The sequence below is a fragment of the Sphingomonas sp. BAUL-RG-20F-R05-02 genome, from assembly GCF_022662305.1.
Lineage (GTDB): Bacteria > Pseudomonadota > Alphaproteobacteria > Sphingomonadales > Sphingomonadaceae > Sphingomonas.
Window position 1 is genome coordinate 56,069 of record NZ_JAKNQH010000009.1, and the last position, 57,671, is coordinate 113,739.

Sequence of the window (57,671 nt, forward strand, 5' to 3'; positions counted from 1 at the left end):
AGAAGAGTGGAAAGTCCATGATGCTTTGCTCGCCACGGACTTTGCCGTGCAGCGGGCTGTCGAGATAGTCGAACAGCTTGCCCTGGGTGAGAGCGACTTCTCGCGAATCCATCGTCGGGGCTCCCACCAGCTTCACTTAGCAAAGCCGCTTATAGCCGATCGGCCGCAAACCTGCAGTCGGATAAGCGACCGCGTTATCGATAGCACGAGGATTTGGAGCGATTTAGCCGGTAAATCGGGGTGTGTTTCACATTTCGGTAGGTGCGAGCCACCGCAAACTCGGTCGGGACTCGTGCTATCGGTAACGCCGTGAAAGCCGTTCAAAGACCAGGTGTGCAGTACGAGGTCCAGGCCTTTGAAAAGATGACGAGATCCCGTCATCGTAGTCCGGCTCCCCGGGAAACCAGCCGCGACATCAGGCTCCCGATCGGCGTCGCATCGGTCCCATCGGACATCCCCCGCATGGCGACCGCGCGGCTCGTGTCCTTGAGGCCGTGGAGCGTCCGCCCAAGGTTCAATTCGCCCTTGTCAGCTTTGCTGCTCATTCCGCGAAGATACGCGCCGGGCCGCTGAACCTCGCCGCGCCGGTATTTCTGGATGGTGGCGATGACGGAGGCAGCAGCACCTCGCTGGCCCATGATGCGACAGGCTTCCTTGAACGCGTGATTGCTGATCCCCGACTGGCCCGCAAGCCGCTCCGCGGTGGCGACCACCTCGCCCCACGATCCATCGCGGTAGGGCAGACCGGAACAGAGCTCCGGCGCGATCGACATCATGAATTCCGGGTCGACACCGTGTTTCTCCAGATCGTCGTCGACTGCAGTTTGAGGTTGAGAGGGGAGCGCGTCCCCATTCTCACTACTTCTATTCGCCAAGCCACTACGGGTATCTGCTTTAGCAGATTGGAGTTGATTTGTAGTTGTAGAGTGGATGTCCTCAGGTCCATCCCAGCATGAACAATCATCCTGATCGCTAACCATATTGGGGACGGCAATCTTGGCCGAAACAGCCTCGGCAAGACGACGCGCACGCTCTTCGATCTGCTCCACACAGGCCGTCAGAAGGCCGGCATCGCGGACGCAGCGCATCTGGTCGGTGGCCATCAACGCCAACGCGAGATCGTCACCCGCATTCAAATCGTAAAGGTCGGCGTCGAATGCCGTTTGGGCCAGAGCCCTGATATTCCTGCGGGCAGCGGCAAGGCGCTTGCGGAGCACTGTCAGTGCCGCGTCCTCTGCGGCTCCCTTGGCCGCGCGGGCAGCAAATTCTTGAAGCCTGGTCCCGATCGGAGCGAGCACGATGCCGTAGCCCCACGTGATGAAGCCGTCGGCCCCGCGGCGTCCACCACGATGACCGTTCGGACTATCCCGAAAGCTGATCAGACCGAAGGCCTGTGCCTGATTCAAGAGCTTTTGAACCTGTCGGACGGTTACGCCCAGCTTTTGCGCGAGCAGGTCGTTCGACGGCCAAACGACGGGGATTTGTCCACCCTGCCAGTCCTGCGGCTTCGTCCAGGCAAACAGGAGATCGATGACGGAGACCACGCGCAGGGGGACGCCCATATAAGGAGCCGCCCTTTTGAGCGCGGCAAGCGCGTTGGAAGGTGCCATTCCGGTCTCGAGCCCGCAAAACTCATCGACAAGCTTCGTCGCCTTGGCGGCATGCTCGTCAAACCGGCGTAGTCCCCGACCGGGGCTTTGGGCAGCAGCCATTGTTCGTTCTCCCTGGGAGGGGAGCCCGTGCAGACACAGCGACACCGTGGCGCCACGGTCGACGCTTTGGGGTAGCAATATGAAAGGGAGCCAGCTAAGTGAGGGTTCTCACATCCGCCCTAGCAGGCGTCCCGAAAAGCCCGGCCTCGTGCCGGGTTTTTCATGTCCGAACAGCGTCCCCCTTGATCGTTGTGGCGCCCGCCCGGGTGGACGGCGGCGGTCAGCGTCGAGCCGATCCACAACGTTGATTGTTAAGCATCGCTGGCGGGTCGGTCGTGCGCGATGAATCGTGCTATCGGTAACGGAACGGGCAATAATCACGTGCTATCGGTAACGAAGCGTCGATCTTCGCTCGTGCTATCGATAACGCCGTGCCGCTGAGACACGTGCTATCGGTAACGCCGTCGCGTTCTCGCTCGTGCTTTCGGTAACGGCGTGAGAATCGTGCGATTCGGCTGTCTTACGTGACATGTAGCGCAGAAGGAGAGCATCCTCCTCTGCGCCGCGCCGGATAGGCGTGGCGAGGCAATGGCAGTTAAGTTAGCGAGGCATTGCAGGTTCGGGCTCGAAATTGGCTGACGCCGTCTGTCCAAGCGGTAGATCGAACGAGACCTTTTCAGTCGTTCGATATGTCACTGATGACCAAAAGAACGGAGTCTAGTGTGAGCCGTAGAAAATCGTCAGCCCGATCTCCGATCCTGTATTCGGGACTCCGCGATTTGAAGATCGAGCCACTGCTCCGAAGCAGCAAGAAGGGGAGCGAGCGTGCCGACAATCAGGCGGCGTCCGTCCTCGGGATCCGTTTGTCTGACTATGTATCCAAGCGCCTCGAGATGCTCGATGTGGCGCAAAGCGGTGGTCGTCGAGCCTCCGCTAAGCTTACAAAGCTGGGACACAGCGATGCGGCGCCGCTCGCACGTGGCCACGTAAAGCTCCAGGATCATGTCCCAGCTCGGATCATAGAAGCGGACCCCGTTGAAGTGGGTCGCCCGCCGACGCCGGCCGACCAACACCGCCCTAGCCTCGGCAAGCCTGCGCTCGGACAGGTCTCTCGCGTCTGGCGGCATAGACAGCAAAGTGTCCTCGATCGCCTTGCGCGGCAGCCGCACGACGACGTCGATCAGGTCGTCTCCCTCAGATACTGCACCCATAATCGTCTTGATCCGTTTCGGATGTGGGGCTCGGCGTTCGTCGGCAAGCGGAAGGTGCCGAGTGCAAGCGCGCCGAGCGCGAGGTAGGCGTAGATCCCAAGCCCGGTATGGTAGGCAAAGAGCGGCACGCGTGGCAGCAGGGCGCCGAAGATGCTCATGAAGAGATCGGCTACCGCAAAGCCTGCCGCCCAGATCGGCCAGAAGCGGATGGTCGATATGCCCAGCCAGAAGAAGCTTCCCGCGACGACTACATCGATTGATAAGATCGCTACATCAGCGGGAGCGAGATGGGCGGGATCGAAGGTGCGAAAGGCCCATGTCGCTCCGACAGCCAGCAGATTGATAGCTGCCCCCGCGCGCTCGGGCATTCCACCCCGAGCTATCGCGTAGGTACACACGATTGCGCAGGCTCCGTTGAATAACAGTGCGAGGGCTAGTCCAACGGCCATTTTTCCTCCGGCTGCGGGGCTCAAGGATCGACGAGTGCATCTTCCCCTAGGGTTCCCATAGCCGGCTTTGGCGTCGGCTCCCCCCAACTGGTTTCAGTCAGACCAAGCTGGCGGCCAACTTTCTCGGCAGCCAAGTGGGCCCGCATAGCCATATGGTCTTGGCCCTCGACCAGCGAAGCGAGCGCTGCGACAACTGCCTTGACCGTACGCTGTGTCATTGCAGGGGAAAGTCGGTGAACTTCAGTCGCATCCAGCGTCGTGAGAAGAAACTGCGCAGTGTCGCGCGTGGCAAGGTTGATCGATCGCTCCGCTTTGCGCAACTCATCGGCGATGATCCGGCTCGTGTTCGAAAGTGCTTGCATTACGCCTCCTTGGACGTCGGGCGCCCATTACTGTGTTTTTAGCCCGAGCAGGAGAAGCAGCGTTACGATCGCCATGCCTGCCGCAGTCAGGCCCAAGGGGGTCACGATCGAGATGATCGCAGTCCAGAAGGCAACCTGCTTCCAGGTGAGCATATTCGCTGCCGCCCCAGCGGTCGGCAACGGGAGGGGAAGCGGGAAAGTTGATGGCGCGGAAGGTAGGTCGTTTGCAGGGGGTAAAGGCTCTACCCCTCCGTCGTACTCCGCCAGGAGCCGCGCGGCATCGAAACGGGTCGGCACACCGAGGATATTATTGGCCTTTAACAGCTGCTTATCGACCGCCCGGTGGCTGCTACCCGTGGCCGCCGCGATCTCCTTCGAGTTGCGGTTCTGAAGCACAAGACGGAGATAAGACCGTTGCCGATCGGTCAGGCGGGCAATGCGATCAGGTGCGCTTACACCGGGCGTCGAGGTTGGGGGCGTCTGTTCGGCAGGACGTCTATCCGGTTCGTTGGTCAGCATGCTCTCGAAAATACTCACGATGCGGAATGATTCGGCTCCAGATCAGCGATAACTCCTGACGGGCTCTGTCGATCAAATTGACATCGCGAATGGGTTCAGTCGGCGCGCGAACGCGGCGAACGGCTCCTGTTCGAGCGCCCACGACGCCTCGCCGAGTTCTCACTTTAAAGCAGGCCGAACCCATGCGCCCCTTGGCGATCAGCAGCGGCCGCCAGTCAGCATGATTGATAGCCCTAGTGAACGGACGGAAAATTGCCGAGAGTTGCGGCTGTGTCGTTCAAGCGTGAGGCCCAGAAGGAAAGGATCTGTCCCTCGGCAGGGCGATCTTCGGCTGTATGCGCGGCAAATTCGGACAGGGTGCGGGCGAGTTCGGCGCCTGTAATCACGCGTTCGCGTTCCAGTATCGTGGCAAGAAGTGCCAGCCAGTCACCATGTGCCTGCACCAGCGCTTCGACCTGAAGCATTCCCGAACCATTTCCGGAGAAACCCTTTGAAGGGCTTTGACGCCGGCGGAACCTCATAAGCAAACTTTTGATCAAGGACATGGCGCGCGTTCCATCAACCGCCCGTAGCCGGGACGGTTGAACACGCGGGAACACTGGTAACCACGCCCCACGTATTCCCCGCACCGACAAGCGGTAGCAAGGTCTTGTATTTCGCGGGCCGCCCGACGGAAATCGGGGACCCAGCATTCGACCGCACATGCGGGCCAAGGATGGTGTTCAAGCCATGCCCAAGCCCGACCGCTATGGCACAAGGCTCAGGCGAAAACACGCTGTCATTGCAAATCCAAGCAGACCCCAGCATCCTGGAAGTAGGCGTCGCGCTCGTTGCCGGATCGATCTGCCGCATGGCGGGCGGCGCGGGAGCTCGCCCGGACGATCGTCGTGTCGATCGCCTCCGTGGGGGAGGTCATCAACAACGATCGGCATTGCTAGCGCGCTGCGCGTCCACAGGTGTGCCACGTGGCACACCTCAAGCGAGGATCCTCACCCGCGAGGGCAGAGACGCTGGCACGGTGGCTTGGTCGGCGCATATGCGCCGATGGAGCCGTGCCCGGTAGGGTCGCGCCCGATCATCGGCAAAAGAGTATGTATCTCACAAGCCGGCAGCGGCGACGGCTACCGCGAAGATCCGGATACTTGGGGGGATCGGCTGAGTTCGGGAAGGTGCGATGGTCGCCGCGTACCGATGAAAACGATCGCACCGCCCAGGATCAACGCGCGCGGATCGCTGTAACCTCCGCCACGGAACCGCGCATCCTCATGGCAAAGTCGACCCGCTGTCCGACTTTCACGGTCTTTAGCATTGCCGGTGGGATTGCCGTGAACGCCATCGTCATCGCAGGCCAGCCCAACGCCGCGATCGGTCCATGCTGGATCGTGACCTTGGCGGCTTTGGGATCGATCGCGGTCACTACGCCACTGCCGCGACCGACCTTGACAGCCCCCTTCATCGGCATGCCGTGCATGGAAGCACTCGACTGGGCCGATGCCGTAGTCGTCGTCAGGCCCGCAAGGATGGCGAGTGCCAACAGGGTGTTCTTCATAGCGTATTCCTTTGCAGCGGTGGGACTGGGGTCGAAGGGTGAGGGGAACGCCGGGAGCGCCGCAGCAGCAGGAACGCTGCCGGCAGTACCAGCATCGAGAGCAACGGTGCGGTGAGCATGCCTCCGATCATAGGAGCCGCGATCCGGCTCATCACTTCGGAGCCGGTGCCTGTACCGATCAGGATCGGAAACAGGCCAGCCAGGATCACCGCGACCGTCATAGCCTTGGGCCGGACACGAAGGAGGGCGCCTTCGCGCACGGCAGCCTCGACCTCGGCATCGTCCGGCACCGGGCCTCGGGCATCCAGCGCATGCTTGAGGTAGATCAGCATCACCACGCCGAACTCCGCTGAGACACCGGCGAGCGCAATGAACCCGACACCGGTCGCGACCGATTGGTTGTAACCGAGCAGATAGAGCAGCCATAGACCGCCGGTGAGCGCGAACGGAAGCGTGCCCATCACCAGTGCGGCTTCATCGAGCCGGCGAAAGGTCGCGTAGAGCAGCAGGAAGATGATGACCAAGGTCGCCGGAACGACGATCTTCAATCGCTCGACCGCGCGCTGTAGATACTCGAACTGGCCGGTATAGGTGACACTGACGCCGGGCGGCAGTTTCACCTTGGCGGCGATCGCGTTCTGCAGATCACGAACGATGGTGGTGAGCGGCGCGCCGCGCCCGTCGATGTAGATCCACGTCACCGGTCGGCCGTTCTCGCTGCGTAGCATCGGCGGGCCGTCGGTGATGCGAACGGCGGCGACGGTGCCGAGCGTGATCTGCTGCCGTGCCGGCGTCAGCACGGCTAAGTTTCTCAAGCCATCGATGCTGTCGCGCAACTCACGCGGGTAGCGCACACTGATTGGATAACGCGCGAGTCCCTCGACGGTCTGGCCGATCGTCTCTCCGCCGATCGCGCTCGACACGATCGACTGCGCATCGGCGACGTTGAGACCATAGCGTGCCGCAGCGGCCCGGTTGATATCGACATCGATATACCGCCCGCCGGTGAGCCGTTCGGCCAGCGCAGACCCCACCCCGGGCACGGTCTTCGCGACCTGTTCGATCTCGCGCGCCGCCGCGTCGATCTCGGCGAGGTTCGCCCCTGCCACCTTGATCCCGATCGGGCTCTTGATGCCGGTCGACAGCATCTCGATCCGATTGCGGATCGGCGGAATCCAGAAATTGGCGAGGCCCGGCACCTTCACCGCCTTGTCGAGCTGATCGATCAATTTGTCCTGCGTCATGCCCGCGCGCCACTGATCCTTGGGCTTGAAGCGGATCGTGGTCTCGAACATTTCGAGCGGGGCAGGGTCGGTCGCGGTATCGGCGCGACCGGCCTTGCCGAACACGCTTGCCACTTCGGGTACGGTCTTGATGAGCCGGTCGGTGAGCTGGAGAAGCTGGCCGGCCTTGGCGGTCGAGATCCCGGGCAGCGCGGACGGCATGTAGAGCAGGTCGCCCTCGTTCATCTGCGGGATGAACTCGCCGCCAAGCTGACTGATCGGCCAGAGGCTGGTCGCAAACACGAGGCCGGCAATGACCAGCGCCTGCTTCGGCCGCGCCAATACCCAATCGAGCGCGGGACGATAGATGCGGGTGAGGACGCGATTGATCGGGTTGGCATTCTCGGATGGGATGCGACCGCGGATCAGCAACCCCATCAGCACCGGGATCAGCGTGATCGACAGGATCGCCGCACCTGCCATCGCATAGGTCTTGGTGAAGGCGAGGGGCGCGAACAGCCGCCCCTCCTGACCCTGAAGCGAGAAGATCGGCACGAACGAGAAAGTGATAATGAGAAGGCTGAGGAACAGCGCCGGGCCGACCTCGACCGCTGCCGCGGTGATCACGCGCCAGCGCTCGGCACCCGCCAATGTCTCATCGGGATGATCGTGCGCCCAATGCTCGAGATGTTTGTGCGCGTTTTCGATCATGACGACGGCCGCATCGACCATCGCACCGATGGCGATGGCAATGCCGCCCAGCGAGAGGATATTGGCGTTCAGTCCCTGCACGCGCATCGCGATAAAGGCGATGAGGATACCGAGCGGCAGAGTGAGAATGGCGACCAGCGCCGATCGAACGTGCCAGAGGAACAGCGCGCAGACGAGCGCAACGACGATGAACTCCTCGATCAGCTTGGCGGTCAGATTATCGACCGCGCGATCGATCAGGCCCGAGCGGTCATAGGTGGTGACGACCTCCACGCCGGGCGGCAGGCTCTTCTTCAATTCCTCGAGCCGGGTGCGTACCCCGTCGATCACCTCGCGCGCGTTCTTGCCCTGGCGCATCACGATGACACCGCCTGCAACCTCGCCCTCGCCGTTGAGCTCGGCCAACCCGCGACGCATCTCGGGACCGATCTGAATTGTGGCGACGTCGCCGAGTGTCACGGGCACGCCGCCAACCGTCTTGAGCGGCACGCTGCGGAAATCGTCGAGCGTCTTCAGATAGCCGGTCGCACGGACGATATATTCCGCCTCGGCCATCTCGAGGACCGATCCGCCGCTCTCCTGGTTGCCGCGCTTCAGCGCCTCGGTCACCGCCTCGTGAGTGATGCCGTAAGCGGCCAGCTTCTGCGGATCGAGGACGACCTGATACTGCTTCACCATGCCGCCGATGCTCGCGACCTCGGCGACCCCCGGCACGGTCTTCAATTCGTAGCGCAGGAACCAGTCCTGGATGCTGCGGAGTTGCGCGAGGTCGTGACGCCCGGTCCGGTCAACCAGCGCATATTCATAGACCCAGCCCACCCCGGTAGCATCCGGGCCGAGCGATGCCTTTGCGCCCTCGGGCAGGCGGCTTTGCACCTGGCTCAGATATTCGAGTACCCGGCTGCGCGCCCAATAGAGATCGGTCGCATCGTCGAACAGCACATAGACGAAGCTGTCGCCGACGAACGAATAGCCGCGCACCACGCGCGCGCCCGGCACGGACAGCATCGTCGTCGCGAGCGGATACGTGACCTGGTTCTCGACGATCTGCGGGGCCTGGCCCGGATAGGTGGTGCGGATGATGACCTGGACGTCGGACAGGTCGGGCAGCGCATCGACTGCTGTCGAGCGCAGAGCGCCCACTCCGACGACGATCAGCGCGAGGGCTGCGAGCAGGACGAGGACACGCGCCTTGACGGACGCCTCGATGATCCGCGCGATCACTTCGTGTCGCCCGTGATTCGCCGCGCGGCGATGCCGGTCAGACTCGCCTCGCTGTCGAGCAGGAACTGGCCCGACGCGACGACCTTCTCGCCTGGTGCCAGTCCGGCGAGGATTTCGGTCCTGCCACCTGCCTCACGGCCCGTCTTGACCTCTGCTGGCCGATAGCGGCCCTTATCCTCGGCGAGCATGACCAGCGTCCGCATGCCGGTGCGGATCACGGCTTCGCTCGGCACAAGCAGCGCGGTGTCGGACGTGCCGCCCAGATGGACGGTCGCGAACATGCCGGGGCGAAGACGACCGCCTGGGTTGCGCAGCTCGATCCGTACCGTGAGCGTGCGGCTGTCGGCCTGCGTCGTCGGCAAGATGGCGATGATCCGCCCGGTAAAATGCTCGGCAGGGAAGGCCGCCAATTCGGCAGTCGCGGTCTGTCCCACCTTGACCGCATTGGCCCGTACCTCGGGTACTGCGGCATTAAGCCAGACCGTGGAGAGCCCGTTGACCTGTGCCAGCGCCTGCCCGACGGCGAGCGTTACACCTTGCCGCGCGTCAAGCGTCTGGATGACGCCGGCGATCGGACTGCGCACGGTGGTCATGCCGCGCCCGCGCGGCGTGCCACCCGGAATACCGAGAAGGCGCAGGCGCTGGGCCGCGGCCGCGGTGAGCGCCCTGTCGCCGGTCCGCCGCACGGCCTCATACTCCGCCTGTGCACCGCCCCATTCGGGCACCAAGATGTCGGCGATCGGCGCACCGCGCGCGATCACGTCGCCCGGCGCCCGATTATATACCCGCTGGACGAACCCGGCTGCGCGCGACTGGATGATCGCCACGTCGCGCTGGTTGAAGTCGATCGTGCCGGTCGCATCCAGTGCGCCGGCCAGCATCCCGGTAGTCGCCGTGGCGATACGGATGCCGAGACTTTGCATTGCGGACGGATCAATCGAGATGCCGGGCTTGGAAGTCGTTCCCGTGGCACTCGCATCCGGATATTTGGGGATCGTCTTCATCCCCATCGACGAGAGCGAGTCCGGATTGTCGTAATGCTCCTGCGGCACCATCGGGTCGTAATAATAGAGTGGCTTGGGTTTAGCCGAGGAGGCCGGATCGGCGGTCGCCGATGTCACCGGAGCTGTCGTAGCCGGGCTGGTCAGCCGCGCCGCCACGAACCCGATCCCGCCGCTGGCCAGGATCGCGAGAACAACGGCGCGTGACGCGGGCGTGCGGGGGACGAGATTGCGCGGGCTCATCGTGGATCGCTCCGATAGGTGAGAGTGAGACGTGCGCCATCGATCGCGACCAATGCCTCGCGGTCGAGCGTTTCGAGGGCCGCATTGGCAAGCGCACTATGTGCGTCGACGACATCGAGCAGTCCGGCACGTCCGCCAGCATAGCTCGCGGTCTCGAGATCGACGCGCTCGCGCGCTAGCGGCTCGAGCGTCTCCTTCGATCGCATCCACTGCGCATGGTGCATCACATGATCGGCAAGGCCCGCATCGAGACCTGCCGCGAGTTGGCGGGCGGTATCTTCCTGTTCGGCGCGCCGTTTCGCCGCGTCCGCGGCGCGTGCGGCGATCAACGGGTCCTGTCGGTGCGATTTGAACAGCGGCAAGCCGATGGTGACGCCCGCCGAGACATAATCGCCAAAGCGCGGGTCGCGGCGCTGGTAGCTGACGTCGACCCCGAAATCGGGGCGGCGATCGGCCTGCGCCAACCGGACGTCGGCATCGGCCTGCCCGACACGGGCGGCAATCGCTGCCAGCATGGGGTTGCGGTCAAGCGCACTGCGCAATTGCGCGGGGTTCACCATGAAGTCTGGCACCGGGCCGGCGACCGCCGGGGTCGGATCTCCGGTCCAGCGGATCAGATCTGAGCGCGCGCGCGCGACCGCGGACACCAGCTCGTCGCGGCGATCATCGAGGGCTGCGAGACCCTGGCGTCCCGCAAGCGTCTGCGCCGGGCGAGCGTTACCGACCGATACCGCACTGGGGGATGTCCGTACCAGACGCTCCAGCCTACCGCGCACGGCGTCGAGTGCTACGAGACGGCGCTCGGCATAAGCCAGTGTGATCCAAGCGATTGCAGTTTCGACCTCAACGGTGCGGGCTTCAGCTACCGCCTCTGCATCGGCAGTCGCGATATCAGTATCGGCGCGCGCCTGTTGCGCGTGCCGCTTGGCCGCGTTCGGAATGTCCTGTGACAGTCCGACCCGCGCCCACGTGAAATTGTCGCGATTGGGCTCGAACGCGAGCGGCCCCGAGACCGGGAAGCTGTCGACCCCGAGCGCGAGCTTCGGATCGGGGAGGGCGCCTGCAGCCCCACGTGAAGCACGCGCGCTATCAGCACCGAGGGTACGAGCGCGTAGTGACGGCGCATGGCCCTTCGCTGCGGCGAGCGCCGCATCGAAGGTGAGCGGTCCAGCCGTCGCTGTGGTGGTGGTAAGCGCAGCGATCAGCGCAGCGCTCAGTATCGTGTATCTGGACATGGTTTCCCCGCTGGCAGACGAGAGTGTAGAACCGACCGGCAGGGCTTCGACCTGCCGGTCGGTTCCTCATCGCTTGCTCAAGAGCTATGTGAGACGCAGCAAGCCATGTTGCCGGACTTGGCCGCCATCAGTGGGCGGCCGGTGTCAGCAGCGGTCATCTCCACCGCCGCTGGAACCCAGACGCGATGCGACACGGCAAGCGGCGCGCGAGGGCCAGGAGCCTGGACACTAGGCCGCCATTCGTAATGACCATCGTCGGCGCGCGGAGACGCGGATGCGGAAGTGGCCGCAAGCGTGGCAAGAATACCGACGAGAGCGCCGGAAAATCCGATTTTCATGATGTTCGATCCTTGATCTGAGCAGTGGCCGCCAGCACGCAATCGCCTCGAAAGGGGCCTGCGGCAGACGGAATCCGGGTGTCAGATCAGGAAGCTGGGTGGATCGGGCTCGGGACCGTAGGTGCGGCCTTCAAGGCGCGCGGTCAGCGTCCACGCTGGTGTAAGAAGGTCAAGCTGCCGCGCTGAAAGCGTGATGCCGACAGGTTGAAGAATGGGCGCAATCGCGCATCCCATCACAGCAATGCACTGAAGGGTCATCTTCTTGCACGGCATAGAGCCGTGCATCTGCCCGGACATCATGCTGTTGCCGCAATCCATCGTCGCCATAGCCGTCATCGGCATGGTGACGCCCTGGGCGGGGCTCATAGCCATCGCCGTCGATTGCCCAAATAGACCGAGAACGGCCATGAACAGCAGGAAAGGGCGCAGAAGGCGTGTCACGTCATGGAAGACTTAGGGCAAAGGGTTTCCGAGTCAATTAAACGTACTTCGGTGACTAATCACCGACGGGTTACACCGTCGCGCCACGGTCGCTGCGAGGATCGCAGCGTAATGCGCAAGGCCGCAGCACGACCGCGGATCGCATCCATCGTCCGTCCCATCTCGCGGGCGATCTGCGCGATGGTCTGCTTGGCCGTCACACGCCGGCGTAGCTCGGCGTCGGCCTCGTCCGTCCAGCGTGCGCCATGCTGATCAGTCAGCCCAAAATCTCCTCGATCAGGAGCAACCCCAGAAAGCCGATGAAGAACATGGCGCTGATGAGCGGGGTGTCGGGCTTCTCATGCGCTTCGACCAACAGCTCCTCGGTCACGAGGTAGAGCAAAGCCATCAGCCCGAAACTGAGAAATCCGGCGATGACGACGGGCGGAAGGAGCGCCACGGGCGTCGCCAGCGTCGCGCCGATCGGGAGCAGCAGGGCGATCCCCACCGTGGTCGCCACGATGCGGGCCTTCGATCGGATCGTCTCGCCAAGCTCGGTCGTCACGGTTAACCCGAGGAACAGCACCTCGAGGGTCAAAGCAATGGTGAGCAATATGCCCGCCTTGCCACCAGCGACGAACGCCAGTCCCAGCACCAGCCCGTCGATCAGGATGTCGACACCGACCGCGCCGAGCATCGCGATAGGCCCCTTGGCCCGACCCTCGATGGCTTTCAGCGAAAGCATGACGATGATGCCGATCGCCCCCCCGATGAAGGTCGCGATGGGCGAGCCTTCGTGCATCACCTGCGGAAGGATCTCGACTGCGGCTGCGGCGAACACCACACCTGCTGCCAGATGTTGCATCGCGCTTACGACGGCTTCGCTCGGTCGTCGGGTGACGGCGACTAGCGAACCGAGCAGCACGGCCGTGACCGGAATCAGGGTGAAGAGTAGTGCCTGCATGTCGCGAGCCTCAAACGGTCTTGTCGGATTCGAGCGCGCATGGCGTTCCAGGGTCGGTCTCGATCTGGATCGTCGCGTGGTCGATCCCGAATTTCTCCTTCAGGGCTGCCGCGACGCCGGCCGTGTAGGCGTCGCCGGGGTAGCCGCCCGGGACGAGCAGATGCACGGTCAGTGCCGTCTCGGTCGTGCTCATCGGCCAGACGTGGAGGTCGTGGATCTCCTGCACGCCCTGGCGTCCGCGCAGGAACGTGCCGATTTCCTCCGGGTCGAGGCCGGGGGGTGCGGCCTGAAGGCTCATGTTCACGGAATCGCGGAGCAGCCCCCACGTCCCGATCGCGATTACCGCAACGATGACGAGGCTCGTCACCGGGTCGATCCAGGTGAGCCCGGTCTTTACGATGATGAAGCCTGCCACCACGACGCCGGCCGACACTGCGGCGTCGGCCGCCATGTGGAGGAACGCGCCCTTAATATTGAGGTCGCCCTTGCGGCCGGACATGAACAGCAGCGCGGTCGCCGTGTTGACGACGATACCGATCGCCGCGACGATCATCACCGTGCCGCCCGCAACCGGAGCCGGCTCGGAAAAGCGACGGATCGCCTCCACCGCGATCACGACGATCGCGACGAGCAGCAGCAGTGCATTCAGGAATGCGGCCAGAATCGACGAGCTGCGGAAGCCATAGGTGTATTTGCCGCTCGGGCGGCGCTTGCCCAGCGTCGCTGCCCCCCAAGCGATGAGCAGGCCCAGCACGTCGCTCAGATTATGGCCGGCATCGGCCAGCAGCGCCATCGATCCCGAAGCGATGCCGTAACCGGCCTCGATGATGACGAAGCCGAGATTGAGAGCGGTGCCGATCGCGAACGCCTTGCCGAAACTCTTGGGAGCGTGGCTGTGCCCATGCCCCCCGTGACCGTGATCGTGACCACCCGGTTCGCTATGGTCATGGGCGTCTCCGCCCGCTGCATGATCGTGCATGATCTGTCTTTCAGTGTGCCGCAGCGGGCAGGGGAGGGAGTTCGAGATGGCCGTCCGACGACGCAGGCAGCGTGCGCGCGCCGAAGCGGGCGTAGAGCGTCGGCAGCACGAACAGCGTCAGCAGCGTGGCGGAGATCAGCCCGCCGATGACGACGGTCGCGAGGGGCTTCTGCACCTCGGCACCGGCACCGTGCCCCAGCGCCATCGGTACGAACCCGAGCGACGCGACGAGTGCGGTCATGGCAACCGGCCTGAGCCTGGCGAGCGCCCCTTGGTGCGCCGCCACAGCGCGATCCACGCCGTCGCGCATCAGGTCGTGGATGGAGGACACCATCACCAACCCGTTGAGCACCGCGATGCCCGACAGCGCGATGAAGCCTACGGCCGCGGAAATGGAGAATGGCATCCCCCGCAGCACCAGCGCCAGCACTCCGCCTACCAAGGCCAGGGGCACGCCCGTGAACACGATCAGCGCGTCCCGAACGGAGCCTAGCGCCCCGTAAAGCAGCAGCATGATGACGGCGAAGCAGATCGGCACGACGATCGCGAGCCGGTCGCGTGCAGACGCCAGATTTTCGAACTGGCCGCCCCATTCGAGATAAGTGCCCGGAGGTAGCTTCACCTGGCTGTCGATCGCGGCGCGCGCATCGGCGACGACACCTGCCACATCGCGGTCGCGGACGTTCGCCTGCACCACGACGCGCCGCTTTCCGTTCTCCCGGCTGATCTGGTTGGGACCGTCGACGACGGCGATATCCGCGACCGTCGACAACGGCACGAAACCGCCGCCTGCGGTCGGCACGGGCACCTGGGCGACCGCGGTCAGATCGGATCGTGCGCTTTCCGCCATGCGGATCACGACGGGGAAGCGGCGATCGCCTTCGAAGATGACGCCGGCTTGGCGTCCCCCGATCGCGGCGGCAACCGTGTCCTGCACGTCGCCGGCCGTCACCCCGACCCGCGACATGGCGGTGCGGTTGGGACGGATGTCGAGCATCGGCAGACCTTCGGTCTGCTCGACCCGGACGTCTGCGGCGCCGCGCGTCGTACGCAGGATGCCGGCGATGCGATTTGCGGTCGCGTTCATCTCGCCGAAGTCGTCGCCGAACACCTTGATCGCGATATCGCCGCGCACACCGGCGATCAGCTCGTTGAAGCGCATCTGGATGGGCTGGGTGATCTCGTAGGCATTGCCCGGCAGGGTGGAGAGACGCTTTTCCAATTGCTCGACCAGCGCCTCCTTTGACAGACCGGGGTCAGGCCATTCCCCTTTGGGTTTCAGGATGACGAACGTGTCGGTCGCGTTCGCCGGCATCGGATCGGACGCGATCTCGGACGTGCCGGTGCGCGAAAAAGCGAACCGGACTTGCGGCGCCTTGGCGAGGGCCTTTTCGACCTGGAATTGCATGGCCTGGCTCTGGTCGACTGACGTGCCCGGGATGCGGACAGCCTGCACGAGGATATTGCCTTCATCGAGCTGGGGCAGGAACTCCTGGCCCAGGGTGGTGAAGGCGACACCGGCAAGCGCGAGCGCGCCGACCGCAACGCCAATGGTGAGGCTCGGCCGGCGCATGGCCGCGCCGAGTCCCGGTTCGTAGCGTCGCCGCAGGAACGCGACGATGCGGCTTTCCTTCTCCTCGACCCGCTTGCTGAGCCAGATGGCGATGGCTGCGGGCACGAAGGTCAGCGAAAGGATGAAGGCGAAGACGAGCGCGATGATGACGGTGAGTGCCATCGGCTCGAACATCTTGCCCTCGACCCCGGAGAAGGTGAGGAGCGGCGCATAGACGAGGATGATAATCGCTTGCCCGTAAACGGATGGGCGGATCATCTCGCGGGCAGAGGCAGCGACCAACCCGAGCCGCTGTTCCATCGTCAGCTCGCCGTCGCGGCCGTGCTGCGCCTCGGCGAGACGGCGGAGCGCATTCTCCACGATGATAACGGCGCCGTCGACGATCAGGCCGAAGTCGAGCGCGCCGAGGCTCATCAGATTGGCGGAGACACCGGCTTTCAGCATCCCGATGCTGGTGAGCAGCATCGTGATCGGGATGACAAATGCAGCGATCAGCGCCGCCCGGAAATTGCCGAGCAGCGCGAACAGGACGACGATGACCAGCACCGCGCCTTCGGCGAGGTTGCGGGCTACCGTGGCGATGGTGGAGTTTACCAGCTCGGTCCGATTCATGACTGGCTTCACCACCACGTCGACCGGCAAGGAACGGCCGATCTGGGTCAGCCGCTCGGCGACGCCCGTCGATACGGTGCGGCTATTTTCTCCGATCCGCATCACCGCCGTCCCGACCACGACTTCGTGGCCGTTCTCGGACGCGGACCCCATGCGGAGCGCCTGGCCGGTACGAACAATTGCGATCTGGTTGAGCAGGATCGGCACGCCCTCGCGCGTGGCAATGACGGTGCGGGCGAGTTCGTCGGCGTTGCGCACACGCCCGTCCGAGCGAACGGCAAGCCCTTCACCGTTGCGGTTGACGACGCCCGCGCCGGCGCTGGTGTTGTTGCGCTCCAGCGCCGTTGACAGATCCTGCAGCGTGAGGCGCATCGCCGCCATCCGCTGGACGTCGGGAACGACGAGATACTCCTTGGTGTAGCCGCCAAGGGAGTCGACGCCGGCCAAGCCCGCCGTACTTTTAAGCTGCGGCGTGACGATCCAGTCCTGTACGGTACGCAGGTACGTCGCCTTGTCGGCATCGCTGACGAGGTGATCGCCCTCCGGCGTGATGTAGCTGCTATCGCGTTGCAGACCGGGTTCGCCGTTACGGTGACGAGTCTGATCCAGCTCGCGATATTCGACCGTCCACATGAAGATATCGCCGAGACCGGTCGCGATAGGCCCCATCTCGGGATTCACCCCCTGCGGAAGGCTTTCCTGGGCGGAGCGCAGGCGCTCGGCGACCTGCGCCCGTGCAAAGTAGATATCGGTCTTTTCTGAGAAAACCGCCGTGACCTGGGCGAAGCCGTTGCGGCTGAGCGACCGGGTATAGTCGAGTCCGGGGATGCCTGCGAGCGACGTCTCGACGGTGAACGCGACCTGCTTTTCGATCTGATCCGGGGAAAGGGCAGGGGCAACGATATTAATCTGCACCTGGTTGTTGGTGATGTCGGGCACGGCATCGATCGGAAGCTGGCGCAGCGCGCCAATCCCGATCAGTGCAGCGGCGACGGTGAAAAGCAGGACCAGCCATCGCTTTTCGACGGACAGGGTGACGATGCGACCGATCATGGCTCAGTCCTCGTCCTTGGCTGCACTTTTGCCGAGTTCAGCCTTGAGCGTGAAGCTGTTGGTGGAGGCGATCCGCTCGGAGCCGGTGAGGCCCGATGTCACCACGACCTGACCACCGTTGGTCCGGCCCAATGTCACGGGCAGCGCGCGGAACCCTGTCGGGGTCCGGACGAAAACAAACGATTTGTCCTCGATCATCTGCACTGCGGCCGAAGGCACGGCAACGGTGCGGTCTCCGGTGGCGGGCACGAGGATCGACACGTTGACCGTCTCGCCGACCCGCCAGATGCTGCCGGCGTTGTCGAGCGTTGCGATCACCGGCACCAGCCGGGTCGTCTCGTCCAGCACGGGCGAGACGAATGTCACCCGACCCTCCTGACGTCGACCGGGGGCCGTGACCTCGACGCGCGCACCGGGCTTCACCCGGCCGGCATCGTTCGGCACCAGCGACGTGGTGACGGTGACTTTCGAAAGATTGGCGACCCGGAACAGTTCGGCGTCGGCCGCGACCGTCTGCCCGAGCGTGGCGGACCGTGCGATGACCTGACCGCCGATCGGCGAGCGCACCGCGATGCGGTTGAGCGCGCCGCCCCCGCTACCGGTCGCCGATAGCTGCTGCTGCGCCAGGCGCAGCGCGATACCGGCTTCGGTCGCCGCGGTCCGCGCGGCGACGAGATCCTGCTCCGGCGATACACGTTCGGCGAACAGGCGCTGTTCGCGGCGCAGGTTGGACCCGGCGAGGGCGGCACGTGCGCGCGCCGCCTCGACTTCGGCCTTGAGCGATGCCGCTTCCCGGCTCTCGATAATCGCGAGCGGATCGCCGCGACTGACGGATTGGCCGAGATTGCGGGTGAGCGAGACAAGGCGCCCTCCGACCGAAGCCGACACGACCTGTACGCCCTGCGGATCGCCTTCGATCGTTGCGGACAGCTCGATCGCGCCGGCTTCGCCGCCTACGGTGGGGCGCGTTACTTCGATACCGGCATCCGCGATCTGCTGCGCGGATAAGGTCACGACATCCTTGGCCGCTTCCTTGGTCTCGCCAGCTTCGGTTTTCTCGGTCTTTTCAGCTCCGGCTTTTTCGCCGGCTTCGCCGCTACTGCCGCCACTACCGCAGCCCGCAAGGATGAGAGCCAGGGTCACAGGTGCAAGCGCCCGGATGATGATCTTCGTCATTGATTGGTTTCCTCGAACGAGGGCGCGGCGGCAACGAGCCTTTGGAGGCGGGCCTTCGCATCGTGGTAGGTGGCGAGCGCGTCGATCGCGGCGGTTCGCGTTTCGGACAGGGTCCGCTCGGCATCGAGAAGGTCGAGCTGGCCGAACTTGCCTTCGCGGTAGCCGATTCGGGCGATCCGCGCCGCCTCGGTTGCCGACGCGAGCGCAGGTCCGCTCGCGTTGCGGGCGGACGTAGCCGCATTCGCCACCTCAACTTGGGCGCGTGCGATATCCTGTGCCGTATCCAGCTCGGCTACACGACGAAGCGCCTGTGCCTGATCGCTCTGGGCGCGAGCCTGGGCAACGGCCGCCTTCCCGTTGTTGAAGACGGGGAAGGGGATCGACACCCCGAACACTGCCGCGACGTCGTTGGTCGCCTCGAGACGACGCGCACTGGCGCTGAGCGTGACGTCGGGGACGCGCTGCGAACGTGCGAGCCTCACTTGCGCCTCGGCTGTAGTCGCGTCCGCGCGCGCAGCGGCAAGCGCAAGCGTGCCGGCGGTCGCAATCGGCTGCGCCGGACCAAAACCCTCGACGCGATCGTACCATGCCATGTCGAGTGCGCCGGTGACGGGTTGTCCGATGCGGCGCGTCAGGTTGTCGCGGGCGACGTCTGCGAGACGCTGCGCACGCTCGACGGCGGTTTCGGCATTGATGCGCAGCACGTCGGCCCGCTGCTGTTCGAGGGGCGATGCCCGCCCCGCCTGCACGCGGACGCCGGCTGCGCGCAGCGCCTCACGGGCGATGCCCGCCTGTTGGCGTGCCGTGACAAGGCGACGGTCCGCTGCCGTCGCTTCAATGTAGAGTTGGGTGACGGCAAGGCGCAGGTCGGCTTCGGCCAAGGCAGAGCCGATCCGGGCGCGGCTACCGAGCGCGTCGGCCACTGCGATCCGTGCGGACCGCTTGCCCCCAAGCTCGATCGGGAACGCCAGGCCGGCCGTCGTCTCTGCGCTGCGCACCCCGCGATATTGTCCGCTGCCCGCGACGTTCTCGGTTTCCGCAACGATCGAGGGGTTGGGGCGGTAGCCCGCAACAGTGCGACCAGCCTCTGCTGCCCGGACCCCGGCCGTCGCTGCGTCGAGCGTGGGCGCGGTAGCGCCGGCGAGCGCCAGCGCCTGGTCGAGCGTAAGGGTTGGACCGGTCGATATCGGCTCGGACGATTGCGCCTGCGCAATCGACGCGCATGATGCCACGGCCAATAGGGCCGCGATTAGACGCTGCATGGGTAAGGATCTCCTGACGAACACTGGAATCCGCGCGGGTTTGCCGGGCGGAGCTTAGACGTCGGTCAGGCTTGGGGAGGTCGCAGCGCCGGGTCCGAAGGCGCCATCGCCATCGGTCCATTGTTCCAAACTGAGGGCATCACGCGCAGCCCCGTAGCGGATGCGACCGGATCAGGCGCCATCGGAACGCCGATATCATGGCCGTGGCATCCACCATGGTGATGGGGATAGCCCTTCTGGCTGTCGGCCGGCACCTGGTCGCCATCGCCATTGGCATGGCCGATCGACGTAGAGGCAGATACCTCCACGTCCGGCCCCTCGGCCGCGTGCGCGACCGATCCGAACCCGAGCGACAGCGCAAGCATCAGACAGAGGAAGAAGGCGGACAGGCGTTGCATTGGCCCGGCCCGTAGCAGCTTAGCGACTGCCATGTAATGATCCTCGGAAATCGACAGGCTCGGGGGTCGGGGAAGACCGCAACTCGGCACGGGCTTGCCGCATGATCTGCAAGCCGCCCGACAATCCCAACGACGCCATCAGCGCCGCGACAACAAGGTCGGGCCAGGCACTGTTCAGGCCGAACACGCCGCATGCGGCCAGGACGACGGCGATGTTGCCGATCGCGTCGTTGCGCGAGCAAATCCAGACCGATCGCATGTTCGCGTCACCGCTGCGGAAGCGGTAGAGCATCACTGCCACCACGAGGTTCGCGATCAAAGCGACGACGCCGACAATCCCCATCATCTCGCCATGTGGCACGGTTCCGTGAACCGCCGCCCATCCTGCCGCGACCAGCACGTAGAAACCGAGTACCGCGAGCGTCGCACCTTTCAGCATCGCCGCGCGGGCGCGCCAGGTGAGGGCCATACCTGCGACGCCCAGACTGATCGCATAGTTCGCCGTATCGCCGAAAAAGTCGAGGGCGTCGGCCTGGAGCGCCTTCGAGCCGCCTGTGATGCCGGCGACGATTTCAACTCCGAACATAGTGCCGTTGATCGCAAGCGCGATCCAAAGCGCACGCCGCCATTTAGGGTCGTTGAAGGTGCCCGTCTTGTCGGACGCGCAGCTCGTACAGGCCATGTTCGCCACCTCGATAGAATCGATCTGGCAGCCTATATGCACCCTCTAGTCGCTAGAGGGTCAAGTGCCATGTTCGAAAAACTGACGATTGGGAAGCTGGCCTGCGCAACCGGCACTAAGGTCGAGACGATCCGCTATTACGAGCAGATCGGTCTGCTACCGGCTCCCGCGCGATCGGCAGCGAACTACCGGACGTATGACACCGCGCATCTTCGTCGCCTGTCATTCATCCGACGCGCGCGGGATCTAGGATTCTCGATCGACCAAGTGCGGGAATTGATGGGGCTTGCCGATCGGCGCGACCAATCCTGCATGGCCGTCGACGTTATTGCCAACCAACACCGGGACGCCATTACGCGCAAGATCTCCGACCTGACGGCGCTCGCCGGCGAGCTCGATACGTTGATCGATTCCTGTAGCCGTAACACCGTCGCCGACTGCCGGATTATTGAGGCATTGGCGCCCAGTTCTTGAAGAGCCCCGGCGCTCTACCGGCTAAGTGCCGCGCATCGGCGCGGGGCCATAGGTGTGCCACGTGGCACACCTCACGGGAGGATCGTCACCCGGACGGGCCGAGATGCCGGCACGGTGGCTCGGTCGGTGCCCAGCACCGATAGAGCCTTGGCCCGGCAGGGCCGCGCCCGCGGGGCCCTTAGATCAGGCCCAGATCGCTTCTGCGTCCCAGCCGGCCAAGAACCCGCCTTGGATGGAACTTGCGAACGGCATTGCTGGGAACGGTTGCCAGTGCGCCTTCATGCGGGACGGCCAGGATGTCCCAGGATTGATCCGCCTGACGAAGTAGCTGGCCACGGCCGCGGCACCATAGACACGCGTGCGCCGCTCCAGGTCGCTACCAATATGCACGAGCTGCGGTGCCTCGAACGGCTTGGGCACCAACGGCTGATTGATGATGCCTGCGTTCCACAGACGGGCATGATGCGCGCTGATGTTGCGCACGAAGGCGAGCGTTTTGATCCAGCTTACCAGCGTGTTGGGAAGAAGGCCGTAGCGTTTGGCGATGGCGGCACGATCGTTGGGATGCGCCATCTCGAGCAACCAGGACAATGTGCCGAAATCCCATGCCTCGACCGCCATCCAGATCGGCACTGGCGGGCTGTAGGTGGCGTAGAACTCCTTGATCCAGTCGTCCTTCGAGCGAGCGATCGCGCCATCGGCCTTGGCAAGCCAATTTTGGTGGCGGGTGCCCCCTCCGGGCATCGCCTGGTTGGCACGATGGGCGTCGAGAAAGGCGGGCGAACGGTGCGCGCAAGGATCACGCTTGCCCATGGCGTGCGCGAGATCCACGCGCAGCGCGACCTCGATCCGTTCGATCGCGTCGAGGAACAGGAGGCGAAGCTGCTTGTCGAAGAGGTAGAGATCGACGGCATGGCGAAACTCGGCGCCCGCTTGGAACTGCTCGGTGCGGACGGTCAGCGTTGCATCATTGGGATCGGGAACAAGCTGCTGGAAGGGCTGCCAATAGGGCGTGAGACGCCCGTAACCGATGCGCTGGAGGTGGAGAACCGCCTTCGCCTGATCGGTCACGATCAAGCCGCGCTGCATGAGGAGCGCCAGCTGATCGGCGAAACTGAGATGGGGTTTGGTGTAGGGCGGAAGCATCCGGCCCAGATATGAAGAAGGCCGCCCCTTGATGCCAGCGGCAACAGAGGGGACGGCCATGTTGCATCCGATATATGCGTGGGCGCATGAGGATTCAATTAAAAGTTGAAAGCCGCTCGACCGCTGTGCGCGTCTGTAAGCGTTTGCCACGGCGCGTGCGATCCATGAGCGCGGGTCGATAGGCGGGCCTAGGCTATTACTCGGCCGTTCCAACAGCGCACCCTTTCGTACTGTCGCCCGCCCGGGAACGTGCGTTATCCTCCTTGCCAGGGCGTCTCAAAAGATTCTGCGTAGCGTTCTTTCTGGTTTTGCCGCCCTTCATCACCTGCGACGCGATCGGTTTGGTAAGATCGATACCCTTTTCCAATGTAAGGCGGCCTTTGATCGCACCGACCCCGCGTACAGTCTGAAAATTACCCGTCTTTGGGTCGCGAACCGCGGTGTTCGTCGAGGTAGGCTGTGCCTTTGCCATAGCTCGAATATACTTCGTCGTTTGCGCTGACGAAAGGTGTGTCCCGTAGCACACCTGCTCTATCGAAGCCCGATTTTAAGGGCACCGCGAGAGAGTTGCTCTTTTCCCTACAGCCTCTAGACACGCCATACCCGCGGCCGCTTATCGAGCGTGTCCGTTTCCCGAAAGGGTACTAGCAGACCGGGGCTGTCGTATGGGCGGCCCCGGGTTTCCCCCACGCTCGGTGGGCGACCTCCCACCACCGTGCAGGTCATCGGTCGTCGAAAGCACGAATCGGAATGCCCCGACGCGAGACGCACCTCTGTAGATGTCAGGCAAAACGATGCGAGTTCGTGCTTTCGACGACCGATCGTGATCGACCCGCATTGAGCAAGTGCGCTCCATGGCGGACTTATTTACCGGCGCGATCATTCGGGCCTTGGGACGTGTCCGGCAAAACGGTGCCGAATGGGAACTAACCGCAACCTCAGCGATCTGCGGACGATCGCGGGCAGGTTGGACGGAGGATGGAGTTGCAAAGCCGAAATTCGGTATCCGCCTAAAGAACCCTCGGGACTTCTGGCCCAGGCTGACTACATTTTGCGGGATAAAGCGAACAAACTTAGGTTCGGCTGCCCTGCTGGTAAAGCTGTAATATAAGGGTTGGCATCAATCTTGGTGGAACGCCCTCATCAAGCATCATTGCAAACATTTTATCGTCATCTGCCGTCGGTGCAAGTCCCTCGATCTCGAGGTTCGCGCGCGCTTCCGCCAGATCTTCACGCCAAAGGGCGATTTGATCCGGCGTGCCGCGTTCAAACGTCATCGAGCGGATCTGCCTTCGCATCTCTGTTAGATCGACATTTCCCATCGTGGATCCGCCTACGTACGTTTGAGGGTGTCCTTGAACCTATCCGACCGATGCAGATCGAAAAAGGAACGCGTGGGCGTTTGCAGCGCACCGTGTCGCAAAACTCATTCTGCGGGTTACCCTCCGAACGTCACATGCCACGTTTCATAATTAGCGATAACGCTGATTCCCGCTAATTACATGCTGGCGCAGATTCTGGTGATCGGTTAGCCCGTTTCGTGGATACGGGCGGTCTCATGCACCGGCCGGTTGGATCAACGTGCGGCGCAGGAGGTCGGCTTGGCCGATAATGACATTGATGATGCAGCTCGCGTCGACCGCGCGGACTTGAGCGCGATCGTGGCTGACGCGCTGGTCATCGTGGATCAGGTCCAGTCGCTCGAACCCTATCTCCCGCAACTTGCCCCCCAAGATCGCGAACGCGTCGACGACTATGTCCGCCGGGCGTCCGCCGACGCGACCCTGCGCGCCTACAAGTCGGACTGGCGGCTGTTCTGCGCGTGGTGCCAGGAAAGCGGCTATCGCCCGCTTCCCGCGACGCCGGCGACGGTCGCCGCCTTCCTGACGCTGCTTGCGGAGAGCGGGTTCAGTCCGGAGGAACCTCGCCGGACCAAGCGCGGCGTGGTGCTTCCACGCAAGGAACCGGTGCCGCTCGGCCGCGCGACGATCGGCCGACGGCTTGCTGCCATAGTATTCGCGCACCGAGCCGCCGACGTCGAGCCGCCGACCTCGCAGCCAGACGCGGCTCGCCTCGAGCGCGCGATGCGCGGCATCCGCAAGGACAAGCGCGGCGAGTTGCCTGGCAAGAAGCGGCCCGCAGACGGCGACGTGCTGCGCGACATGGTACGCGCGATCACGGGCGAGGATCTGCGCAGCTACCGCAACCGCGCGCTACTTGCGATCGGGATGGCCGGAGCGTTCCGCCGTTCCGAGCTCGTGGCAATCACCGTTGCGCGCGTGAGCGGGGATAGCCGCGGACTCCTAGTGCGCATCGCAGCATCGAAGACTGACCAGGAGGGCAAGGGGCACACCGTCGCGATCCCCGACGGTCGCAGGCTTGAACCAGTGAGGCATTACCGCGCCTGGCTCGAGCAGGCAGGCATCACCAGCGGGCCGGTATTCCGCAAACTGACGCCACAGGGTCGGCTAACCGACAAGCCAATGAGCGCCCAAGGCGTGGCGTTGGTAGTAAAAGCGGCTGCGATCGCCGCGGGCTATTCGCCGGAGTTGTTCTCAGGCCACTCTCTCCGCGCCGGTTTTCTGACCGAGGCAGGTCGCCAGAACGCCAATTTGTTTAAAATGAAGGAGCATAGCCGGCATTCATCTTTAGAGATGGTAGCGGAATATGTGCGGGATCATGAGCGGTTCCGCGAGCATGCGGGCGAGGGATTCTTGTAACTACTACCCAGAAGAGGACGCTCAGAGCATCGGTTCAGCTCCCCAACTCTGGCCGCTCGTTCATGCCCACGGTCAGAGTGAAATGAGAACGACGAGCCCCTCCCTCTGACCGCCAGGCTTTCTCAAAAGGGATGCTGAACTGGGACAGTTGCTACCCGGCTCTTGGCGAATGCCGCACCTGGCTGGGCACCGCATCCACTACGGCTTGTCTGCTTTCAAGGGATCGAACCATCGACAGTGTCACCTTTTTAACTCGCTCAACCGACGGAAGGCGATCGGCGTAACGTTGAACCGGGCAATACAAGTTCAAGCGAGATAGGTAGGCTCATGATCATGATCGATCGGCGGATCACAGCGTTGGCGTTGGTGGTCGCTAGCACTCTTCCCACAGTGGCGTGTGCCAAGCAGCCTAGCGGCGAACGAGCGCAATCAACCGTCGCCACTCATGCTCAGACCACTATACCAGCCAGCGCTGGCGCTGCGCGGCCATCGAACGGACGCGATAACGCCGGAGGTTGGACCCTTCAGCAGTTCCAGCAGCGTCGCGAACGCAAAGTGATGGCAGCAGATACCAATCGCGACGGTCGGGTCAGCCGATCCGAATTCGTAGCGACGATGACGAACGGCAAGGGTGATCCCGCCAAGCGGTTCGCGCATCTCGACCGTAATAGCGACGGGTCCGTGGATCGACCGGAGATCGATACGGCCGCCAGCGAGCGCTTCCACCGGCTGGACATCAATAGCGACGGTCGGCTGACCCGTGAGGAACGCAAAGCCGGGCACGCCTTGGCCACCAATCGTGGCGCCGGTCCAGCCGACGACGCCGGCGAATGACATCGGGTCAGGAACCATGCCGGTAAGGTGCGCCCAATTTGGACAACCCCGATCCCGATGTTGCGCTGCTGTCCCGCCTCTCACGCGGCGATCCGATAGCGGCGCGCTTGCTCGTAACGGGCAAGCTCCCGCGCATCGTCGGTTTGGCGAACCGCATGCTGCGCGATACCGCCGAAGCGGAGGACGTTGCACAAGAGGCGTTCGTCCGGGTCTGGCGGCAAGCTGGCAGCTGGCAGCCGGGCCGTGCGCGGTTCGATACCTGGCTGCACACGGTCGTGGTCAATCTGTGCCGCGATCGGTTGCGTCGTCGACGAGAGGTCACGAGCGATGCGGTCGTCGAGATTGCGGACCCTACGCCCGATGCCGAGGCTACGCTTGTGGCGGCAGAACGCGATGGGGCGGTAGCAGCTGCGATCACCGCGCTCCCAGAGCGTCAACGAGAGGCCATATTGCTCGTTCATTATCAGGATCTGACGGGCGCGGCCGCTGCCGAGGCGCTGGGGGTCAGCGTCGAGGCGATGGAATCTCTGCTGGCGCGCGGTCGACGGACCTTGCGCGCCCAGCTTTCGCAGAAAGGAGCGAACGATGACATCTGAGCCTTTCAGCCTCACGCGTTTCCAGGCGCTGGCCGATGCTTACGGCGGTGTGATCGCACGGTGGCCGGATGATGAGAAGGATGACGCGTTGCGCCTGTCCAGAACGCCGCAGGGGAGAACTATCCTCGCCGACGCACTGAACCTCGACGAGGCACTCGACGGCTGGCGGATACCGGTCCCTAGCAGTGCACTCGCAGCCCGTGTCCTTGCGGGTGCGCCCAGAACCTCGATCGCGCGATCGGTCAAACTCTGGTGGGCTGCGATCGGGATGACCGTGGCCCTGTCAGGCGCCACGGCCGGCATCGCCGCTACGACGATCCTTACACCCGCAAGTCAGGCGGACAGCATGACGGTATTTGGCGACCTTCCGACCGGGAGTGACAGCAATGGGTAGAATGCGCGTTCTTGTTGTCGCCTCGTTGCTGCTCAACCTGTTCCTCGCAGGGGCACTTGTTGGCGGAACGGTCTGGCTGAAGGGTGGTCACCGCATGATTGCCGCGGGCGCGCTGCGCGTGATCGGTTCGGAACTGCCACGCGATGAGCGCCGTGCGTTCCGTACCAACCTGCGTCAGGCACGCGCGTCCGTACGGCCGCTTATCGTCGACAGCAACGCCGCCAAGGCGGAGGCAGCACGGCTATTGAGTGAGCCAGTACCGAATGCGGTTGCGATCAAGGCGTCGCTTGCGCAGGCTCGCGCCAACGACGCCCGGGTCCGTGCGATCGTGGAAGATCGCGCGGTGGATTTTGCCGCCACGCTCCCGCAGGCGGACCGCCAGAGCATTGCGAATGCGTTGACTAGCAGGATACGCAAGCGGGATCGCTAACGCCCATGGCGACGGGGGCGTCGCGACGGATTTGCTATGACGCGCCGTTCAACGAGCAACGAACCGAACAGAAGGTCACGCTCCGTTGAGAACAATCCTGATAAAGCGTCTGATGACGACTGCCGCCCTCCTGTGGGTCTCCGCCTGCGGTAGCGGGGGTGGTGCGACGTCAGCGCCTATTGCCGTTGTCCCGGACGCAACGCCTACGCCGACCCCCACCCCAGCGCCTTCACCCACGCCAACGCCAACACCTGTTCCCACGCCGGTAGCTGCACAGGCGGTCGGCGTGTCCGGGCTTCACCTCACCCTCAACGGCCAAGCCTGGATGCCGCGAAGCGTCGTGATCCGCGGCTTTGTCGCCACGCCCGCGTATCTGAAAGCCAATCTGGCTGGAACATACACGGGAACCGTGAACTACGGGGCAGCCGAACTGTCCGCAGCGACGGCGTTCGGCGCCGACACGCTTCGCTTCCAGGTCAGCCAGCCGTCGCTCGATCCGCAGTCGCCACTCTACGACGCCGCCTATACCGCCAGCGTCACCGCCGCGATTAAGCAGGCGCGCGCTGCCGGGTTCGTCGTCATGATCTCAATGCAGGACGAGACCAATAGCGGCGAGACGGGGTTCAACCCGTTCGCCACTGCCGAGACGGTGCGCGACTGGGACGCGCTCAACGCGACCTTCGGTGCGGATCGTGGCGTGCTGTACGAGCTGTATAACGAGCCGCGACCGGCCAAGAGCGCCGCGAACTGGGCGCTATGGGCCAATGGCGGCACCAACGCTGCCGGCGCGAGCGATCCCGTCGCGGTCGGCATGCAGCCGCTGCTCGACCATCTGCGTGCAGCCGGCAGCCAGAATGTCATGGTCCTCGACGGGTTGGGGATAGGTCGCACACTCGATGGCGTCCCGACGATCAACGACCCGCTCGGCCGTGTCGTCTATGCAGTCCACCCCTATCAGCGCGGTAGCGATGACGAGAGCAAATGGGATATCGATTTCGGCATTCCCAGCACCAAAATGCCGGTTTGGGCCGATGAATGGTCGGCCGGGTTCGGCGCCGATATCGGCCTTGGCAACCTGACCAGCTATCAGGTCGCGGTCGACCTGCTGAACTACCTGCGCGACCATGCGATTCCGCTGGGCGGCGGTGCGTTCGACGTGCCGGGCGTGATGACCCAGAGGGTGCCGGGATGGGCGCCGACGACCTATGATGGATCGACGCCGGCCAATCCGATGGGCAATTCGGGGCAACTCGTCCACACGCTATTTATGACGAATTACGGTCGCCCACTTACCGCAGCGGACGGGTTGTGACGTAGAGCCGGGGCACCGCGGGTGCCCCGGCCAACCATTGGCTTAGCGGTAGCGCCAACCGCCATGCCAGCGGGAACGGTGTCCCCAATATCGCCCACCATGCCAATAGCCGCGGCCGGGGTAGAACACGCCGATTACCGGACCGCGCCGCCCATATCCAGGCCCGCGATTGGGAATACAGCGCCCATAGCCACCGCGATGAAAGCCCCGTCCGCAGCCTTGGGCGGCATCGGCGGTCGACGCCACGCCGAGCGTCGTTGTGGCGGCTAGAGCCGCCAGGATAAGCATCTTCATGATCACCTCTCAGTTTGCTTACGCATCCGGAATTGAACCGGACTATCGTTCAACGTCACCGGCAGCGGTTTCCGTCGCAGCTTGTTTTGGCGCGCGCGACCTAGTCGCCGCTTGGCACGTCTCGAGCACATCGAAAGCCGATATGCCCGGTACTGCTCTCAGGGGTGCTGCTGCTACGGGCCGCAACCCGGTAGCGATTGCAATAGGACGGGTGGCACAGATGCGAACCGCCCCGCAGCACCCGACGCTCGCCGCTGGCGGGACCTTGAGGATCGTCCCGCGATGCAAAGAGATGGTGCGCCGGATCGAACCAGTCGGCACACCAGTCCCAGACGTTGCCGGCCACGCCGTATACGCCGTAGCCGTTGGCCGGGAACTCGCGCACCGGCCCCGTGCCGGGCGGTAGGCCACCGGCTCGTCGACGTGGGAACGGTCCGTCCCAGATGCGACAGCGCGGATCGCCGTCGGGCATGAATGCATCGCCCCAAGGATAAAGCTGCTGGTCGAGCCCCCCGCGTGCCGCGCACTCCCATTCCGCTTCGGTCGGCAGGCGCTTGCCGGCCCAGCCTGCATAGGCGAGCGCATCGTGCCAAGAGACATGGACGACCGGGTGATCGCCTTGGTTGTCTATGCCGCTCTTGGGGCCAGAGGGGTGACGCCAGTCGGCACCCTCGATTGCCGCCCACCAGGGCGCCTGCTCCACGACCGGATCGCCAGATCCCGTCTCGCCTACGAAGACGAAGGACCAGCCCAGATGCTCGGCATCGGTGACATGGCCGGTCGCCTCGACGAATAGCGCAAACGAGGCGTTGGTCACGGCGGTCGCGTCGATCAAGAAGGGGTGAAGGCGCACGGCACGAACCGGTCCCTCCCCATCGCCGGGAAACCCAAGCGGATCGTCCGAGCCCATTCGGAACACGCCGCCCGGAATCTCGACCATCGCGTCAGTCGAGGTGGAGCAAACCCCGACATGCAGCGACGGCGTGCGCGGTGCCTGGCTCGGGTGATCGGGAGGACAACAGCCCATCGATGTTCAGGTCGGGAAGTCGGTGATGCGTGTGACCGCATCTGCCAGCGGAAAGGGGTCACCAGCCGAGATCAACCATGCCCCGATCTGTTTGTCGAAACCCGTCATCATCGCCTGGTGTGCCGGGTCGCGGACCAGATTCTTCATCTGGAACGGGTCGGCGACATTGTCGTAAAGGCACCAACGACCGGTCTCGGCAACAGCGTAGGTATGGGTGTCGGTTCGCAAACCGCGATAGGTCGGCTGGTTGATGAACTCGTGACCTGGTCGCGTCTCCCGTCCCTGGCGTACGGGGCTGTCTGACGCCGTCTCTCCTGCATCGCCGTCCTCACCGTGTGCTTCTGTACTATCGCCTGCATGTGGCAACTGGTTCATCAGGAACACGGCTTGCGATGCCTCGACTCTCCCACCGCGCATCACGGCTGACATGTCATGCCCGGCACAGTGACGGGGGACTGGCAGGCCAGCCAGCGCGCACAAGGTGGGGTAGATGTCGATGGCGGCAAACAGCGTGTCGGACCTGCTGCCTTTGGGCGTCACGCCGGGATAGCGGATGAAGAACGGGACCCGGCAGGACTCCTCGAAGGGCACCTGCTTTGCCATTCGGCCTTGCGAGCCCATCATGTCCCCGTGGTCGGAGGTGTAGACGACGATCGTGTCTTCCGCATGGCCACTGGCCTCCAGTGCGGCGAGCAGCCGCCCGAACTCCGCATCGACGCCGGTGATCGCACCATAATAGCCCTGCATCGCCGCACGCAGCGACTCGGCACCGGTCAGAGGTCGCGCCTCACCGGCCGCGGACTTTCCTTGCAGCGGAAACGAGACGTTGGGTCGCAGCTTGAGCTGGTCGGGAGGGTAACGCTCGGCGTCCTGCGCCGGCGGATTGTAAGGCGGATGTGGCGGGTTCCACGACACCATCAACATCCAGGGCTTGGTCGCGCCTTGCTGCTGCTTGATGAGGGTGATCGCCTGATCGGTCATCGTCGTGCAGTTCCAGCCGTCGGGATGGATTCGGGCGCCGGTATCGGGATCGTAGGTCCAGGAGCGGTAGTGCGCGTTGGTGCGAGCCCACACATGCCAGTCTTCGAACCCCTGGCGATCGGGACCAGCGGGTATGAACGCGTTCCCGCGACCCTGCAGATGCCATTTGCCGACATAGCCGGTGTGGTAGCCGGCATCTCGGAACACACGGCCGAGCGAAATCTCGTTCGACGGGAGCGCGACGTTGTTGTGGGTCAGACCCGTCTGATACGGCCAGCGTCCGCTCATCAGGATGCCGCGATACGGCGTGCATAGCGGATAGTTGGAGACGCAGCGATCCATCGAGAGGTTCGCATGTCGAAACGCGTCGAGGTTCGGGGCGGAGGCCTGGTTGAAAGGTTCGCCTGGCAGCGACGCGGCGCGGTGCTGATCGCTGAAAACGTAGAGGAGATTGGGCCGTCGTCGTGTGGTCGCAGCGCGCCCGCCGGTTGCAGCGACTGCGGCGACTGCAGCCGTCGCCTGAACGAAATCACGACGATTCATGGGGCCTTCTCCACAGCATAACGAAAGGCCGGGGCGGCAGGGGCCACCCCGGCCCTGGCTCAGTAACCGCGGCGATTGTGCTTGCTGTTGTAGATATGCGCGCTGGCGCGGTTCTGACGGTTCTCCAGGCGCGCACGCTGGTTGCCGTTGAGGTGGCCATCATTGTTCGCGCGCATGCGCGCTTCGGTGGCATTGATCCGACCCTGCTGGCGCTCGTCGCGGACCGCCTCACCGGCCGTCAGGCGCCCGCTGGCAACGCCCTGATTGATACGCGCCTGTTGACGGCCCTGACGCTGATTGACGTTCTGTGCATCTGCGGCTCCAGCAAGCACCAATGCTGCGGTGAGGGCAGCGGTGAAACGTAGCTTCGACATCTCGTTCTCCTTGTTACGACTCCTTCAACGCGGTGCTGGCCCCTTTCCGTCGCGGGCAAATTGGAATTGAAGCGTTGCCGTCTTCCTGTCCTGGCTCGAACATGGATAGATCGCGGGGTTACGCTACGGATACGCACGCACAGGTGGCGCCTCCTGCGTAAGCGCTTTGGAACACCAAAGACGACCCACAATCGGCCATTCACGCCCATTCTGCAGCGACCCGGAAGCAGACGTTCGTCAAGGCAAGGTGCTACAGCCGGAATTGGGCCGGTTGCGGAGCGGCGGGGACGAAGTGCGAGGATCACCAAAGCAGCCCATCTGCTCACCTATCGCGTCTCAAGAGAGCGGCAGCCGCTATTGGTGATACGGCCGAGAGAGGCCCTTGTTTGCCACGTAAAGCCAGCAACGCTTTCATGGTCGCCCTAGGCGGGTTACCGACTTTCAGCCGACTGGTTCTGCCAACGCCCGAGCCGCGACCAATCAAACAATTGTAAGGCGGCGCGCGCCACCTTCTTCACAACCGCGGAAGTTTGACGTATGGAGCTTCCACCCAAGCGCGACTCCCATTGCGCTTGCCAGCGAACGGACAATGTAACCCCGTTCGTTAGGGCTCGTGACTACACTTGCCCTTAGCGCCCTTGGGCGCGTGGTAATCGCTGATCGCATTGCGATCGGTGGCTAGGGCGGGCAGCACTACCCCCGCCTTAGCAAGACAAACCCGCTATGCGCGGGGGCGTCTTTGCCAACGCGCTCTGTGGCCGGGAATCTGCCAGCGTTAAGCAAAGCACCTCCGCCGAATGAAAGGTCGGCTATGTTTGAGGTTATCGTAAAGCGAGCGCTTGCAATCGAGCTACTGCTCGTATTCTTGGAAAGCGCCTTCCCGATTCAGCGCGCGTGGTTACCGATCGGCGGATCACATCTCGCACAGATCGGCGCCTGCTTCGTTTTGGCATATGCCTATTACGAACTCGCGCCGCGATCCGATCGCAGCCAAGGCAAGCGGGATGACCCCTGATGCAGAGATGAACAAGCCTGCCTACAGCCTCAGTGCCGGAGGTGGGCCGCTTTGGAATAGCGGCTCTCAAGTGGTCGAGCTCAGAAAGCGGACCTTCGTCCATTTGGTTGATCTGGCCACCTACACCCACAATCAGCCGTTCGAGGCTCACTGCGCCTGACCCAGCTTAGGCCGTTCATTCAGGAAGCCGGTTCGTCGCGGGTCAACGTGGTCGGAGGACCAATGGAACCGCGCTGCGGTCCGCGAGGTGACCGTGCTCACGGAGCAGCTGCGCGACGTCGTGTCACTGGCCGAGCGCCTCCAGCAGCATCTCCAGTCCGTCGCCGCGCTCGATCTCGAACCATTCGACGATGCGCAAACATGCCTTTCCCATCTCTAAGGCAGGCATCGATCGTACAAAAAGCACTCTGTGGGATGCCAGTAGATGAAATATTTCGTTGTCTGACCTTTATCAGATTGTGATCTTTCATCTTGAAAGCTATTTCGGGGTCCGAAAGAGCACGAAATGCGATTCGCCATACCAACCGAAGTCCTCAGGCATGTCCGGGAGGCGGCGCAGGTCCGCCAAGGTGCCCTCGCAACGCGCCTGGGAACCAACGCCACTTTCGTGTCGCGTCTCGAGAAAGAGACGGTCACTGACCCCGAGTTCGCCCAGCGTTACCTGACTGCCGTCGATACCGACCTGGCCAACCGAGTGATCGAGCACTACGAGCGCGACTGGCGCAACATCGATCCGCCGAGCTTCCTTCATCCCAACCGCGAGCAGATTTGGCGCATCGAGCTCGCGATGCAGGAACTGGCCGGCTTCGAGGCGGGCCCGCAGCACAGCGACATCCTACGCCCGTGGATCGCGTCGCTGCGCGACGACCTGTCGTCAGTGCTGCGTTACCTAGAGCGGCTTGACCACACGATCGCCTGGATCGGCGACATCGGTGTGGGCAAGACGACCGCACTCGCGCACGCCACCAAGCTGCTGCACACCGACGGCAAGGGTCCTCCCAAGCCTGTGTTCCCGGTCGGATCGGGACGGGTCACGGTCGCCGAGACGAAGGTGAAAGCTTCGCCTGCCTACGGCGTCGGCGTGGAAGCGGTCGACCTTGACGGCGTGCGGGCCCTGGTCACCGACTTCGTGAACGGCTTCGTGGGCGGCGGTCGCGGCGGCGGCGTCCCCGCCGAGATGGCGCGCGTCCTGCGCAATATGTCCGGCTTCCGCACGCGTCGCCAGCCGACCGGCGGCGACGCGTTCACCACGTCTGATCCGATCGCCGACGGCCTCGCAGCCGGCGAGCAGCCCGACGTGTTGGTCGATCGCATGATGACCGCTATGGACCTTCCCAATAGGCGGGAGACCTCGATCGCGCACCCCGGCGATGCCGAGGACGGCATGGCGTGGCTCGCGCGGACGATCGCCGGCATCAACAACGGCCTAGACGAGCGGTTCTCGGTGCCGAAGCGTATCACGGTGCTGCTGCCGTCCACCGTCCTGCGTGGCGCCGGAGAGCTCTCGGTCGTCGACACCAAGGGGATCGAGGGCGTCACCCAGCGGTCAGACCTTCGTGACTACCAGGACGACCCGCGCGCGCTGATGGTCCTGTGCACCAAGTTCCCCGACGCACCGGGTCAGACGGTCGAGCGTCTGCTGCGCGACCAAGCGGAGCAGGGCTCGATCGCGGTCGAGCGCCACCGTGTTGCCATCCTCGTACTGCCCAGAGGCGACGAGCCGCTGCAGGTCCTCGATCAGGGCGAGCACCCAGCTACCCACGCTGAGGGCCGCGCCATCCGCGCCGAAGAGATCGCGGGCGCGCTCGCCGGTGCCGCGCTCCCCAACGTCCCCGCCATTTTCTTCGATGCCCACCGGGACACACCGGAATCGGTCTGGACGTCGCTGCGCGGCCGGATCGAAGCGATGCGCGCCTTCCACGTCGGTCGGCTCGACCGTACCGCGCGCGCTGTGGCCGAGCTGATCGGCAACGTTGACCTGGTGAAGACCCGCAACGCGCGCACCGAGATCGAGCGGCGCACAACCCTGCTGGCGGGGCGGATCGCGAATCTGACCGGGGTGAGGCGCCATGCCCACCTCAACCTCGTCGAGCAGCTCGACATCGGCCATCAGAGCTCTGTCGCGGCGGCGGTCGCGCGCGGTGGCGAATGGCCGAACTTCCCAATCCAGCACCTTCTCGGCGTCGGCGTCCGCCAGGATGCGGTGCTGCGGTCGGCCGAAAACTTCGGCCGGGTGACCCACGAGTTGGAATCGATGCGGGACGACCTCGCGGAAATCGCCGGCGTGGCTAAGGTACTCGAAGGTCTCGGTGACCGCGTTGACGAGTGGCGGCAAGACTTTCTAGCCGCCGCGCTCGAGATTGGCCGCGACGCCTTCAGGTCGATGCTGAAGGACGAAACGGAACTATGGCGCCGCTCGCGCGAGCGCTACGGCACCTACGTGCCGGGATATAAGAAGGACTTGGCTACGATCTGGCGCGAGCACTTCGAAGGATCGGCGCCGGACGAGGCGCGCCGCGCGGTTGAGGAACGGCTGGCCGACGCCTGGAGCCGGATGGTGGTTGAGCCGCTGCTCGCCGCGACTAAGGCGGAGGACGACGCGTGAACGAGGTCGGCATCATTGTAACCGCAGTACCGTCGGCCGCCTCCCCCAACCTGCTCGTGCTCATCGCCGCCATTGCGGTGCCAGTCGTCGCGCTGATCGCGACGACTTGGAGCAACCTTAATGTCGGACGCCAGCTCAAGGTTACGCGAGACACAGTCGATCGGCAGATCGACGCCGCGCGGGATGCCGCCACCGACCAGCAGGCCGCCTCGGCGGCCGCGCTCGAGCGACAGATCGACGTTGCACGCCAGACCAGCGCAGACCAGCTGGAGGCGTCGGCCGCCGCGGTAGAGCGGCAGATCAAGGCGAACGTGATCTCGACAAACCGGCAGCGGTGGATCGACCTGCTGCGCGACGACGCGTCGGAATTCCTTGAGCGCCACGCGTCCGTGCTAGAATACGCCGCGGGCACGAACCTCTCGGCACAGGAGAAGTTGCTCGCTCGGGCGGCGCGTGAGCGCCGCGCGCTGCTTTTCCAGCGCCTGCGGCTTCGGCTCAACGCCGGCGAGGATGAGCACAAGGCGCTGGTCACCGACCTTGGGCAACTCCTCCAGTCCACCGTACCCGCGTCTCAGGACCCGGTTTTCGAGAGCGTCGTCGTGAAGGTGCAGGCCATCCTCAAGGCGGAATGGGAACGTGTGAAGCGCCTCGAAGCGAGCGGGGTCGATGCCCCGGCACTTGCCGCCCCTCAGGTTCCCGCGTCCGGAGGACAACCCACTATGCCGCCGAGATCGTAGCGTGACGGAACCAACACGGGTCACTGGCTACCACGTTGCGGTGGACGTGCTTAAAATCACAAGACAAGATGGCGCGCATGGGGGACCGCGCGACGATGACCGAAGCACCTGAAGGCCTGGTGATCGACGACGAACTACGGTCGGTCGCCGCGGGGCGCGCGCGCAGGGTCGACCAGAAGACCATTTCGGCGAACTCGGTTGCCACGCTCGACATGAAGCTGGCCGCTGAGGAGGCGGACGGCTGGAGGCTCGGCAAGCGCAACCTGCGGTCGATCCGGCTGGAACGCGACAAGCCAGCGGACCGCCAGCTCGAGGACGACGTCTGGACCCTGTTCCACAGGATGGGGTTCACCGCGCTCAACCGCGACCGCACGTTCTCGATAACCACTAAGGACGGGGCACGGCGGCAGATCGACGTCCTCGCAAGGGACGACGAGACCGTCTTCGTGGTCGAGTGCACCCACTCGCGAGACGGCGGCAGCAAGTCCATAAAGCAGCTGCTCGACAAGATCGGCGCGATCAGGGAGGACTTAGTCGGATGGGTCCACACGAGCTTCGGGCGCAGCCCGAAGCTGAAAATTAAGATCGCTATTGCCACGCGCAACGTCGATCTGCGCCCCGCGGACCGCGAGCGGGCGGCGCTCGCCGGCGTCCCGATCATCACCGAGGCGGACCTCGACTACTATCAGCGCTTGACCGGAATCCTGCGGTCGGCCGCGCGCTACCAGTTCCTCGGACGCTACCTCAGGGGCGAGAAGGTCGAGGGTCTTCGGACCCGGGTCCCGGCGACGCGCGGGCGCGTGGGCGACACGACCTTCTACAGCTTCCTCATGTCGCCGCACGACCTGCTGCGCATCTCGTACATCAGCCACATGGGCAAGACGTCGAACGACGACCTTGATACCTATCAGCGGATGGTGAAGCCGGCCCGCCTCAAGGCGATCGGCGCGTACCTCGACGGCGGGGGCACGTTCCCGACCAACATTGTCGTCAACATCAAGCTCGACACGCTGAACTTCGACCTCGGCGAGAACTTCGGCCAGACGTCGACGGGCATGCTGAACCTGCCGGGTCAGTACGGCTCCGCCTGGGTGATCGACGGCCAACACCGCCTGTACGGCTTCGCCTACGCCGGCCGCTCGCCGGACGAGGACGATTCCGTCGTCTCCGTCCTCGCCTACGAGAACCTGCCCGTCCGCAAGGAGGTGGAGATGTTCGTCGACATCAACACCAAGCAGGTCAAGGTCCAGCGCAACCTCGTCAACGAGATTATCTCGAGCCTCAACATCGAGGACGAGGACCCGCGCAAGCGCCTCGCCGCCATCGCGGCGCGCACGGTCCTGCGGCTCGACGAGGACAAGCGCTCGCCGGTGCGCGGACGGATCCTGACCGTCGGCGAGCAGAAGGACAACGTCCGTTGCCTCACGCTCACCTCGCTCGCCGACGGCCTGGAGGGCAACAACCTGCTCGGCACGGTCCACGGCACGTTCGGGCGCAAGGGCGGAGCCACCCTGCAGCCGGGGCCGCTCGGGGGCCCGTCGGACAAGCCGTCAGCCATGATGGACAAGGCCACCGCCACCCTCGCCGGGTACTTCTCGCTCTTCGCGGACGGCGCGCCTGAGCACTGGTCTTTCGGCGACGCCAAGGGCGGCTACCTGTGCACCAACCTCGGCTCGCGTGCCCTGCTCGTCCTCCTGCGTAAGCTCATAGTCTTTATTGAGCGCGACGGCACCCGCGCATCCTCGCTCGACGCGGAAGAGATCGTCGAGCTGGTGGCACCGCTCGCCCAGCACGTGGTCGCCTTCTTTCGGAACGGCTCTGCCGCAGACGTCGCCAGCTTCCGCAACCGCGGCAGCTCGCTCGCGAGCGTGGACCAGAACGCCTTGCAGATGATGGCGATCATCCACTCCGCCGACAGCGGGTTCAATCCGCCCGAGGTGAAGCGCTACCTCGACAGTCAGGACGCGGAGGGGACCAAGCGCGCCCACGACATGATTCAGGAGATCAACCGCATCCTGTTCGACGACGTGATCGCTACGCTGAAGGCGGCATACGGGGAGACCCGCGACGCCTGGTGGAACCAGGGCATCCCCAAGGCCATCAAGAATGAGGCCGACAAGCAGTACAACAACGAGAACGGTGAGAAGGAGCGCTGGCGCTACCTCTACTTCATCGACTACCTCGGCATCGTCCTGCACGAGGGGAACTGGGAGCTCTTCAAGGACCGCTACAACTTCTATGGCAAGGGCGCGAAGGCCTCGCTGATTCGGTGGATCGCGAGGGTCAACAAGGCCCGGACCGTCACCCACCACGCCGAGAAGGGACCTCTATCCAGGGACGAGGTCGCCTACGTCGAGCGGGTCCACGAGCTGGTCAAGCGCCACATCGAGGGCAACGAGCCGATCGAGGGACGCAGGCAGCTGCTGTTCGACGACCGCGGCGCCGAGGCGAAGGCGCCCGAGGCCGAGGCCGCCTAACCGTCGGCATCGCCAAGACGAGGGGATGCCAAGCACCCCGCTCCCGGATCACCTGTCAGGCAAAGTCGTCGCCATATTCCTCGGTGAGTATCCGGCGTGCCTGCGCCAGGCACTGCGGCGCGAGCCCGCGCTCGAGGTTGCCCCACACCTCGCGAAGCAATTCTTGGCGAGCGGCAAGTTCGATCGCCTCGGTGTCAACCTTCGGCTCGGTGCCGCCCAACGCGCGGATCGCCTCGACCTTTACGTCGGAAAGCTGCGAGCCCACCGCCTGGAGGGCGGCGGCGGTCGCCGCGTCCGCGTCGCGCGACGCCGTCGCGACCCGCTTCTGCAGCTTGGTCACCTCCGCCGAGATCTCGATCAGACGGTTCTGCGAGCGGAACCCGGCGCTTCTCGCCGACCCGAATGCCTTCTCCACCTCCTCCGCCTTGTCGGACAGCTTCTCCAGCGTCATCTGGCCTTGGTTCGAGATCGCGTACGCCTCGCGTCCCAATTCCGATGCCACCACCCCAAGCTGCTTGCGGACCTGCCGCCAGCTGGCGTCCTCCTCGAAGGTGTCACGCCGCGCGTTCGGCACCAGCGCACCGGCTGCTACGAAGACCTCGCCAACGAACCAGTCAGGAAAGCGCACGAACGACTTGGCGTGCTTCTGGAAGACCTCCCGGAATATCTCGGTGCCGTCGATCTGGATGTTCTTGATGCGGACGCGGATGCCGCTGACGTTGGGATCCAAGTAGGAACCTGGCTGGTCCTTCTGCCCAACCCAAAGCCACCACCTGCCGTCGGGATCACTCTGCGTCCAGCATCGGTCGATCTCGACCATGCCGGCTTGGGCAACCTCGTGCTTTCGGCCGTACAGCTTGTGGATGGAGACTGGCTCCAAGGCCCCGTCACGGATGGTGACGCGGACCTCGTCGATCGCGACGCCGACCTTCCGCTCCATGTCGCGGAGTTCGGCGCGGAACGGGAAACCGGGGGCGTAGGGCACCGGCCCCACCTGCGACACGAACGCACTTAGCTTGTTGAACTCGGTGCACTCGTCAGGCGCGTCGCGAAACCCGTCGAGACGCACCTCGAAGAAGTGCGCCGGGTCACCGGCCTCGACAGGCACGATGGTCGCGCTGACGCACTCGATGAGCACCTGCTCAGCTGGCAGGCTGGATCCCTTACCCGGCGACATCAGTTCGCGCATCAGGTCACCGTCGAACACGACGACAGTCTTCTCGTCCTCGCCCGCCGCGCGCGTCGTGAACGTGACCTTCGAGCTGAACACGATGCCGGCGAGCCTGCCGATACCTCGGAAGCCCGCGTCGCTCCTGTGACTCTTGCCTGACGCACCGACCGCGGTAAGGACGCCCACGGCGTTGTCTACCGACAGACCGCCGCCATTATCGCGGATGGTCAGGCCATCGCGGTCCGCGGCCATCACGATCTCGATCAGCCCATCGCCTTCCATAAGAAGGTCGGGCGTGGCCGTCCGGATCGAGTCGAACCCGTTTTGGACGTACTCGCGGATCGCGTTGCGGGACTCACCGTACATCCCGACGGTCAGCGTCTCCAAGATGAAGCCGCCGAAGAAAGGTTGCACCTGGATAGTGCGGATGCCGGTCATGATTCCTCCTCGCGGTTCGCCGTGTACACTTGGGCTGGGTCGCGCAACCCAATCTCGGGCCGCAGCCCGAACTCCCGTCCGAAGTCGTCGGTCGGTACTACCTCCTCGAACGGGATGCCGAGGAGCGCGCACGCGGCGCGCACGATGCGCTCGCCCGACACCCGCTCCTCGCCGCCCATCAGTTCGCGCAGCCGCCACTCCTTGCGGAACTGGGTGGGCTCGAGCACCCGCTGCCCGGCTATCCGCAACTGGCCGAGCTCCTCCGGTCCTTCGCTGTCCGCCTCGATCTCGATGACGGCGGGCAGCGGCGTCCGCGCTTCGCCGGGCAGCCGAACTGGTCGGCGTTCCGACTTTTCCAGCTTGGCCCGCACCGCCGCCACCGCCGCCGAGAAGTGCGGCACCCCCTCCAGCGACCACAAAGTCTCGAGGGCGGGGCTAGACGGCGGAAGCCGCGCCTCGTTGTCCGCACGCTCCAGGTAGGCCGACGCCAGCAGCCCCGCGTAGAGGTTGCCGGACGTCTTGTGGGGCAGCACCAGGAGGGCGGAGCACAGGTCCGCGGCCGCGCTGGTCCAGCCCGCTCCGCCGGCCCGCGAGCGGTCGCCGACCTCGCGGGCGAACACGACCAGCGCGTCGTCGTCGCGCTCGCGCAGGTTGGCCTCGACCAGCACCGCGCCGAGGCCTTCGCCGCCCTCCAGAGCAGTCGCGGCCAGCGCCACCAGCGCGGCCGCCTCGCCCTCGGCCGGGGCCCTGGACCTAGTTAGTACATCACGCAGCCTCGCCTTCGAGTAGACGACCCGGGGACCGTCGCGCCACTGGGGGGCTATCGTTGGGGTCACCGGCCCCTCGGCACCAGCCGGCCCCTCGGGGGGCGGCACGCCCATCCGCTGGACGACGGCCACGTCCTTGAACGCGTCTGACGCGTCCGGAAGCAGTCGGGCGAGCAGGAAGCCGACATAGGGTGAGTCCAGCAGAGCGAGATCCCGGACACCGGCGACTGACCTCGCTTCCGCCACCAGCAGCGGATGCGGGCGCGGGATCGGCTTCAGGCGCTCGGTCGCCAGCATCTCGGCGTCCATCCCGGCGTTCGTCCCGCCGCCGAGATACCAGTCGTTCTTGCGGTCGTTCGTCAGGAGGACGATCGAGCGGGCGCGCTGCAGCCGTGCGTGCTGCAGGACCTCCTTCCAGAAGATGAGGTCACCCCACCTGTTGTGGCCGACCATCCTGGGTTCACTGCCGTCGTCATCCGCGCCGCTGCCATCCGTCACCGGGTCGGAACCGTCGACGCCCGTCGCGAGGGGACCGGGACGCTTCTCCTTTTTGTTGCGATCACCGAAGCCGGGCGGCAGCCGGCCGGAGAACCGCGCAGCGCCCACGCCCTCGATACTATCGACCAGCTCGAACACGTTCGTACCACCCGTCGAATGGCGGTTCACGAAGGCTATCACCGCGTCGGCATTGGCCGCATACGCCGCCGACCACCCGCCCAGCAGGTCGGCAAGCGCCGACGCCTGCGCCAGCGCACGCCGCGCTTGGACCCGGTTCGCGTTCGGCGTCGCGTCACCGAGCGGGACATCGAGGTAGGGGTGCAGGACGGAATACAGCCCACCGACCTTACGCAGCTTCTCGGCCGTCTCGGCAAGATTGGTCACGACGGTCTTGGACACGTGGTGCCGAAGATATTCGTGCCCCGCCCAGACCGGCACATGCAGACGACCAGAGCACCGCGCCTCTAGGCATTCGAACAGCTGCGTGCGGGCAGCGTCCCCCACCTTCGTCAGCCACATCAGCATGGAGGTGTCGAGGTAGACGTGCGTGCCGACGGCTGAGAGCAGCGCCGCGATGCGCGCGAGGAATTCCTCAGCGTCCTCCCCACCGATCGGGATCGCGAGAAGTGGCTCGGGCGCCTTCGCGAGACCCAGCTTACGCGCCACGGCGCCGAGGAACGTCATCGGAGTTCCGGCCGCGCGACGCGGCGACTCCGCGTCGGCCATGCGATCATCCAGTGCTTCCCCCCCGCTACCCCGAGATGATGCTTGGACCGTCCATCTTCGTCAACCGGAACGGCCCGCTATTAAGGCGGGTCGGGCGCAATCAGCAGGCGCAGGCTGCAAAATAACGATTGCCAAAGTCTAGGGCGCGTAGGGCGCACCAGAGCGTGACGGTGCGGCGAAACGTTCCGTTTATCCGATCGGGCGCGCCGACAGGGGTGCCCCCCGGCGGCGTTTCGTTGCAAGTTGCATCGCAGGGGTGCAGATTTGGATGTGTGTGGTGATGGAAAAGGTCAGAATCGAATGCATCTCCGGGACGTCCGCGGACCGACCGGTGCTCATGGGCTTCGCCAAGGCGCGCGAACTTCACCGCCTCAGCTACGCCGACGTCCTCGACGAGGACACCGGGCGCGGCTATCAGCGCCGCTTTAACGCGCAGCATAGCCTCGACTTCCGACGCTACATTCAGCGACCGAGGAGCTCGACCATCCCGCTGACGTTCAACCTACGGCCGGAGGCGGCCGAGTCGTGGTCGGTGATCCACTCAACGGACGGCCGTGTCGCGATCGAGATCGACGCACGCGCGGCGCGCGTGATGTCTCAGGTCGACTGCCAGCACCGGCTCGGCCACCTCGACGACCTCGACGTGACCCTTCCGTTCATGGCCTATGTCGGTCTCGACGCGCGCGAGGAGATGGAGATCTTCAGCGTCATTAACGGCAAGGCCAAGGGCCTCAGCGCGAGTCTCCTCGACTTCCACGACGGGCGGCTCGCTGCCGACCTCGCCGGCGACCGGCCAGAGCTATTCATCGCGCTTCACCTCAATAATGAGCCGAGCTCACCCTGGCACCGGCAACTCGACTTAGGCGGCGCCACTACCTCGGGCATGTCCCGTCGAGCGTCGTTGCGCACGCTGCAGAAGGCGGTAAAGCGGTTCCTGTCGCGTTCGCGCATCCTCCAGACGGAGTCCGTCGAAACCGCCGCACGGACGGTTCTCGACTACTGGACCGCGATCGCCGCCGTGCTCCACGACGCATGGATCAAGCCCCGTCGCCACCTCATCGCCAAGGGGATTGGCGTTTACGCGTTGATGGACGTCGCCGCCGACCTTTGGCTCGAGCGCCGCGAAGACACATCGGCCGACCTACGCTATTTCACGCAGAAGCTGACCGATTTCGCGACCGAGATCGACTGGACGTCGGGAGGCGACCTCGCAGGCCTGGGAGGCGAGTCCGGTGCTAAGGCCGCCGCCGCCCACATACGGTCGGTGCGCCGCCGCCTGACAGTGAAGGCCGTCGCCAATGGCTAACCGCAACATCCTGCTCATCGAGCCCGGCTACAAGAACAAATACCCGCCGCTAGGGCTGATGAAGCTCGCCCAGTACCACGGCGAGCACGGCAAGCGCGATCGCGTCAGGTTCATCAAGGGCGAGGACCGCAGCGTCATGGGCGAAGCGTGGGACCGGATCTACGTCACCACGCTGTTCTCCTTCGAGTACGTCAAGATCGCGGCGACCATCGACTTCGCGCTCGAGATCGCGAACGGTCACGCGGACAAAGTATTTGTCGGCGGCATCGCCGCCTCGCTCATGCATGAGCGCTTCCTCAACGAGCCCAAGTGGGCTGGTGTGCGCTTCATCAAGGGCTTGCTGACCGGACCGCCGGCGACCGCGCTCGAGCTCGACGACTTCTCCGAAGAACTCTATGCGGACGACCTGACAGGCACTCCGATCGAGGACCTGGTCCCCGACTACTCAATCCTCGACCAGATCGAATACCGCTACCCCGTTCGGGATGCCTACTTCGCCTATTGCTCGCGCGGCTGCATCAGGAAGTGCCACTTCTGCGGCGTGCCGAAGCTTGAAGGGGCGATGCGCGATACCGACTCCCTGACCGCGATCGTGCGGTCGATCGAGGAACGATACGGTCCCAAGAAAGACCTTATCCTCATGGACAACAACGTCGTCGCGTCGCCACGGTTCAAGGACATCATGGCAGAGATACGGGATCTTGGCTTTACGCCGGGCGCGAAACTCCACCGCCCGGGACGCCCGCCGGTGTTGCGGCGGGTCGACTTCAACCAAGGCGTTGACGCGCGCATCCTGTGCAAGGACCCGATGTACCTGCGAGAGCTAGCCTCGATCTGTCTTCGGCCGCTGCGCATCGCGTTCGATCATCTCGGCGTGCGCAAGCCTTACGAGCAGGCAGTTCGTTACGCCGCCGAGCATGGCCTGACCGAACTGTCAAACTACATGCTCTACAACTTCCACGACGGGCCCGAGGACCTGTTCGAGCGCATGCGCCTGAACGTCACGCTCAACGAGGAGCTGGGCATACGTGTGTGGTCCTTCCCGATGCGCTACCAGCCGACCGACCGTCCCGACCGCGGCCATGTCGGCGAGAAGTGGACGCGCTTCCAGCTGCGCTCGATGCAGATTATCCTGCAGGCCACCCACGGTATCGTCAGTGGAGAGCCGACGTTCTTTCGTCGCGCCTACGGCGACACGTTCGCCGACTATGCTGATATTCTGGCCATGCCACACGACCTCATCTTCAACCGCGACTGGTACGAGCACCACGACAGCAGCGGACTGCTCGACACATACAGAAACGAGTACCGCCGTCTCGACGGCTACGAGCGCCGGGAGCTGATGGAGCTGCTGTCGTCCGTCGACCCGCGCCTGTTCCCAACCCTACCAGCGCGCGCGACCACGCGCGCCGTGGCCGACATACTGCGCTTCTACGTACCGGTGCCCAAGGCCGATCTGTTCAAAATTTGGGATCGGCAGCGCGCGGCAACTCAGATCTCTCCATCCGACATCGGTGTGCCTGACGACGAGCGCGTCGAGGACGCCGGGCTCGACGCGGACGACGCAATCGTGGTCGATGAACCTCAAAGGGCCGCAGCATGAGCACAGCGCTACGCAAGACCACCCGACCGCCTGCGGGTGTGGCACCCCAGGTCGAGCAGATCGTAATCGGGAAGGACATCCTCGAGCTGGTCTCAAGCTCCATGTACGTCGACCCGATGACCGTCTACCGCGAGTATGTCCAGAACGCGGCCGACGCGATCGACTTGGCACGCGCCGGCGGGCTGATGGAAACCGACGAGCCCGGCATTGTTGCTATAGCGTTCGACACCCCCTCGCGCACCGTGCGCATTCGCGACAACGGGGCCGGCGTCCCATGGGACCGCTTCGTACGTACGCTTACTGGTCTCGGCGGAAGCGCCAAGCGCGGCACCCAAGCGCGCGGGTTTCGCGGCGTCGGCCGCCTCGCTGGCCTTGGCTACGCCCAAGAGTTGGTGTTCCGCTCGCGGGTGACCGGGGAGGACGAGATCTCGGAGCTGCGATGGGACTGTCGTCGCCTCAAGGCCCTGCTGCGCTCAACAGAGTTTTCGGGCGGCGTCGCGGACCTAATCACGCAAGTCGTGACGGTCGCGCAAATACCGGCCGGCGCCGAGCCGCAGCGGTTCTTTGAGGTCGAGCTGCGCGGGATCGTCCGGCTGAGGTCGGACCGGCTGATGACGCCCGCGGCCGTTGCCGAATACCTCTCGCAGGTCGCCCCTGTACCGTTCTCGCCCGAATTCAGCTTTGGAGCCGAGATCTCGTCCGCGATGCGGACCGCCATGCAGCCAGCGGACCTCCACATCCACGTGAACGGAAGCGAGACGCCGCTTTACCGGCCGCACCGCAACACGTTCGACGCGGGCGGAGGCCGGATGCTGGCGTACGAAGGCGTCGAGATCAGGCAAGTTCCCGATATGGATGGCGCGCCTGCCGCGCTCGCCTGGGTCCTTCACCACCCCTACGAGGGCGCGATTCCAGTCGTCAACCTCGTAAAGGGGCTGCGGCTGCGGTCGGGCGACGTGCAGGTCGGCGGCAGCGCCGTGCTCGAGGAACTGTTCGCCGAGCAGCGGTTCAATGCCTGGTCGGTCGGTGAAGTGCACGTTCTTGACCGCCGGATCGTGCCAAATGGCCGACGCGACGACTTCGAGCAGAACGCGCACTTGAATAACTTAATCAACCAGCTTGCGCCGCTCGGGCGTGAAATCTCACGACGGTGCCGTTCGAACTCAATTAGAAGGAATTGGGTGCGTCGGTTTCAGCTCGGCGAGGCCGCCGTGCAGGAGACCATCGATGCGCTGGCGCAGGGATCGATCGGCGCGGCCGAGCGCAACAGCGCTGCCGGTTCGGCGTCCATTACCATCGCCGAGCTGGACCGCATCGCCTCGATGCCTCTCCTTGCCGGAGAGGAGGGCGACGCACTCGCCAAAGCTGCAAAAGCGCTGCGCTCGGCCCTTGACGCGAACGCCGCACCGCGCGCCTCCGATGATTCACCGCTCGCCGCGCTGCCCCCGACAGAACGAGCGGGCTACGAGCGGATGTTTGAGCTCATCTACGAGTGCTCGGTCAACCGCGTGGCGGCGCGCAAACTGATCGACCGGATCACAGCGAAAGTGACGGCGGCGACCGACAACTAGGCTTGGCGGCGGCGATGACCAACTCCTCAATGCCGTCGGCGACCGCATTAGGTCGCCGCGCGAGCCGGACTACTTATAGAGTCCGCGTTCGCAGCAGCGACCGGCCTGAGCCAGAAGTACGTCTTAATGCTCGAGCGGGGCGTGCAGAACCTCAACCTCAGGTAAATCTCCCGGACCGCGGTCGCGTTCGGCATGACGATGTCGCAACTGCTGAAGGGATCGAGGCGGACCCCGCGACACGCGACATCAGGCCTTACAGGCGGCAGGCGACGGCTAGGACGCGTCGGGACTATCACTGGAGCTGCTGCAGGCATCGCATCCCCGGCCGGTGTCACCGGTCGGCAACATCTGCCGTATCGGGGTTCGCGGCACCGGCCTGATGGCGACCCCTACCGTCCTAAGGCGGACCACCTATCTCCGTCCCATGAGCAAGAGCGACCCGCTGCTGCCGTACAAGGGCAGCATCATCAAGGAGATGTATCTCCACACCGCGGACGAGAACTACGTCGTCGCGCGGTGGGCGCACGACAACCGGCTATACACCGACTTCTTCTGGAACTCAGTCCACGCGCTCGAGAAGTACATGAAGGCCATGCTCCTCTTCAACGGCCATCCGGTGAAGGGCCACAGCCACGGCCTGACCGGGCTCTACGCGGAAGTCGTGAAGGTCGCGGGCAAGCTGCTGCCGCCATTGCTTACGCGCCCCGCGAACCTCAACATCCACCACTGGGTGGACCTCAAGCCGGAGGAGTTCCTGGAGCGGCTCGATGGCAACGGCAACGCCGACAACCGCTACCTGACCTACGGCTACGCCCAGCACGCGTGGTACGTCCACATGGTCGACACCATGGTCTGGTCGATCCGCAGGCTGGCGCTTCCGCTGGACGACTCGATCGTGCCCCGCAGCCAGCTCGCCACCGCCCCCACTCACCGCGAGGTACTCGAGCGGCAGCCGACCTACTCGAACCACCTGTCGCTGCCGCTCGAGCAGATCATCGGCGGTGGCGACGGCGACGCCCGCCGCGCGCTGCTCAACAACAACTGCGCGTTCGCCCCGGACGACTTCGTACACGAGCCCCGGGCCTCGGGGACGGCGGGACGGAACCCGGTGCTGCTGCGAAGGATACTCCATCCGCTCCGAAGCGATCAGGCCGATGGCGCGCGCCACGGTTACGAGCTGGCCAGCTGGCTGCTATCGAGCACGAAGCAGTCGAAGCCCGTCCGCGAGGAGATCCAGGACGCGATGAGGGACGCACTGGCGAAGCACCCCGGCATCGACAAGCCGAAACCCTGACTGAGAAAGGGACGTCCGATGGGACGCCCGTCGGGGGATGCATCGCCACCGCGGTGGGACACGCGCAGCCGCGGCGGGCGGGACGTTAGCACTGTCGACGCCAACCATCTCCGTTAACCCCAGCATCCGCAGCGCCAGCGGATTGTACGAGCGAGATACGGACCGCGACGATCGGGCACCGCCCCTCTGGCGTGCCGACGCGTGTGCGACGACCCGGTCAGCGCGCTTGCGACAGGCTGGCTTCCCGACGGCGCTTGCGTCGCGTCGCCGGGCGGTGCCAGTAGTCGCCTGCCGCCCCTACCCCGGGGCACCGGAGCGGACCGACCCATGACCAAGTTCTTCGACGACCGTACAATGATCCCCGCAGGCAGCCTGCGCGGGCCCCGCGTCTACTCGACGGATCTGCTTCCCGAGCTGTTCGACCCGACCGACCCGGACGGCAGCGTGCTGACGGCCGCGCGCGCGCTCAAGGTCAAGATGCTGTCGCGCGGCCTGGTGACCCTCAACGGCGCCTACCTCGCGAGCCCAATGGGCGTGCTGCTGCTACGCGCCTACCCCGACCTACTCGACGGCCCCTCCATCCTGCCGGCCATCCTGTCCGACAAGGACGGACTCGGCGACCTCGTCAGCGGATCGACGGAATCCTATCAGGCGGTCGGCGTCTCGGAAGCGGAGCTCGCCACCCACATCGCGGAGGTCGAGGGCAGGATCCGCCAGGTAATGCCCTGGGAGGTCGCCGACGTGTCCGAGCGATACCGCGCCCGCCTGATCGAGGGACTGTCGAGCGGCACGTCGCTGATCCACCGCGAGCTGTCGGCGACCGGCGCCTACGACGCCGCCCGCCAGCAAGCGCTGCTGGAGGCGGTCGCCGCCCTGGACCTCGGACGGAGCGCCAATCTGCGCGAGCTGATCGCGGAGGACGTACCGGTCCCATTGCAGACGCTGCTCCAGCGCTACGCGACCGCCTGCTACCACGGCATAGGCACGGGCGTCGTCCAGTGCGAGACCGGTGCCGACCTGAGTCCCCTCTCGCGTTTCAAGGCGGCCGACATGATCCTCACTGACCGCGACGCCACGCCCGCCCGGCTGAGCGAGGAGACGATCTTCATCCGATACTTCATGGCCAGGGCGCTGGCGACGATCCAGGCGAGGTTCGCGTTCGAGACGGCGGTGATCGACGACATTCCCTTCGGGAGCGTGCACAGGCTCTCCGGGGCGTTGGCGGAGAGCGGCTTCCAGGACCGCTACGAGACAGTGCTCGAGGCGTTCTCCGCCGTGACGGCGATCGCCGATCCCGGGGAGGCGCTTGAGAATTTCGCCGACGCCTCGGTGGCCAGCGCCGCCGTCGAGCTGACGGCCATGTTCGAGAAGGCCATCGTCGACGAGATCCCGAACTACAGCACCCGCGAGCACCTGACGCAGCGGAAGGAGATGATCGCATCCGGATCCGACGTCCTGCTGGAGGGCGTCAACGCCACCCCGATCGGCAACTTCGTCGCGCTCGCGAAGACCATGCGCAGTGCGGCCAAGGCTCTGGGCGGCGGCGTGGAGACCATCCGGACGCGCAGCCACGACAAGGCGCTCGCCTCCGCAGACGAGCGTCGCCGAGAGGACGTCTACGAGATCGTCAAGGGTCTCGGGGTCTCGGGCCTCAAGAAGGCGTCGCTCCTCGAGGGCATAGCCGCGATGACGGAAATCCAGGGCGTCGCCACGAGGCGCGCCTAGCTCAGTCGGCCAGACGGGCCCTCACCGAGGCGGGCGCCACCGCCTCGAGCCCGCGGCGGCTCGTGACCCAGAGCACGAAGGCGTCGCGGTAGCTGGAGGTGCGGCCGGTCCGCCGGTCCGCGCCTTCGACGGCATCGCCCACGCCGAGCGGCGCCTGGCCGGTCGACCGCTCGAACTCGCGGCGGAGCCGCGGCGTGCGCCACGCGTCGTCGATCGCGACCGTCCAACCGGTACCGCCAGCGCCCGCTCGTTCCGAAGGTGAGCTCATGTACAACTCCACGTTCCCGATTTGATCTCTCGACGCACCATTGTCAAGGGCAGGCCGCCTCAACGCGCCAATCTCACCGACTGCGATCTGACCGGAACGTCCGACGCCGACCAACGGGCCATCCGGGCGCGCCCGCCGTCGTCGAGGACGTACAGCCCCAGGTCGAAGCCCACAGCCTCGCCATCGGCGACCGGAACGTCGCACGAGTACGAGACGGAAAGCCTGACGGGGGCGCCGAGCTCCGTCCACTGGTCCTGCGCCGGAATGGCGTTAGCTACCGACGCTGAGCACGCCGAGGACGGCCGCCTACGTCAGGTTCTCGCCCGAAAGCGATTCTTTCGCTTTCCGCCAGCGATCCGGCATTTTCGGCCGCCGCCGACTGCTGAATGAACGGCGACTATCGGCTTCGCGGCGCTCCAGACCGGACGTGCGGCAATCCACCCGTTTTACGAATAAGCGGACGGTTTTTTGGGTCGCTGCCATCGCCTCAAACCAGCACCCTTTGGGCCGCCGCGCGCTCCTCATGCTCGAACGCCTCGGCAAAGCTGTCCAGATCGGTATTGGTCATACCGAGCGCACGTCCCTCTTCCTGCCACCCCGCGACGGCCTGCTCGACCTGCGCGAGCATCTCCTGCGCGCGCAGCAGGGTAATGCGAAAGTACGGCAGCACCGACATCAGGGCATCGATGGTTGCCTCTGGTCCAACCTCTTCCGAGACCCAGGTCTTTAACTCGCGCAGTCGCTCGGGGAACGGGTTGATGTCGAAGGCTGGCGCCAGCCGCCACAGGCCACGATCGACGTGCAGGAAGCCGTGGTTCATTAGATGATCGTCGACATTCGTAATCAGGATCGAAAAGGCGATCCTGCGCCATAGCTCCTCGATGTCGGCGGTCGGAGCGCTCCCGTTCACACGAAGCGCATCGACGATCTCGGTATAGGCATGCTCCTGCGCGTCGCCAGGCTCCGCCCCGATCATCGTCGCGGCCGAGACGTACATGAGCCGCCCGCCCCCCGCGGGGCGATCGAACCGACGGATCAGCGCGATCGAGTCGCCATCGCTGTCGATCAGCCGGGCGTCGGCGGCGTCGATCCCGGCGCGACGGGCTAGCCGCATCGCCAGCACCTCCCCTCGCGTAACCGAGCGCTCGTCGGCGACGCTTGGAAACTTGCCGATCGACAAGCGCCCCTCGTCATCGACGACGGTGCATTTGGGGCGCAGGCCGCCAAGCGATGTGCCGCGACCGCGCAAATAGGCGAGATCGGCTGCGGTCTCGGTATTGGTCTCAACCGCGCGACTGGCGGCCAGGAGGTGACCCAACTCGATGAGGGGCGGCGTGGTGCGGCGACCATCCTCGGTCGCGCGCTGAGCAGTCCCTTGTTCGTCGACGAGACGCAGCGCCCCCACCCGGCTGACATCGTCCACCGCCAACAGATAATCGAGGCCATTCAGCGCTCGAGCATCGACCTCCTCACCGCGGCGGCGGGCATCCTGCCGCCGCTTGGCATGGTCGCGCTGAATGACGCGCTTGCCCCAGCCGTCTGGCTCGGTGTCCGCGATCGCGGCATGGAAAACAGAACCGGTGCCCACCTTGCGGTGGAATTGTGGGCCGGCAACGAGCGGCAGCGCGGGCTCGAGAGCGAAGCGGTCGGGATCGGCGAGCCAGCCGGCATCATATTCGAAGCCTGCGCTCTCCCGGCTCCCCTGCTGATTGTAATGCAGCAATCCCACGCCGCGGGCTTCGTCGCCGATCTGAATGCCAATCGTCCGCCTCACAGCGAAACCGGCGGTTTGGGCCTGCGGACGCGCTGCGGCATGCGCTCCACGTCGAGCAACAGACCCTGCTCGTCGTTCCTGGCGTCGAGGATGTCTCCGAGGCTTTCGCCGAACCCCAGAACGAAGAACGTCATGGCGTACGTGCCCAGCGCGACCGTCGGATCGCCTTTCTCCAGCTTGAGGTATGTGCTCTTGGCCACACCGATGCGTTCGGCCATCATGACCACTGTGAGGCTGCGCTTCTTGCGCGCCAGCGCGATATCGGCGCCCAGCTTCGTCAAGCTGCGCCTCACGCGCGGCGGAAGAGTATCAGCAACAGTCGATCGCATCTAGCGTCTCATATAAGCGCCCATCAGGCTAATACGGTACGTTATACACGACCTTACGTTGCCAGTCGAGATAGCCGGTTCGAGACGCGTTGCCCGGGTTCGACAGGCGCGGATGCAACTGACTGCTCGGGCGGCATCGACAGAACCGGTAATCTCACACAGAGCGTCGGCCGTGGCGGGTTGTTCTTCAGGTCGCCGGCATCGCGGGGCGTGGCACGTGCAAGTCGCATGGCGCGGCGCTATGTCTTTGGTCTACCGATCGGACCGAGCAACCTTCATGAGGCAGAATGAAAGCCCTAGACGCCCTGAAGGCTGCACCCCCTGAGGTGCGCGCCGCCGCGCTTGCCGTTCTCGATCAGGTGTCGGCGCCATTGACCGAGAGACAACTCGCGAGCGCCTTTCGCGCCCATGGCATCGGGCTACTCGATGCCAAACGCCTGGCACGAGCCTTGCGCAAGCTCGATATCATCGCGGTCGCCCCTCGCGGCCCTTGAAGCTCGCGCATTGTGGGCTTCGGACTGGCACGGACGCGCCCTGTCGGGCTATATTCGAAATCGCGCCCAGAACCACACGCGAGAAGGTAGACGATCATGACCGAAGCGACCTGGGGTGAAAGCGCGAAGACACCCGAGATCAACTGGCGGATGAGCGCCTCGCTCGAAACGTCCCGCGCGGCGATAGCGACGTGGCCGAAGTCACCAACCTCGAACGGGCAGTTCGCGATTGGCAGAAACTGGACCCCGAGCATCAAGCCGCGGCCGTCTTGACGGTAGAGCATCCCGTCCAGATCGAGGGCGCCTCCAGCACGACCTTTACCGGTGAGGGTATCGCAGCACTGGCGGAGCACCTGCCGGCTTCCAGCACACCAGAGGAGTAAGGCGGCATGGCCAATCCCAGCGTCCGTTTCGAGATGGGGGACTATTACTGGGTTGCCGAACGCGAGAGCGTCGGGTTCACGGGTGCCACTAACTTAGGAGTCGTCGAGTTCCTCATCACCAGCGAGGCTTTGACGCAGCTCCTCGATCCCGATCGCGATACGCTCGACTCCGAAACTGCCCTCGAGGTCTTCATCGAGTTCGAGAGCGACATTCACCGCATAGCACAGCGCGAGTTCGTCAAGCGGCTCGGCGGGGAGCCCCCGATCCTGCTGACTGCGGCCGACGTAGAAAGCTGAAGCCGTGGCGGAAGGAAGCGCCATCCGGATCGATCCATGCCATCCGACGGGCACCATCCCCGAGGTGCCTCAGCTGAGGATGCGGGCGGCACGCTTTCTCACTGATCCAGCACTTCCTCATATCGGCCTGCGCGGCGCAGCTGACGGACAATGCCGTTGAACGCGGCGGTCACCCCCTGCGCCCTGCCAATCTCATTTTCCTGGCGCGCCGCATCCCAATAAAGCTCGAGCGGCCAACGCTCCGGGCAATGCGGTAGCAGGCACCGAAGCGCCAAGCGAACCTCCACGCCGTCCACGCGCGTGTCCGAGCAGCGGGCGACGCCGCTCCGCAGGATATGGACCGATAGCGCGATGACGACGCGCTGGTGGCGAGCAAGCTTTGCCATCGCTCAACGAAAGTCATGCGATTTGAAGCGTACGGCGTCCTCGGGATCCATGCCCTCAGCGTGCGGCGGCCAGTAGCAGTTGCGCGGCTCCGGCTTCCAACCCGCGTCACCGCGGTCAGGCGATCCGGCATGCTTGGCCCCATCGCCGCGGCCGGTCCGATGGGGGAACGACATCTCGCCCACTCGGTGCAGCAGGTCACCATGGTCGATGATCCGGTCGCAGATGACGTGGATCACCTCGCCCTCTTTCTGCACCCGGCCCTTCATGCCGATCATCGACGCGGACATGATCGTGCGGCGTAGCCGCTCGAACCGATCCGGCCACAGGATGCCGTTGGCGATCCCCGTTTCGTCCTCGATCGTGATGAACAACACGCCCTTGGCCGAGCCGGGCTTCTGGCGGACCAGGATGATGCCGGCGACCTCGACGTGCCGGCCATCCCGAATGTTCGCGAGTTCAGCGCATTCGGTTACGCCACGCCTGGCCAGCTCACCCCGAACGAACGTCAGAGGATGCGCCCGCAGCGAGAGCTGCAGCGAACGGTAATCCTCGATCACTTCGCGACCATCCGTCAGCGGTCGTAGGTCGACCGACGGTTCGATTCCTTCGGCGCTAATCGTCTCCGCAGCGCGGTCCGCAGCCGCGAACAGCGGCAGCGGTGCCTCGCCAAGGCCCCTCACCTTCCACAGGCCCTGCCGCCGGTCGGCGCCGAATGCGTGAAACGCATCGGCATCCGCCAGCTTCTCGATCGCGGCGCGCTGGACGCCGGATCGACGCCACACGTCCTCGATCGAATCGAAAAATGTCGTGCTGCGCGCTCCTACGATCGCGGCCCCGTCGGCGTTCGACAGCCCGCGCACCTGGCGAAGCCCGAGCCGAACCGCGAGGTAGCGGCCGCCTGTCGGCTCCAACGTGCAGTCCCACCGGCTCGCGTTAATGCACGGGGGCCGGACCTGGACATCGTGCGCCTGAGCGTCGCGCACGATCTGCGCGGGCGCATAAAATCCCATCGGCTGCGCGTTCATGAGCGAAGCACAGAAGACGTCGGGATGGTGATGCTTCATCCAGCTCGATGCGTACGAGATCTTCGCAAAGCTCGCCGCGTGGCTTTCCGGAAACCCATAAGAGCCGAAGCCCTCGAGTTGGCGGAAGGTGCGTTCGGCGAAGTCGCGGGGATAACCGCGGGAAACCATACCCTCGACCAGCTTCGCCGAGAAATGCGAGACGCCGCCGGTGACCTTGAAGGTCGCCATGGCGCGGCGCAGCTGATCCGCTTCGGCCGGGGTAAAGCCCGCGCCGACTATCGCGACCTTCATCGCCTGTTCCTGGAACAACGGCACGCCGAGCGTCTTTTCCAGCACCGCGCGGAGCTCCGGCCGGGGATATTCGGGCTTCTCCAGCCCCTCGCGCCGACGCAGATAGGGATGAACCATGTCGCCTTGGATCGGCCCCGGTCGGACGATCGCGACCTGGATCACGAGATCGTAGAACCGGCGCGGCTTCATCCGGGGCAGCATCGACATCTGCGCGCGGCTCTCGATCTGGAAGGTGCCGAGCGTGTCGGCCTTCTGGATCATCGCGTACACGGCCGGATCGTCGTCCTGGAGGTCGGCCAGGCCGATGCGGATGCCCTTATCCTGCTCGAGCATGTTGAAGGCACGGTTCATGCAGCCGAGCATGCCGAGGCCGAGCACATCGACCTTCATGAACTTCAGCGCATCGATGTCGTCCTTGTCCCACTCGATGATCTGGCGATCTTCCATCGCGGCGGGCTCGATCGGCACGAGATCGTCCAGCCGATCATGCGTCAGGACAAACCCGCCCGGGTGCTGGCTCATGTGGCGGGGCACGCCGATCAGCTTGCGGGCGAGTTCCAGGGTGAGGCGCAGTCGGCGATCGCCGATATCGAGGTTCAGCTCCTGGACCTGTTTCTCGCCCACGCCTTCGGCGGACCACCCCCATACCAGCCCCGCCAGCGAGGACGTGAGGTCTTCGGGCAACCCCAACGCCTTGCCGACATCGCGCACCGCACCGCGCGCGCGGTAGCGCTGAACGACCGCGGTCAGCGCGGATCGATCACGCCCATAGGTTTCGTAGATCCACTGGATGATCTCTTCTCGACGTTCATGTTCGAAGTCGACGTCGATGTCGGGTGGTTCGCGCCGTTCCCCCGACACGAAGCGCTCGAAGAGAAGCTCGTGCTTGATCGGATCGATCGAGGTCACCCCCAGCACGAAGCACACGCACGAGTTCGCGGCCGAGCCACGCCCTTGGCACAGGATGCCGCGGCGGCGTGCTTCGCGCACGATCGCATAGACGGTGAGGAAATAGGGCGCGTAACCGAGCTCGCCGATCAACCGCATCTCGTGGCCGATCTGGTCGGTATAGGCGGCCGGGACCTTGCCATCGAACATCCGCTCGACCGCCTCGGTCGCGAGCTTCTGCAGCGCGTCCTGCGCACTCAGGCCATCGATCAGCCGCTCGTGGGGATATTGATAGGCCAGCTCACCAAGATCGAAGGTGCAAGCCCGGGCGATATCGACGCTGGCGCGGAGCGCGTCGGGATAATCACGAAAGCGCCGGACCATTTCCTCCGGTGATTTGAGCGCGCGATCGGCGTTGATCTCACGGCGGTAGCCGAGCTCATCAACGGTGCACTTCTCGCGCACGGCCGTAACCACGTCCTGCAGAAGGCGGGCTTCGGGCGCATGGTAGAGGACGTCACCGGTTGCGACCGCGCGGACGCCAGCGCCGCCAGCCTGCCTAGCCAGCGCATCGATACGGACGGCGTCGTCCGGCCGCCGGCGCTGGAACAGCGCCATGTACCCGCGTCGGCCGTAAACCGTCTTCAGGTCGGCAAGTGCCACAAGGTTCGCCTGATCCGCCTCGTCCGGTAGCAGGATAGCGATGATTCCCTCCGACCATGGCTCAAGGTCGTGCCAGTGCAGCAGGCAGCCCCCCTTCCCCGCCCGCTTCTTCCCGACGGTCAGGAGCCGCGTGATCCGTGACCAGGCGGGGCGATCGGTCGGATAGAGGATCAGGCGGCGCCCGCAGGAGAGATCGACACGCGTACCCGCGATCGAGCAGACGCCGGTCGCCTTTTGCGCCTCCCAGGCGCGCACGACGCCCGCCACCGTACCGATGTCGCTGATCCCGATCGCGGGATACCCGAGCAGTGCCGCCGCCGCGAACAGCTCGTCGGGGCTCGACGCGCCGCGCAGCAGCGAGAAATGGGTGAGCACCTGAAGCTCGACATAGGGCGCGCTCATGCGAACACGCCGTGGATCCACCAGCTGAGATCGCCGGTATCATCATGTGTGCCGTCGCCGCGCCGGAATACCCAGAAACGGCCGCCTGCCTCATCCTCGACGCGGTAATAGTCCCGTACCGCCCAAGTCTCGGCGTCGCGGCGCCACCATTCGCCGTGGATCCGCTCGGGGCCATCGCCGGCGACGACCTTGTGCGCTTCGCCACGCCACTCGAAGCGCCGCGGCGGTTGGTCGGGCAGCAGCGCAATGACGCCCCATAAGGGCTCTGGCCTGGCGAAGAGCCGAACCGGCCGCCGCCATGTCGGCCACCCTGCCGGCATTTCGACCGGGTCGGCGCGCGCGACCGCGCGCTCGGGTACATGGCTCGGGATCGGCGCGATCCGATAGACTGCATTCGGGCCGATGCGGCCGGCGACGACATCGACGAGGCGCGCGGGGTCGCGCACCAGAACCTCGCCAGCTAGCACTGCGCCCTGGTCCACTGCGTCGAGCGGCTCGGTATGCGGCGCCACAAGCAGGAACTGCTCAAGCCCCAGTCCGGGATCGATGCGCTCGATCCTGAGCTTCATGAGGCGC

Annotated in this window: 52 protein-coding genes (2 of these 52 running past the window's edge); 19 read left to right on the forward strand and 33 right to left on the reverse strand. The window is 64.8% G+C overall.

The genetic code is table 11. The features are described 5' to 3' along the window. The 19 genes from L8F97_RS16950 to L8F97_RS17040 form a co-directional block, all read right to left on the reverse strand. Positions 1-112, reverse strand: the beginning of a protein-coding gene (locus L8F97_RS16950; protein ID WP_121905575.1) for a replication initiator protein A. The gene continues 791 nt to the left of window position 1, outside the view; the window shows 112 of its 903 coding nt (coding positions 1-112); the start codon lies at positions 110-112; its stop codon lies beyond the left edge, outside the window. 265 nt (positions 113-377) lie between these two features. Further along, a complete protein-coding gene (gene repC / locus L8F97_RS16955) occupies positions 378-1,712 on the reverse strand; it encodes a plasmid replication protein RepC (protein WP_242152875.1) in 1,335 nt (444 codons plus the stop codon). A 680-nt stretch (positions 1,713-2,392) separates the two neighbouring features. Next, complete coding sequence (locus L8F97_RS16960; RefSeq protein ID WP_242152879.1) at positions 2,393-2,863, reverse strand: MarR family transcriptional regulator; 471 nt, start codon at positions 2,861-2,863, stop codon at positions 2,393-2,395. Continuing rightward, a complete protein-coding gene (locus L8F97_RS16965; protein WP_242152882.1) occupies positions 2,833-3,231 on the reverse strand; it encodes a hypothetical protein in 399 nt (132 codons plus the stop codon). Before L8F97_RS16965 ends, L8F97_RS16960 begins: the two co-directional genes overlap by 31 nt. Positions 3,232-3,332: 101 nt before the next feature. Continuing rightward, a complete protein-coding gene (locus L8F97_RS16970) occupies positions 3,333-3,674 on the reverse strand; it encodes a hypothetical protein (protein ID WP_242152884.1) in 342 nt (113 codons plus the stop codon). Positions 3,675-3,701: 27 nt separating this feature from the next. After that, complete coding sequence (locus L8F97_RS16975) at positions 3,702-4,193, reverse strand: RNA polymerase subunit sigma-70 (RefSeq protein WP_242152886.1); 492 nt, start codon at positions 4,191-4,193, stop codon at positions 3,702-3,704. Between the two features lie 233 nt (positions 4,194-4,426). Then, on the reverse strand, positions 4,427-4,738 hold the full coding sequence (locus L8F97_RS16980; protein WP_242152889.1) for a hypothetical protein: 312 nt from the start codon (positions 4,736-4,738) through the stop codon (positions 4,427-4,429). A 671-nt stretch (positions 4,739-5,409) separates the two neighbouring features. Next, positions 5,410-5,742 (reverse strand): copper-binding protein, encoded by a 333-nt coding sequence (locus L8F97_RS16985; protein ID WP_242152893.1) that lies wholly within the window; start codon positions 5,740-5,742, stop codon positions 5,410-5,412. After that, positions 5,739-8,900, reverse strand: coding sequence for an efflux RND transporter permease subunit (locus L8F97_RS16990; RefSeq protein WP_242152896.1), 3,162 nt, complete (start codon positions 8,898-8,900; stop codon positions 5,739-5,741). Before L8F97_RS16990 ends, L8F97_RS16985 begins: the two co-directional genes overlap by 4 nt. After that, entirely contained in the window at positions 8,897-10,144 is a 1,248-nt protein-coding gene (locus L8F97_RS16995; protein WP_242152899.1) for an efflux RND transporter periplasmic adaptor subunit, read from the reverse strand. The genes L8F97_RS16990 and L8F97_RS16995 overlap by 4 nt, the downstream gene beginning before the upstream one ends. Beyond that, positions 10,141-11,379 (reverse strand): TolC family protein, encoded by a 1,239-nt coding sequence (locus L8F97_RS17000; RefSeq protein ID WP_242152902.1) that lies wholly within the window; start codon positions 11,377-11,379, stop codon positions 10,141-10,143. The genes L8F97_RS16995 and L8F97_RS17000 overlap by 4 nt, the downstream gene beginning before the upstream one ends. 419 nt (positions 11,380-11,798) lie before the next feature. After that, entirely contained in the window at positions 11,799-12,158 is a 360-nt protein-coding gene (locus L8F97_RS17005) for a hypothetical protein (protein ID WP_242152905.1), read from the reverse strand. A gap of 256 nt (positions 12,159-12,414) precedes the next feature. Next, on the reverse strand, positions 12,415-13,101 hold the full coding sequence (locus L8F97_RS17010; RefSeq protein ID WP_242152908.1) for a ZIP family metal transporter: 687 nt from the start codon (positions 13,099-13,101) through the stop codon (positions 12,415-12,417). A 10-nt stretch (positions 13,102-13,111) separates the two neighbouring features. Beyond that, complete coding sequence (locus L8F97_RS17015) at positions 13,112-14,080, reverse strand: cation diffusion facilitator family transporter (RefSeq protein WP_242152911.1); 969 nt, start codon at positions 14,078-14,080, stop codon at positions 13,112-13,114. Positions 14,081-14,090: 10 nt separating this feature from the next. Next, entirely contained in the window at positions 14,091-17,318 is a 3,228-nt protein-coding gene (locus tag L8F97_RS17020) for an efflux RND transporter permease subunit (protein WP_242152914.1), read from the reverse strand. A gap of 3 nt (positions 17,319-17,321) precedes the next feature. Beyond that, positions 17,322-18,494 carry an efflux RND transporter periplasmic adaptor subunit gene (locus tag L8F97_RS17025; protein WP_242152919.1) on the reverse strand — a complete coding sequence of 391 codons (1,173 nt, stop codon included), beginning with the start codon at positions 18,492-18,494 and terminating at the stop codon, positions 17,322-17,324. Continuing rightward, complete coding sequence (locus L8F97_RS17030) at positions 18,491-19,756, reverse strand: TolC family protein (RefSeq protein WP_242152922.1); 1,266 nt, start codon at positions 19,754-19,756, stop codon at positions 18,491-18,493. Before L8F97_RS17030 ends, L8F97_RS17025 begins: the two co-directional genes overlap by 4 nt. A gap of 65 nt (positions 19,757-19,821) precedes the next feature. Next, positions 19,822-20,187, reverse strand: coding sequence for a hypothetical protein (locus L8F97_RS17035; protein ID WP_242152923.1), 366 nt, complete (start codon positions 20,185-20,187; stop codon positions 19,822-19,824). Continuing rightward, positions 20,174-20,836: a cation transporter gene (locus L8F97_RS17040; RefSeq protein WP_242152926.1), complete on the reverse strand. Its 663-nt coding sequence runs from the start codon at positions 20,834-20,836 to the stop codon at positions 20,174-20,176. Before L8F97_RS17040 ends, L8F97_RS17035 begins: the two co-directional genes overlap by 14 nt. 69 nt (positions 20,837-20,905) lie before the next feature. Here L8F97_RS17040 and L8F97_RS17045 point away from each other — a divergent pair, with 69 nt between their 5' ends. Further along, positions 20,906-21,310, forward strand: a complete 405-nt coding sequence (locus tag L8F97_RS17045; RefSeq protein ID WP_242152928.1) for a MerR family transcriptional regulator — start codon at positions 20,906-20,908, stop codon at positions 21,308-21,310. 183 nt (positions 21,311-21,493) lie between these two features. Here L8F97_RS17045 and L8F97_RS17050 read toward each other — a convergent pair whose 3' ends face one another. Both L8F97_RS17050 and L8F97_RS17055 read right to left on the reverse strand, forming a co-directional pair. Next, positions 21,494-22,516, reverse strand: coding sequence for an Abi family protein (locus L8F97_RS17050; RefSeq protein ID WP_242152931.1), 1,023 nt, complete (start codon positions 22,514-22,516; stop codon positions 21,494-21,496). Positions 22,517-23,529: 1,013 nt separating this feature from the next. Next, positions 23,530-23,778, reverse strand: a complete 249-nt coding sequence (locus tag L8F97_RS17055) for a hypothetical protein (RefSeq protein ID WP_242152934.1) — start codon at positions 23,776-23,778, stop codon at positions 23,530-23,532. Between the two features lie 279 nt (positions 23,779-24,057). On the opposite strand from L8F97_RS17055, the gene L8F97_RS17060 reads away from it, so the two are divergent. The 6 genes from L8F97_RS17060 to L8F97_RS17085 all read left to right on the forward strand — a co-directional run bounded on the left by L8F97_RS17060 (position 24,058) and on the right by L8F97_RS17085 (position 28,742). Further along, entirely contained in the window at positions 24,058-25,176 is a 1,119-nt protein-coding gene (locus L8F97_RS17060) for a site-specific integrase (RefSeq protein ID WP_242152937.1), read from the forward strand. Between the two features lie 558 nt (positions 25,177-25,734). Then, a complete protein-coding gene (locus L8F97_RS17065) occupies positions 25,735-26,010 on the forward strand; it encodes an EF-hand domain-containing protein (RefSeq protein ID WP_242152940.1) in 276 nt (91 codons plus the stop codon). Between the two features lie 38 nt (positions 26,011-26,048). After that, complete coding sequence (locus L8F97_RS17070; protein WP_242152943.1) at positions 26,049-26,606, forward strand: RNA polymerase sigma factor; 558 nt, start codon at positions 26,049-26,051, stop codon at positions 26,604-26,606. Further along, positions 26,596-27,000 carry a hypothetical protein gene (locus L8F97_RS17075; RefSeq protein WP_242152947.1) on the forward strand — a complete coding sequence of 135 codons (405 nt, stop codon included), beginning with the start codon at positions 26,596-26,598 and terminating at the stop codon, positions 26,998-27,000. The genes L8F97_RS17070 and L8F97_RS17075 overlap by 11 nt, the downstream gene beginning before the upstream one ends. Position 27,001: 1 nt before the next feature. Then, the gene (locus tag L8F97_RS17080; RefSeq protein WP_242152950.1) at positions 27,002-27,430 is read left to right on the forward strand and encodes a periplasmic heavy metal sensor; all 429 of its coding nucleotides are present in this window, start codon (positions 27,002-27,004) and stop codon (positions 27,428-27,430) included. Between the two features lie 286 nt (positions 27,431-27,716). Beyond that, positions 27,717-28,742: a cellulase family glycosylhydrolase gene (locus L8F97_RS17085; RefSeq protein ID WP_242152953.1), complete on the forward strand. Its 1,026-nt coding sequence runs from the start codon at positions 27,717-27,719 to the stop codon at positions 28,740-28,742. Positions 28,743-28,784: 42 nt separating this feature from the next. On the opposite strand, the gene L8F97_RS17090 is transcribed toward L8F97_RS17085, so the two are convergent. From L8F97_RS17090 to L8F97_RS17105, 4 genes are all read right to left on the reverse strand, one after another. Next, complete coding sequence (locus L8F97_RS17090; RefSeq protein ID WP_242152956.1) at positions 28,785-29,036, reverse strand: GCG_CRPN prefix-to-repeats domain-containing protein; 252 nt, start codon at positions 29,034-29,036, stop codon at positions 28,785-28,787. Positions 29,037-29,136: 100 nt separating this feature from the next. Continuing rightward, entirely contained in the window at positions 29,137-29,976 is an 840-nt protein-coding gene (locus tag L8F97_RS17095; protein WP_242152958.1) for a formylglycine-generating enzyme family protein, read from the reverse strand. 93 nt (positions 29,977-30,069) lie between these two features. Then, complete coding sequence (locus tag L8F97_RS17100; RefSeq protein ID WP_242152962.1) at positions 30,070-31,587, reverse strand: sulfatase; 1,518 nt, start codon at positions 31,585-31,587, stop codon at positions 30,070-30,072. A 59-nt stretch (positions 31,588-31,646) separates the two neighbouring features. Further along, positions 31,647-31,961, reverse strand: coding sequence for a hypothetical protein (locus L8F97_RS17105; protein WP_242152965.1), 315 nt, complete (start codon positions 31,959-31,961; stop codon positions 31,647-31,649). A 1,004-nt stretch (positions 31,962-32,965) separates the two neighbouring features. On the opposite strand from L8F97_RS17105, the gene L8F97_RS17110 reads away from it, so the two are divergent. From L8F97_RS17110 to L8F97_RS17125, 4 genes are all read left to right on the forward strand, one after another. After that, positions 32,966-33,136 (forward strand): hypothetical protein, encoded by a 171-nt coding sequence (locus tag L8F97_RS17110; protein ID WP_242152968.1) that lies wholly within the window; start codon positions 32,966-32,968, stop codon positions 33,134-33,136. A 345-nt stretch (positions 33,137-33,481) separates the two neighbouring features. Further along, positions 33,482-35,581, forward strand: a complete 2,100-nt coding sequence (locus L8F97_RS17115; protein ID WP_242152970.1) for a hypothetical protein — start codon at positions 33,482-33,484, stop codon at positions 35,579-35,581. Then, on the forward strand, positions 35,578-36,318 hold the full coding sequence (locus L8F97_RS17120; protein WP_242152973.1) for a hypothetical protein: 741 nt from the start codon (positions 35,578-35,580) through the stop codon (positions 36,316-36,318). The genes L8F97_RS17115 and L8F97_RS17120 overlap by 4 nt, the downstream gene beginning before the upstream one ends. A 77-nt stretch (positions 36,319-36,395) precedes the next feature. Further along, positions 36,396-38,795, forward strand: a complete 2,400-nt coding sequence (locus tag L8F97_RS17125; RefSeq protein ID WP_242152976.1) for a DGQHR domain-containing protein — start codon at positions 36,396-36,398, stop codon at positions 38,793-38,795. Positions 38,796-38,850: 55 nt separating this feature from the next. Here the strand turns inward: L8F97_RS17125 and L8F97_RS17130 are convergent, their stop codons facing one another. Further along, positions 38,851-40,404, reverse strand: a complete 1,554-nt coding sequence (locus L8F97_RS17130) for an ATP-binding protein (protein WP_242152979.1) — start codon at positions 40,402-40,404, stop codon at positions 38,851-38,853. Continuing rightward, positions 40,401-42,395: a PIN-like domain-containing protein gene (locus L8F97_RS17135; protein ID WP_242152984.1), complete on the reverse strand. Its 1,995-nt coding sequence runs from the start codon at positions 42,393-42,395 to the stop codon at positions 40,401-40,403. The genes L8F97_RS17130 and L8F97_RS17135 overlap by 4 nt, the downstream gene beginning before the upstream one ends. Positions 42,396-42,675: 280 nt before the next feature. Between L8F97_RS17135 and L8F97_RS17140 the strand changes: the two genes are divergently transcribed. The 5 genes from L8F97_RS17140 to L8F97_RS17160 all read left to right on the forward strand — a co-directional run bounded on the left by L8F97_RS17140 (position 42,676) and on the right by L8F97_RS17160 (position 49,894). Next, positions 42,676-43,701: a DGQHR domain-containing protein gene (locus tag L8F97_RS17140; protein ID WP_242153062.1), complete on the forward strand. Its 1,026-nt coding sequence runs from the start codon at positions 42,676-42,678 to the stop codon at positions 43,699-43,701. Beyond that, positions 43,694-45,304, forward strand: a complete 1,611-nt coding sequence (locus L8F97_RS17145; protein WP_242152987.1) for a radical SAM protein — start codon at positions 43,694-43,696, stop codon at positions 45,302-45,304. Before L8F97_RS17140 ends, L8F97_RS17145 begins: the two co-directional genes overlap by 8 nt. Beyond that, positions 45,301-46,875 carry an ATP-binding protein gene (locus L8F97_RS17150; RefSeq protein WP_242152990.1) on the forward strand — a complete coding sequence of 525 codons (1,575 nt, stop codon included), beginning with the start codon at positions 45,301-45,303 and terminating at the stop codon, positions 46,873-46,875. The genes L8F97_RS17145 and L8F97_RS17150 overlap by 4 nt, the downstream gene beginning before the upstream one ends. Before the next feature lie 424 nt (positions 46,876-47,299). Beyond that, positions 47,300-48,169, forward strand: a complete 870-nt coding sequence (locus tag L8F97_RS17155; protein ID WP_242152993.1) for a hypothetical protein — start codon at positions 47,300-47,302, stop codon at positions 48,167-48,169. Between the two features lie 327 nt (positions 48,170-48,496). Next, positions 48,497-49,894 carry a hypothetical protein gene (locus L8F97_RS17160; protein ID WP_242152996.1) on the forward strand — a complete coding sequence of 466 codons (1,398 nt, stop codon included), beginning with the start codon at positions 48,497-48,499 and terminating at the stop codon, positions 49,892-49,894. Between the two features lies 1 nt (position 49,895). On the opposite strand, the gene L8F97_RS17165 is transcribed toward L8F97_RS17160, so the two are convergent. From L8F97_RS17165 to L8F97_RS17175, 3 genes are all read right to left on the reverse strand, one after another. Further along, positions 49,896-50,162 carry a hypothetical protein gene (locus L8F97_RS17165; protein WP_242152999.1) on the reverse strand — a complete coding sequence of 89 codons (267 nt, stop codon included), beginning with the start codon at positions 50,160-50,162 and terminating at the stop codon, positions 49,896-49,898. A 487-nt stretch (positions 50,163-50,649) separates the two neighbouring features. Next, positions 50,650-51,936, reverse strand: coding sequence for a type II toxin-antitoxin system HipA family toxin (locus L8F97_RS17170; protein ID WP_242153002.1), 1,287 nt, complete (start codon positions 51,934-51,936; stop codon positions 50,650-50,652). Continuing rightward, the gene (locus tag L8F97_RS17175; protein WP_198527092.1) at positions 51,933-52,217 is read right to left on the reverse strand and encodes a helix-turn-helix domain-containing protein; all 285 of its coding nucleotides are present in this window, start codon (positions 52,215-52,217) and stop codon (positions 51,933-51,935) included. Before L8F97_RS17175 ends, L8F97_RS17170 begins: the two co-directional genes overlap by 4 nt. A 335-nt stretch (positions 52,218-52,552) precedes the next feature. Between L8F97_RS17175 and L8F97_RS17180 the strand changes: the two genes are divergently transcribed. The 3 genes from L8F97_RS17180 (at position 52,553) to L8F97_RS17190 (ending at position 53,439) form a co-directional block, all read left to right on the forward strand. Next, complete coding sequence (locus L8F97_RS17180) at positions 52,553-52,759, forward strand: hypothetical protein (protein WP_037533394.1); 207 nt, start codon at positions 52,553-52,555, stop codon at positions 52,757-52,759. A 191-nt stretch (positions 52,760-52,950) separates the two neighbouring features. After that, entirely contained in the window at positions 52,951-53,142 is a 192-nt protein-coding gene (locus L8F97_RS17185) for a hypothetical protein (RefSeq protein ID WP_242153005.1), read from the forward strand. 6 nt (positions 53,143-53,148) lie between these two features. Then, positions 53,149-53,439, forward strand: a complete 291-nt coding sequence (locus L8F97_RS17190) for a DUF1488 family protein (protein WP_242153008.1) — start codon at positions 53,149-53,151, stop codon at positions 53,437-53,439. A 98-nt stretch (positions 53,440-53,537) separates the two neighbouring features. Here the strand turns inward: L8F97_RS17190 and L8F97_RS17195 are convergent, their stop codons facing one another. The 3 genes in view from L8F97_RS17195 to L8F97_RS17205 are tightly spaced (at most 3 nt apart) and all read right to left on the reverse strand, a layout consistent with a single transcriptional unit that may run on beyond the window. Further along, positions 53,538-53,825 (reverse strand): hypothetical protein, encoded by a 288-nt coding sequence (locus tag L8F97_RS17195; protein ID WP_037533385.1) that lies wholly within the window; start codon positions 53,823-53,825, stop codon positions 53,538-53,540. A gap of 3 nt (positions 53,826-53,828) precedes the next feature. Continuing rightward, the gene (locus tag L8F97_RS17200; protein WP_242153010.1) at positions 53,829-57,095 is read right to left on the reverse strand and encodes an error-prone DNA polymerase; all 3,267 of its coding nucleotides are present in this window, start codon (positions 57,093-57,095) and stop codon (positions 53,829-53,831) included. Continuing rightward, positions 57,092-57,671, reverse strand: the end of a protein-coding gene (locus L8F97_RS17205; protein WP_242153014.1) for a Y-family DNA polymerase. 884 nt of this gene lie beyond the right edge of the window; the window shows 580 of its 1,464 coding nt (coding positions 885-1,464); its start codon lies off the right edge, out of view; the stop codon is at positions 57,092-57,094. Before L8F97_RS17205 ends, L8F97_RS17200 begins: the two co-directional genes overlap by 4 nt.

What these genes read in the sequence shown, in the direction of transcription:
- repC (WP_242152875.1), bottom strand. Translation starts at nt 1,712, where the DNA reads ATGGCTGCTGCCCAAAGCCCCGGTCGGGGACTACGCCGGTTTGACGAG.
- L8F97_RS16960 (WP_242152879.1), bottom strand. Translation starts at nt 2,863, where the DNA reads ATGGGTGCAGTATCTGAGGGAGACGACCTGATCGACGTCGTCGTGCGG.
- L8F97_RS16965 (WP_242152882.1), bottom strand. Translation starts at nt 3,231, where the DNA reads ATGCCCGAGCGCGCGGGGGCAGCTATCAATCTGCTGGCTGTCGGAGCG.
- L8F97_RS16970 (WP_242152884.1), bottom strand. Translation starts at nt 3,674, where the DNA reads ATGCAAGCACTTTCGAACACGAGCCGGATCATCGCCGATGAGTTGCGC.
- L8F97_RS16975 (WP_242152886.1), bottom strand. Translation starts at nt 4,193, where the DNA reads ATGCTGACCAACGAACCGGATAGACGTCCTGCCGAACAGACGCCCCCA.
- L8F97_RS16980 (WP_242152889.1), bottom strand. Translation starts at nt 4,738, where the DNA reads ATGTCCTTGATCAAAAGTTTGCTTATGAGGTTCCGCCGGCGTCAAAGC.
- L8F97_RS16985 (WP_242152893.1), bottom strand. Translation starts at nt 5,742, where the DNA reads ATGAAGAACACCCTGTTGGCACTCGCCATCCTTGCGGGCCTGACGACG.
- L8F97_RS16995 (WP_242152899.1), bottom strand. Translation starts at nt 10,144, where the DNA reads ATGAGCCCGCGCAATCTCGTCCCCCGCACGCCCGCGTCACGCGCCGTT.
- L8F97_RS17000 (WP_242152902.1), bottom strand. Translation starts at nt 11,379, where the DNA reads ATGTCCAGATACACGATACTGAGCGCTGCGCTGATCGCTGCGCTTACC.
- L8F97_RS17010 (WP_242152908.1), bottom strand. Translation starts at nt 13,101, where the DNA reads ATGCAGGCACTACTCTTCACCCTGATTCCGGTCACGGCCGTGCTGCTC.
- L8F97_RS17015 (WP_242152911.1), bottom strand. Translation starts at nt 14,080, where the DNA reads ATGCACGATCATGCAGCGGGCGGAGACGCCCATGACCATAGCGAACCG.
- L8F97_RS17020 (WP_242152914.1), bottom strand. Translation starts at nt 17,318, where the DNA reads ATGATCGGTCGCATCGTCACCCTGTCCGTCGAAAAGCGATGGCTGGTC.
- L8F97_RS17025 (WP_242152919.1), bottom strand. Translation starts at nt 18,494, where the DNA reads ATGACGAAGATCATCATCCGGGCGCTTGCACCTGTGACCCTGGCTCTC.
- L8F97_RS17030 (WP_242152922.1), bottom strand. Translation starts at nt 19,756, where the DNA reads ATGCAGCGTCTAATCGCGGCCCTATTGGCCGTGGCATCATGCGCGTCG.
- L8F97_RS17035 (WP_242152923.1), bottom strand. Translation starts at nt 20,187, where the DNA reads ATGGCAGTCGCTAAGCTGCTACGGGCCGGGCCAATGCAACGCCTGTCC.
- L8F97_RS17040 (WP_242152926.1), bottom strand. Translation starts at nt 20,836, where the DNA reads ATGGCCTGTACGAGCTGCGCGTCCGACAAGACGGGCACCTTCAACGAC.
- L8F97_RS17045 (WP_242152928.1), top strand. Translation starts at nt 20,906, where the DNA reads ATGTTCGAAAAACTGACGATTGGGAAGCTGGCCTGCGCAACCGGCACT.
- L8F97_RS17050 (WP_242152931.1), bottom strand. Translation starts at nt 22,516, where the DNA reads ATGGCCGTCCCCTCTGTTGCCGCTGGCATCAAGGGGCGGCCTTCTTCA.
- L8F97_RS17055 (WP_242152934.1), bottom strand. Translation starts at nt 23,778, where the DNA reads ATGGGAAATGTCGATCTAACAGAGATGCGAAGGCAGATCCGCTCGATG.
- L8F97_RS17065 (WP_242152940.1), top strand. Translation starts at nt 25,735, where the DNA reads ATGGCAGCAGATACCAATCGCGACGGTCGGGTCAGCCGATCCGAATTC.
- L8F97_RS17075 (WP_242152947.1), top strand. Translation starts at nt 26,596, where the DNA reads ATGACATCTGAGCCTTTCAGCCTCACGCGTTTCCAGGCGCTGGCCGAT.
- L8F97_RS17080 (WP_242152950.1), top strand. Translation starts at nt 27,002, where the DNA reads ATGCGCGTTCTTGTTGTCGCCTCGTTGCTGCTCAACCTGTTCCTCGCA.
- L8F97_RS17090 (WP_242152956.1), bottom strand. Translation starts at nt 29,036, where the DNA reads ATGAAGATGCTTATCCTGGCGGCTCTAGCCGCCACAACGACGCTCGGC.
- L8F97_RS17095 (WP_242152958.1), bottom strand. Translation starts at nt 29,976, where the DNA reads ATGGTCGAGATTCCGGGCGGCGTGTTCCGAATGGGCTCGGACGATCCG.
- L8F97_RS17100 (WP_242152962.1), bottom strand. Translation starts at nt 31,587, where the DNA reads ATGAATCGTCGTGATTTCGTTCAGGCGACGGCTGCAGTCGCCGCAGTC.
- L8F97_RS17105 (WP_242152965.1), bottom strand. Translation starts at nt 31,961, where the DNA reads ATGTCGAAGCTACGTTTCACCGCTGCCCTCACCGCAGCATTGGTGCTT.
- L8F97_RS17110 (WP_242152968.1), top strand. Translation starts at nt 32,966, where the DNA reads ATGACCCCTGATGCAGAGATGAACAAGCCTGCCTACAGCCTCAGTGCC.
- L8F97_RS17115 (WP_242152970.1), top strand. Translation starts at nt 33,482, where the DNA reads ATGCGATTCGCCATACCAACCGAAGTCCTCAGGCATGTCCGGGAGGCG.
- L8F97_RS17125 (WP_242152976.1), top strand. Translation starts at nt 36,396, where the DNA reads ATGGGGGACCGCGCGACGATGACCGAAGCACCTGAAGGCCTGGTGATC.
- L8F97_RS17130 (WP_242152979.1), bottom strand. Translation starts at nt 40,404, where the DNA reads ATGACCGGCATCCGCACTATCCAGGTGCAACCTTTCTTCGGCGGCTTC.
- L8F97_RS17135 (WP_242152984.1), bottom strand. Translation starts at nt 42,395, where the DNA reads ATGGCCGACGCGGAGTCGCCGCGTCGCGCGGCCGGAACTCCGATGACG.
- L8F97_RS17140 (WP_242153062.1), top strand. Translation starts at nt 42,676, where the DNA reads ATGGAAAAGGTCAGAATCGAATGCATCTCCGGGACGTCCGCGGACCGA.
- L8F97_RS17145 (WP_242152987.1), top strand. Translation starts at nt 43,694, where the DNA reads ATGGCTAACCGCAACATCCTGCTCATCGAGCCCGGCTACAAGAACAAA.
- L8F97_RS17150 (WP_242152990.1), top strand. Translation starts at nt 45,301, where the DNA reads ATGAGCACAGCGCTACGCAAGACCACCCGACCGCCTGCGGGTGTGGCA.
- L8F97_RS17155 (WP_242152993.1), top strand. Translation starts at nt 47,300, where the DNA reads ATGAGCAAGAGCGACCCGCTGCTGCCGTACAAGGGCAGCATCATCAAG.
- L8F97_RS17160 (WP_242152996.1), top strand. Translation starts at nt 48,497, where the DNA reads ATGACCAAGTTCTTCGACGACCGTACAATGATCCCCGCAGGCAGCCTG.
- L8F97_RS17165 (WP_242152999.1), bottom strand. Translation starts at nt 50,162, where the DNA reads ATGAGCTCACCTTCGGAACGAGCGGGCGCTGGCGGTACCGGTTGGACG.
- L8F97_RS17180 (WP_037533394.1), top strand. Translation starts at nt 52,553, where the DNA reads ATGAAAGCCCTAGACGCCCTGAAGGCTGCACCCCCTGAGGTGCGCGCC.
- L8F97_RS17190 (WP_242153008.1), top strand. Translation starts at nt 53,149, where the DNA reads ATGGCCAATCCCAGCGTCCGTTTCGAGATGGGGGACTATTACTGGGTT.
- L8F97_RS17195 (WP_037533385.1), bottom strand. Translation starts at nt 53,825, where the DNA reads ATGGCAAAGCTTGCTCGCCACCAGCGCGTCGTCATCGCGCTATCGGTC.
- L8F97_RS17200 (WP_242153010.1), bottom strand. Translation starts at nt 57,095, where the DNA reads ATGAGCGCGCCCTATGTCGAGCTTCAGGTGCTCACCCATTTCTCGCTG.